Annotated in this window: 56 protein-coding genes and 1 pseudogene; 35 read left to right on the top strand and 22 right to left on the bottom strand. The window is 68.8% G+C overall.

The features are described 5' to 3' along the window. The 12 genes and pseudogenes from tuf to rpsQ all read left to right on the top strand — a co-directional run. A pseudogene (gene tuf / locus MKL09_RS20740) lies at positions 1-172 on the top strand (elongation factor Tu); the annotation flags it as partial. A 79-nt stretch (positions 173-251) separates the two neighbouring features. After that, positions 252-560, top strand: coding sequence for a 30S ribosomal protein S10 (gene rpsJ / locus MKL09_RS20735; protein WP_007569268.1), 309 nt, complete (start codon positions 252-254; stop codon positions 558-560). Between the two features lie 50 nt (positions 561-610). After that, positions 611-1348 carry a 50S ribosomal protein L3 gene (gene rplC / locus MKL09_RS20730; protein WP_244023267.1) on the top strand — a complete coding sequence of 246 codons (738 nt, stop codon included), beginning with the start codon at positions 611-613 and terminating at the stop codon, positions 1346-1348. Continuing rightward, positions 1348-1968, top strand: a complete 621-nt coding sequence (rplD, locus tag MKL09_RS20725; protein WP_244023265.1) for a 50S ribosomal protein L4 — start codon at positions 1348-1350, stop codon at positions 1966-1968. The genes rplC and rplD overlap by 1 nt, the downstream gene beginning before the upstream one ends. After that, the gene (locus MKL09_RS20720; RefSeq protein ID WP_007569272.1) at positions 1965-2261 is read left to right on the top strand and encodes a 50S ribosomal protein L23; all 297 of its coding nucleotides are present in this window, start codon (positions 1965-1967) and stop codon (positions 2259-2261) included. Before rplD ends, MKL09_RS20720 begins: the two co-directional genes overlap by 4 nt. 25 nt (positions 2262-2286) lie before the next feature. Then, entirely contained in the window at positions 2287-3123 is an 837-nt protein-coding gene (gene rplB / locus MKL09_RS20715) for a 50S ribosomal protein L2 (protein WP_244023264.1), read from the top strand. Between the two features lie 5 nt (positions 3124-3128). Further along, a complete protein-coding gene (gene rpsS, locus MKL09_RS20710) occupies positions 3129-3407 on the top strand; it encodes a 30S ribosomal protein S19 (protein WP_244023262.1) in 279 nt (92 codons plus the stop codon). A 1-nt stretch (position 3408) separates the two neighbouring features. Next, positions 3409-3795, top strand: a complete 387-nt coding sequence (gene rplV / locus MKL09_RS20705) for a 50S ribosomal protein L22 (protein ID WP_147853164.1) — start codon at positions 3409-3411, stop codon at positions 3793-3795. 10 nt (positions 3796-3805) lie between these two features. Beyond that, positions 3806-4546: a 30S ribosomal protein S3 gene (rpsC, locus tag MKL09_RS20700; protein WP_147853165.1), complete on the top strand. Its 741-nt coding sequence runs from the start codon at positions 3806-3808 to the stop codon at positions 4544-4546. A gap of 11 nt (positions 4547-4557) precedes the next feature. Continuing rightward, positions 4558-4971 carry a 50S ribosomal protein L16 gene (gene rplP / locus MKL09_RS20695; RefSeq protein WP_007569280.1) on the top strand — a complete coding sequence of 138 codons (414 nt, stop codon included), beginning with the start codon at positions 4558-4560 and terminating at the stop codon, positions 4969-4971. Positions 4972-4983: 12 nt separating this feature from the next. Beyond that, positions 4984-5199: a 50S ribosomal protein L29 gene (rpmC, locus tag MKL09_RS20690; RefSeq protein ID WP_244023260.1), complete on the top strand. Its 216-nt coding sequence runs from the start codon at positions 4984-4986 to the stop codon at positions 5197-5199. A gap of 21 nt (positions 5200-5220) precedes the next feature. Then, positions 5221-5487 carry a 30S ribosomal protein S17 gene (gene rpsQ, locus MKL09_RS20685; RefSeq protein ID WP_244023258.1) on the top strand — a complete coding sequence of 89 codons (267 nt, stop codon included), beginning with the start codon at positions 5221-5223 and terminating at the stop codon, positions 5485-5487. Positions 5488-5530: 43 nt separating this feature from the next. On the opposite strand, the gene MKL09_RS20680 is transcribed toward rpsQ, so the two are convergent. From MKL09_RS20680 to cckA, 4 genes are all read right to left on the bottom strand, one after another. Continuing rightward, positions 5531-5812, bottom strand: coding sequence for a type II toxin-antitoxin system RelE/ParE family toxin (locus tag MKL09_RS20680; protein WP_244023256.1), 282 nt, complete (start codon positions 5810-5812; stop codon positions 5531-5533). Next, the gene (locus MKL09_RS20675; protein WP_244023254.1) at positions 5809-6033 is read right to left on the bottom strand and encodes a hypothetical protein; all 225 of its coding nucleotides are present in this window, start codon (positions 6031-6033) and stop codon (positions 5809-5811) included. The genes MKL09_RS20680 and MKL09_RS20675 overlap by 4 nt, the downstream gene beginning before the upstream one ends. 188 nt (positions 6034-6221) lie before the next feature. Further along, positions 6222-7289 carry a recombinase RecA gene (gene recA / locus MKL09_RS20670; protein WP_409566958.1) on the bottom strand — a complete coding sequence of 356 codons (1068 nt, stop codon included), beginning with the start codon at positions 7287-7289 and terminating at the stop codon, positions 6222-6224. A gap of 193 nt (positions 7290-7482) precedes the next feature. Further along, a complete protein-coding gene (cckA, locus tag MKL09_RS20665; protein ID WP_244023250.1) occupies positions 7483-10215 on the bottom strand; it encodes a cell cycle histidine kinase CckA in 2733 nt (910 codons plus the stop codon). A 243-nt stretch (positions 10216-10458) separates the two neighbouring features. On the opposite strand from cckA, the gene MKL09_RS20660 reads away from it, so the two are divergent. Beyond that, positions 10459-10734 carry a hypothetical protein gene (locus MKL09_RS20660; protein WP_244023248.1) on the top strand — a complete coding sequence of 92 codons (276 nt, stop codon included), beginning with the start codon at positions 10459-10461 and terminating at the stop codon, positions 10732-10734. Then, positions 10734-11375, top strand: a complete 642-nt coding sequence (locus MKL09_RS20655) for a Shedu anti-phage system protein SduA domain-containing protein (RefSeq protein WP_244023246.1) — start codon at positions 10734-10736, stop codon at positions 11373-11375. The genes MKL09_RS20660 and MKL09_RS20655 overlap by 1 nt, the downstream gene beginning before the upstream one ends. Before the next feature lie 164 nt (positions 11376-11539). On the opposite strand, the gene flhB is transcribed toward MKL09_RS20655, so the two are convergent. Genes flhB through flgB form a run of 6 tightly spaced genes read right to left on the bottom strand, consistent with a single transcriptional unit; the run spans position 11540 to position 14979 of the window. Continuing rightward, positions 11540-12607 carry a flagellar biosynthesis protein FlhB gene (gene flhB, locus MKL09_RS20650; protein WP_244023244.1) on the bottom strand — a complete coding sequence of 356 codons (1068 nt, stop codon included), beginning with the start codon at positions 12605-12607 and terminating at the stop codon, positions 11540-11542. Between the two features lie 32 nt (positions 12608-12639). Next, positions 12640-13401 (bottom strand): flagellar biosynthetic protein FliR, encoded by a 762-nt coding sequence (fliR, locus tag MKL09_RS20645; RefSeq protein WP_244023242.1) that lies wholly within the window; start codon positions 13399-13401, stop codon positions 12640-12642. Positions 13402-13452: 51 nt separating this feature from the next. Further along, a complete protein-coding gene (gene fliQ, locus MKL09_RS20640; protein WP_244023240.1) occupies positions 13453-13719 on the bottom strand; it encodes a flagellar biosynthesis protein FliQ in 267 nt (88 codons plus the stop codon). 55 nt (positions 13720-13774) lie between these two features. Further along, complete coding sequence (gene fliE / locus MKL09_RS20635; protein WP_244023238.1) at positions 13775-14089, bottom strand: flagellar hook-basal body complex protein FliE; 315 nt, start codon at positions 14087-14089, stop codon at positions 13775-13777. Positions 14090-14108: 19 nt separating this feature from the next. After that, entirely contained in the window at positions 14109-14516 is a 408-nt protein-coding gene (gene flgC / locus MKL09_RS20630; RefSeq protein WP_244023237.1) for a flagellar basal body rod protein FlgC, read from the bottom strand. A gap of 58 nt (positions 14517-14574) precedes the next feature. Beyond that, entirely contained in the window at positions 14575-14979 is a 405-nt protein-coding gene (flgB, locus tag MKL09_RS20625; protein ID WP_244023235.1) for a flagellar basal body rod protein FlgB, read from the bottom strand. A gap of 330 nt (positions 14980-15309) precedes the next feature. On the opposite strand from flgB, the gene MKL09_RS20620 reads away from it, so the two are divergent. Both MKL09_RS20620 and MKL09_RS20615 read left to right on the top strand, forming a co-directional pair. Beyond that, positions 15310-16542 carry a hypothetical protein gene (locus MKL09_RS20620; RefSeq protein WP_244023233.1) on the top strand — a complete coding sequence of 411 codons (1233 nt, stop codon included), beginning with the start codon at positions 15310-15312 and terminating at the stop codon, positions 16540-16542. Positions 16543-16603: 61 nt separating this feature from the next. Next, positions 16604-16822 (top strand): hypothetical protein, encoded by a 219-nt coding sequence (locus MKL09_RS20615; RefSeq protein WP_244023231.1) that lies wholly within the window; start codon positions 16604-16606, stop codon positions 16820-16822. Between the two features lie 24 nt (positions 16823-16846). Here MKL09_RS20615 and MKL09_RS20610 read toward each other — a convergent pair whose 3' ends face one another. Continuing rightward, on the bottom strand, positions 16847-18157 hold the full coding sequence (locus tag MKL09_RS20610; protein WP_244023229.1) for an MFS transporter: 1311 nt from the start codon (positions 18155-18157) through the stop codon (positions 16847-16849). 221 nt (positions 18158-18378) lie between these two features. Between MKL09_RS20610 and dnaN the strand changes: the two genes are divergently transcribed. The 3 genes from dnaN to recF all read left to right on the top strand — a co-directional run bounded on the left by dnaN (position 18379) and on the right by recF (position 21143). Further along, on the top strand, positions 18379-19500 hold the full coding sequence (dnaN, locus tag MKL09_RS20605; RefSeq protein ID WP_244023227.1) for a DNA polymerase III subunit beta: 1122 nt from the start codon (positions 18379-18381) through the stop codon (positions 19498-19500). Between the two features lie 9 nt (positions 19501-19509). Beyond that, positions 19510-19725: a hypothetical protein gene (locus MKL09_RS20600; protein WP_244023225.1), complete on the top strand. Its 216-nt coding sequence runs from the start codon at positions 19510-19512 to the stop codon at positions 19723-19725. A gap of 263 nt (positions 19726-19988) precedes the next feature. Then, positions 19989-21143 (top strand): DNA replication/repair protein RecF, encoded by a 1155-nt coding sequence (gene recF, locus MKL09_RS20595; protein WP_244023223.1) that lies wholly within the window; start codon positions 19989-19991, stop codon positions 21141-21143. Positions 21144-21197: 54 nt separating this feature from the next. Here the strand turns inward: recF and MKL09_RS20590 are convergent, their stop codons facing one another. After that, positions 21198-22316 carry a metallophosphoesterase gene (locus MKL09_RS20590; protein WP_244023221.1) on the bottom strand — a complete coding sequence of 373 codons (1119 nt, stop codon included), beginning with the start codon at positions 22314-22316 and terminating at the stop codon, positions 21198-21200. A 247-nt stretch (positions 22317-22563) separates the two neighbouring features. Here MKL09_RS20590 and MKL09_RS20585 point away from each other — a divergent pair, with 247 nt between their 5' ends. Next, complete coding sequence (locus MKL09_RS20585) at positions 22564-23274, top strand: L,D-transpeptidase (RefSeq protein ID WP_244023219.1); 711 nt, start codon at positions 22564-22566, stop codon at positions 23272-23274. A gap of 301 nt (positions 23275-23575) precedes the next feature. Here MKL09_RS20585 and MKL09_RS20580 read toward each other — a convergent pair whose 3' ends face one another. After that, entirely contained in the window at positions 23576-25267 is a 1692-nt protein-coding gene (locus MKL09_RS20580; RefSeq protein ID WP_244023217.1) for a methyl-accepting chemotaxis protein, read from the bottom strand. A 405-nt stretch (positions 25268-25672) separates the two neighbouring features. Here MKL09_RS20580 and MKL09_RS20575 point away from each other — a divergent pair, with 405 nt between their 5' ends. Next, entirely contained in the window at positions 25673-26068 is a 396-nt protein-coding gene (locus MKL09_RS20575; RefSeq protein ID WP_244023215.1) for a VOC family protein, read from the top strand. Positions 26069-26106: 38 nt separating this feature from the next. Next, positions 26107-26694, top strand: coding sequence for a histidine phosphatase family protein (locus MKL09_RS20570; protein WP_244023213.1), 588 nt, complete (start codon positions 26107-26109; stop codon positions 26692-26694). On the opposite strand, the gene MKL09_RS20565 is transcribed toward MKL09_RS20570, so the two are convergent. The 5 genes from MKL09_RS20565 to MKL09_RS20545 form a co-directional block, all read right to left on the bottom strand. Then, entirely contained in the window at positions 26695-27411 is a 717-nt protein-coding gene (locus MKL09_RS20565; RefSeq protein WP_244023211.1) for a hypothetical protein, read from the bottom strand. Between the two features lie 137 nt (positions 27412-27548). Next, entirely contained in the window at positions 27549-28541 is a 993-nt protein-coding gene (locus tag MKL09_RS20560; protein WP_244023209.1) for a nickel/cobalt transporter, read from the bottom strand. Continuing rightward, on the bottom strand, positions 28532-29206 hold the full coding sequence (locus MKL09_RS20555; protein WP_244023207.1) for a DUF1007 family protein: 675 nt from the start codon (positions 29204-29206) through the stop codon (positions 28532-28534). Before MKL09_RS20555 ends, MKL09_RS20560 begins: the two co-directional genes overlap by 10 nt. 111 nt (positions 29207-29317) lie before the next feature. Then, positions 29318-30244 (bottom strand): amino acid ABC transporter substrate-binding protein, encoded by a 927-nt coding sequence (locus tag MKL09_RS20550; protein WP_409566956.1) that lies wholly within the window; start codon positions 30242-30244, stop codon positions 29318-29320. Between the two features lie 30 nt (positions 30245-30274). Then, entirely contained in the window at positions 30275-31555 is a 1281-nt protein-coding gene (locus tag MKL09_RS20545) for a dicarboxylate/amino acid:cation symporter (protein ID WP_244023204.1), read from the bottom strand. A 244-nt stretch (positions 31556-31799) separates the two neighbouring features. Here MKL09_RS20545 and MKL09_RS20540 point away from each other — a divergent pair, with 244 nt between their 5' ends. From MKL09_RS20540 to MKL09_RS20495, 10 genes are all read left to right on the top strand, one after another. Beyond that, positions 31800-32717, top strand: a complete 918-nt coding sequence (locus MKL09_RS20540) for a branched-chain amino acid ABC transporter permease (protein ID WP_147907584.1) — start codon at positions 31800-31802, stop codon at positions 32715-32717. Next, positions 32717-34126 carry a high-affinity branched-chain amino acid ABC transporter permease LivM gene (gene livM, locus MKL09_RS20535; RefSeq protein ID WP_244023203.1) on the top strand — a complete coding sequence of 470 codons (1410 nt, stop codon included), beginning with the start codon at positions 32717-32719 and terminating at the stop codon, positions 34124-34126. Before MKL09_RS20540 ends, livM begins: the two co-directional genes overlap by 1 nt. Then, positions 34126-35055 (top strand): ABC transporter ATP-binding protein, encoded by a 930-nt coding sequence (locus tag MKL09_RS20530; protein ID WP_244023201.1) that lies wholly within the window; start codon positions 34126-34128, stop codon positions 35053-35055. Before livM ends, MKL09_RS20530 begins: the two co-directional genes overlap by 1 nt. After that, positions 35052-35849 (top strand): ABC transporter ATP-binding protein, encoded by a 798-nt coding sequence (locus tag MKL09_RS20525; RefSeq protein ID WP_244023199.1) that lies wholly within the window; start codon positions 35052-35054, stop codon positions 35847-35849. The genes MKL09_RS20530 and MKL09_RS20525 overlap by 4 nt, the downstream gene beginning before the upstream one ends. Positions 35850-35854: 5 nt before the next feature. Next, positions 35855-36223 carry a DUF6867 family protein gene (locus tag MKL09_RS20520; RefSeq protein ID WP_244023275.1) on the top strand — a complete coding sequence of 123 codons (369 nt, stop codon included), beginning with the start codon at positions 35855-35857 and terminating at the stop codon, positions 36221-36223. A gap of 50 nt (positions 36224-36273) precedes the next feature. Then, a complete protein-coding gene (locus MKL09_RS20515) occupies positions 36274-37395 on the top strand; it encodes a branched-chain amino acid ABC transporter substrate-binding protein (RefSeq protein WP_244023197.1) in 1122 nt (373 codons plus the stop codon). 384 nt (positions 37396-37779) lie between these two features. Continuing rightward, positions 37780-38703, top strand: a complete 924-nt coding sequence (locus MKL09_RS20510) for an amino acid ABC transporter substrate-binding protein (RefSeq protein ID WP_244023196.1) — start codon at positions 37780-37782, stop codon at positions 38701-38703. Between the two features lie 247 nt (positions 38704-38950). After that, positions 38951-39673: an amino acid ABC transporter permease gene (locus MKL09_RS20505; RefSeq protein ID WP_244023194.1), complete on the top strand. Its 723-nt coding sequence runs from the start codon at positions 38951-38953 to the stop codon at positions 39671-39673. Between the two features lie 63 nt (positions 39674-39736). Continuing rightward, positions 39737-40429 (top strand): amino acid ABC transporter permease, encoded by a 693-nt coding sequence (locus MKL09_RS20500; protein ID WP_244023192.1) that lies wholly within the window; start codon positions 39737-39739, stop codon positions 40427-40429. A 152-nt stretch (positions 40430-40581) separates the two neighbouring features. Next, complete coding sequence (locus MKL09_RS20495; RefSeq protein WP_244023273.1) at positions 40582-41310, top strand: amino acid ABC transporter ATP-binding protein; 729 nt, start codon at positions 40582-40584, stop codon at positions 41308-41310. Positions 41311-41373: 63 nt separating this feature from the next. On the opposite strand, the gene MKL09_RS20490 is transcribed toward MKL09_RS20495, so the two are convergent. From MKL09_RS20490 to MKL09_RS20480, 3 genes are all read right to left on the bottom strand, one after another. Next, on the bottom strand, positions 41374-41685 hold the full coding sequence (locus MKL09_RS20490) for a BrnA antitoxin family protein (protein WP_244023190.1): 312 nt from the start codon (positions 41683-41685) through the stop codon (positions 41374-41376). Next, positions 41672-41950, bottom strand: a complete 279-nt coding sequence (locus MKL09_RS20485; protein ID WP_244023271.1) for a BrnT family toxin — start codon at positions 41948-41950, stop codon at positions 41672-41674. The genes MKL09_RS20490 and MKL09_RS20485 overlap by 14 nt, the downstream gene beginning before the upstream one ends. Positions 41951-42063: 113 nt before the next feature. After that, the gene (locus tag MKL09_RS20480; RefSeq protein WP_244023268.1) at positions 42064-43083 is read right to left on the bottom strand and encodes a gamma carbonic anhydrase family protein; all 1020 of its coding nucleotides are present in this window, start codon (positions 43081-43083) and stop codon (positions 42064-42066) included. Positions 43084-43222: 139 nt separating this feature from the next. Here MKL09_RS20480 and MKL09_RS20475 point away from each other — a divergent pair, with 139 nt between their 5' ends. Beyond that, positions 43223-43690 (top strand): molybdenum cofactor biosynthesis protein MoaE, encoded by a 468-nt coding sequence (locus MKL09_RS20475; protein ID WP_244023188.1) that lies wholly within the window; start codon positions 43223-43225, stop codon positions 43688-43690. Between the two features lie 6 nt (positions 43691-43696). On the opposite strand, the gene MKL09_RS20470 is transcribed toward MKL09_RS20475, so the two are convergent. After that, positions 43697-43837 (bottom strand): hypothetical protein, encoded by a 141-nt coding sequence (locus MKL09_RS20470; RefSeq protein ID WP_244023186.1) that lies wholly within the window; start codon positions 43835-43837, stop codon positions 43697-43699. A 166-nt stretch (positions 43838-44003) separates the two neighbouring features. Here MKL09_RS20470 and MKL09_RS20465 point away from each other — a divergent pair, with 166 nt between their 5' ends. Both MKL09_RS20465 and MKL09_RS20460 read left to right on the top strand, forming a co-directional pair. Beyond that, complete coding sequence (locus MKL09_RS20465) at positions 44004-45149, top strand: AI-2E family transporter (protein WP_244023184.1); 1146 nt, start codon at positions 44004-44006, stop codon at positions 45147-45149. A 266-nt stretch (positions 45150-45415) separates the two neighbouring features. Then, entirely contained in the window at positions 45416-45892 is a 477-nt protein-coding gene (locus tag MKL09_RS20460; protein ID WP_244023182.1) for a BLUF domain-containing protein, read from the top strand. Positions 45893-46210 lie beyond the last annotated feature (318 nt).

Below are 46210 nucleotides of genomic sequence, written 5' to 3'. Positions count from 1 at the left end.
GACCGGGGTGTGCGAGCTGCCGGAAGGCACCGAGATGGTGATGCCGGGCGACAACGTGACCATGGACGTCACGCTGATCGTGCCGGTGGCCATGGAGGAGAAGCTGCGCTTCGCCATCCGCGAGGGCGGCCGCACCGTCGGTGCCGGCGTCGTCGCCGCCATCAACGACTAAGCCAGGATAGCATCCTTAGCAGGGCGCGGCGGGGACAGGTCCTCGCACCCCCCGCCGTCCCTCTCAAGGTTTCAGGATTATGAACGGTCAGAACATCCGCATCCGCCTCAAGGCGTTCGATCACCGCATCCTCGATGCGTCGACCAAGGAGATCGTCTCCACGGCCAAGCGTACCGGCGCCACCATCCGGGGTCCGATCCCGCTGCCGACGCATATCGCGAAGTTCACCGTCAACCGCTCGCCGCACATCGACAAGAAGTCGCGCGAGCAGTTCGAGATGCGCACGCACAAGCGGGTGCTCGATATCGTCGATCCGACGCCGCAGACCGTGGACGCGCTGATGAAGCTCGACCTCGCCGCCGGCGTGGACGTGGAGATCAAGCTCTAAGTCCCGCCGGGATTTAGAGCTTACCGTTTCATCGCGCGAGGGAGAGACCTATGCGCTCAGGCGTCATCGCACAGAAGGTCGGCATGACCCGCGTCTTCACAGACGCGGGGGAGCATGTCCCCGTCACAGTGCTTAAGATCGATCAGTGCCAGGTGGTGGCCCACCGCACCGTCGAGAAGAATGGTTACGTCGCCCTCCAGGTCGGCGTCGGCAAGGCCAAGGTCAAGAACGTGTCGGCGGCCGAGCGCGGCCGGTTCGCGATCGCCAAGGTCGAGCCGAAGAAGAAGATCGCCGAGTTCCGCGTGTCCGAGGACGCGCTGATCCCGGTGGGCGCCGAGATCACGGCCGACCACTTCATCCCGGGCCAGTTCGTCGACGTGACGGGCACCACCACGGGTAAGGGCTTCGCCGGCGGTATCAAGCGCTGGAACTTCGGCGGTCTGCGCGCCACCCACGGCGTGTCGATCTCGCACCGTTCGATCGGTTCGACCGGCGGCCGTCAGGACCCGGGCAAGACCTTCAAGAACAAGAAGATGCCGGGTCACCTCGGCGTCGAGCGGGTGACCACCCAGAACCTGCGCGTCGTGCGCACCGATCCCGAGCGCGGCCTGATCCTGGTCGAGGGCGCGGTTCCGGGCGTCGCCGGCGGCTGGATCCAGATCCGCGACGCGGTGAAGCGCAAGCTCCCCGCCGACGTGCCGCTGCCGGGCAAGTTCCGTGAGAACGGTGCAGCCACCGAGTCCGCCCAGACCGCCCCCGAGGCCCCTGCGGCTGAGGAGACCGCCTGATGAAGCTCGATATCACCACTCTCGACGGCGCCGGCGCCGGCTCGGTCGAGCTGAACGAGGAGATCTTCGGCCTTGAGCCGCGGGCCGACCTCCTTCAGCGCATGGTCCGCTGGCAGCTCGCCAAGCGGCGCGCCGGCACCCACGCGGTGAAGAACCGCTCGGACGTGAACCGGACCCGCAAGAAGCTGTACAAGCAGAAGGGCACCGGCAACGCCCGCCACGGCGCGGCTTCGGCGCCGCAGTTCCGCGGCGGCGGTCGTGCCTTCGGGCCGGTCGTGCGCGACCACAGCCACGACCTTCCCAAGAAGGTCCGTGCGCTCGCCCTGCGCCACGCCCTGTCGGCCAAGGCCAAGGCCTCGACCCTGATCGTCGTCGACGACATCAAGATCGAGGATCACAAGACCAAGGGTCTCATCGAGCGCTTCGGCAAGATGGGCCTCTCGAACGCGCTGATCATCGGCGGTGCCGAGGTCGACGTGAATTTCGGCCGCGCCGCGCGTGCCATCCCGCAGATCGACGTGCTTCCCGTTCAGGGCATCAACGTCTACGACATCCTGCGCCGCAACACGCTCGTCCTGACCAAGGCCGCCGTCGACGCGCTGGAGGAGCGTTTCAAATGAGTGCCGATCCGCGCCACTACGACATTATCGTCTCCCCGGTCATCACCGAGAAGGCGACGAACCTGACCGAGCAGAACAAGGTCGTCTTCCGGGTCGGCCCCAAGGCGACCAAGCCTCAGATCAAGGAGGCGGTCGAGAAACTGTTCGACGTGAAGGTCACGGCGGTGAACACCCTCGTGACCAAGGGCAAGAAGAAGATTTTCCGCGGTCTCCGCGGACAGCGCTCCGACGTGAAGAAGGCGATCGTCACCCTGGCCGAGGGCCACACGATCGACGTCACGACCGGGCTCTGAGGACGGGTTTTAGGGATCCAAGCCGATGGCCTTGAAGACATTCAAACCGGTCACGCCGAGCCTGCGCCAGCTCGTGCTCGTCGACCGCCGTGAGCTCTACAAGGGCAAGCCGGTGAAGGCGCTGACGGAGGGCAAGAGCTCCTCCGGCGGCCGTAACAACCTGGGTCGCATCACGGTCCGCTTCCGCGGCGGTGGCCACAAGCGCGTGCTGCGCAACGTGGACTTCAAGCGCCGCGAGCAGCCCGGCGTCGCCGCGACGGTCGAGCGGATCGAGTACGATCCGAACCGCACCGCGTTCATCGCCCTGATCAACTTCCCCGACGGGAAGCAGAGCTACATCCTGGCCCCGCAGCGTCTGCAGCCGGGCGACAAGGTGGTGACCGGCGAGAGCGTCGACATCAAGCCGGGCAATGCCGGTCCGGTCGGCTCCATGCCGGTGGGCACGATCGTGCACAACGTCGAGCTGAAGATCGGCAAGGGCGGCGCGATCGCCCGCTCGGCCGGGAACTACGCCCAGATCGTCGGGCGCGACCAGGGCTACGTGACGCTGCGCCTGAACTCGGGCGAGCAGCGGCTTGTGCACGGTCAGTGCTACGCGACCGTCGGCGCGGTCTCGAACCCCGACCACATGAACATCTCGCTCGGCAAGGCCGGGCGCAACCGGTGGCTCGGCAAGCGCCCGCACAACCGCGGCGTGTCGATGAACCCGGTGGATCACCCGCACGGCGGCGGCGAGGGCCGTACCTCGGGCGGCCGCAACCCGGTCACGCCGTGGGGCGTGCCCACCAAGGGGAAGAAGACCCGGTCCAACAAGCGGACCGACGTGTTCATCCTGTCCAGCCGCCACAACCGCAAGAAGTAATCGCTATGGCACGCTCTCTCTGGAAGGGGCCGTTCGTCGACGGCTACCTCTTCAAGAAGGCCGAAGCGGCGCGGGGCTCCGCGCGCTCTGAGGTCATCAAGATTTGGAGCCGCCGCTCCACGATCCTCCCGCAGTTCGTCGGGCTCACCTTCGGTGTGCACAACGGGCAGAAGCACATTCCGGTCTACGTCTCCGAGGAGATGGTGGGGCACAAGTTCGGCGAGTTCTCGCCGACCCGCACCTTCCACGGGCACGCGGCCGACAAGAAGGCGAAGAGGCGCTGAGATGGGCAAGCAAGCCACCCCCCGCGCGCTCCCCGAGAACGAGGCCAAGGCGGTCGCGCGCATGCTGCGCGTCAGCCCGCAGAAGCTCAACCTCGTGGCGCAGATGATCCGCGGCAAGAAGGTCGACACGGCGCTGGCCGAGCTCCAGTTCTCGCGCAAGCGCATCTCGACCGAGGTCAAGAAGTGCCTCGAGAGCGCGATCGCCAATGCCGAGAACAACCACGATCTGGACGTCGACGATCTGGTCGTCACCCAGGCGTTCGTGGGCAAGGCCCTCGTGCTCAAGCGCTTCCACGCCCGTGCCCGCGGCCGCGGCGCGCGTATCCTGAAGCCCTTCTCGAACCTCACCATCGTGGTTCGCGAAGTCCGCCAGGCCGAAGCGGCTTAAGGAGGATCTCATGGGCCAGAAAGTCAATCCGATCGGTCTCCGTCTCGGTATCAACCGGACCTGGGACTCCCGCTGGTTCGCCGGCAAGGGCGAATACGCCAAGCTGATGCACGAGGACGTCGCGATCCGCGCCGCCCTCATGAAGCAGCTGAAGCAGGCCGCCGTCTCGAAGATCGTCATCGAGCGCCCGCACCGGAAGTGCCGCGTCACCATCCACTCGGGCCGTCCGGGCGTGGTGATCGGCAAGAAGGGCGCGGATATCGAGAAGCTGCGCAAGCTCGTCGGCACGATGACTAAGGCCGACGTGACCATCAACATCGTCGAGGTGCGCAAGCCCGAGATCGACGCCACCCTGGTGGCCGACTCGATCGCCCAGCAGCTCGAGCGCCGCGTCGCCTTCCGTCGTGCCATGAAGCGTGCCGTGCAGTCGGCGATGCGTCTGGGTGCCGAGGGCATCCGCATCAACTGCTCGGGCCGTCTAGGTGGCGCCGAGATCGCCCGCCAGGAATGGTACCGTGAGGGCCGGGTCCCGCTGCACACCCTGCGTGCGGACGTGGATTACGGCACCGCCACGGCGTTCACGACCTACGGCACCTGCGGCATCAAGGTGTGGGTGTTCAAGGGCGAGATCCTTGAGCACGACCCGATGGCGCAGGACAAGAAGGCCCAGGAAGAGGGTGGCCGCTCCGGCGGACGCCGTGAGCGCGATGGCGAGGGCGGCCGCGAGCGCGGACGCCGCGAGCACGCGTAAGGTAGGAAGCCATGCTGCAACCCAAAAAGACTCGCTTCCGTAAGCAGTTCAAGGGCCGCATCCACGGTGCGGCCAAGGGCGGCTTCGAGCTGAACTTCGGCCAGTTCGGCCTGAAGGCGGTGGAGCCTGAGCGCGTCACCGCCCGGCAGATCGAGGCGGCCCGCCGCGCGATCACCCGTGAGATGAAGCGCCAGGGCCGTGTCTGGATCCGGGTGTTTCCGGATGTGCCGGTCTCCTCGAAGCCGACCGAGGTCCGCATGGGCTCGGGCAAGGGCGCCCCGGATTACTGGGCCGCTCGCGTCCACCCGGGCCGGATCATGTTCGAGGTCGACGGCGTTGCCGAGGACATCGCCAAGGAGGCCCTGCGCCTCGGCGCCGCCAAGCTCCCGATCCGTACGCGGGTCGTCCAACGCATCGCCGACTGAACGGAGGCTATCGTGAAGTCGACCCAGAGAGTGTCTGATCTGAAGGCGTTGTCGCCGGATCAGCTGAGTGACGAGTTGCTGAACCTCAAGAAGGAGCAGTTCAACCTGCGCTTCCAGGGGGCCACCGGCCAGCTCGAGAACGTCGCCCGCGTCCGTGAGGTCCGCCGCGACATCGCCCGCGTCCGCACCCTGCAGCGTTCGAAGACGCTGCAGGCCGCCAAGAGCTGACGAAGGGCTCAGGAGAACACCATGCCGAAGCGCGTCCTGCAGGGCACCGTCGTCAGCGACAAGGGCGAGAAGACCATCGTCGTGAAGGTGGAGCGTCGCTTCACCCACCCGGTGATGAAGAAGACCGTGCGCCGCTCGAAGAACTACCATGCCCATGACGAGGCGAATGCCGCCAAGGTCGGGCAGACGGTGTTCATCGAGGAGTGCCGCCCCTTCTCGAAGACCAAGACCTGGAAGCTGGTCGAGGGCCAGGCTGCCGCGGTTGCCGAGACCGGCGAAGCTGCCTGAGTTGTCTTCTCTCGACGGCCGCGGAGATGTCTGCGTCCGTCCGTTAGGCCAATCGGTCCTGTGCGGCGTGCCGGAGCGTGACGATCGTCACGACCTCCCGCCGCTCATCGACCTGATAGTAGATCAGATACGGCATTCGGGGCACTGCGAAGATTCGCACCTCCGGTCGCACGCTTCGGCCCACGAATGGGTGGCGCCTGAGAAGCTCGGCCGTTTCGCGGATCGCACGCTCGACCTCGTCAGCGGCGCCCGGATTTCGCTCCCGAACATAATCGGCGATGTCCGCTAAACGCCGGACTGCACGGCGTGCGTAGACAAGTTTCATGCTCTGAAACGGCGGAAGGCAGCTTCGACCTCGTCGGGCGAGGCGATGTCTCCGCGTGCGATCTCGTCGAGTCCGTCCAACACATCCTGCAGGTGATCGGGGTCGACTTGGCCCTGAGTTCCAACGCGCGCCATGTCGAGCATGGCTTGCGCGATAGCGTCCTGCGCCTCCGGCGCCATCCGGCGGACTGTCTCGACGGCCTTTTCCAGAAGGTCGGTCACGGCCAGCTACATCCCAAACGACGAACGGCCCCGACGAATTCCTCGCCGGAGCCGCTGATTGTCGTCCGCGCCATGCCGCGCGGCAAGTGTCGGAGACGCGGGCGGCTCAGAGCCTCTCACAAAATTCCCGCGGCACCATCGCGTGCAGAGGGAGCACTCCCGGGAACCGGGAGTTTTGTGAGGTGCTCTTAAGCCTCGCCCTCGTCGAGGTCGTCCTCGGTCGGCTTGGCGTTCTCCAAAATCTTCTCGGCGACCAAGCCGGAATTCTGGCGGATCGAGGCTTCGATCTTGCCGGCGATCTCGGGGTTGTCGCGCAAAAACCCCTTCGAGTTCTCGCGGCCCTGGCCGAGGCGCTGGCTGTTGTAGGAGAACCAGGCGCCGGACTTCTCGACGATGCCGGCCTTCACGCCGAGATCGATCAGCTCGCCCACCTTCGACACGCCTTCGCCGAACATGATGTCGAACTCGACCTGCTTGAACGGCGGCGCGACCTTGTTCTTGACGACCTTGACGCGGACCTGGTTGCCGATCGCCTCGTCGCGGTCCTTCAGGGTCGAAATCCGGCGGATGTCGAGGCGCACCGAGGCGTAGAACTTCAGCGCGTTGCCGCCGGTGGTGGTCTCCGGGCTGCCGTACATCACGCCGATCTTCATCCGGATCTGGTTGATGAAGATCACCATGCAGTTCGAGCGCGAGATCGAACCGGTGAGCTTGCGCAGGGCCTGGCTCATCAGGCGGGCCTGGAGGCCGGGCTGGCTCTCGCCCATCTCGCCCTCGATCTCGGCCCGCGGGGTCAGCGCGGCGACCGAGTCGACCACCAGCACGTCGATGGCGCCCGAGCGCACCAGCGTGTCGGTGATCTCCAGCGCCTGCTCGCCGGTGTCGGGCTGCGAGATCAGCAGGTCGTCGAGATTGACCCCGAGCTTGCGGGCATAGATCGGATCGAGGGCGTGCTCGGCATCCACGAACGCGCAGACGCCGCCCTTCTTCTGGGCCTCGGCGATCGTGTGCAAGGCCAGGGTGGTCTTGCCGGACGATTCGGGCCCGTAGATCTCGACGACCCGGCCCCGGGGCAGGCCGCCGACGCCGAGGGCGATGTCGAGCCCGATCGAGCCGGTCGAGACCGTTTCGACCTCCTGCACCTTGTCGTTCTTGCCGAGCCGCATGATCGAGCCCTTGCCGAAGGCGCGTTCGATCTGGGACAGGGCGGCGTCGATTGCCTTGGACTTATCCTTGTCCTTGTCCGCCGGGGGCATGTCGACCACTTTCAATGCAGGCTGGGCCATCTGGCGGGCTCCTTATGAAGGGGTTGCGCGCCATTCACAACGCGCGTCAACACCAGACACGTGTACCTGTTTTGTTCTATTCGGGCAAGGGCTGCAGATATGAGAACGCCGCCCTTGCGGGGGCGGCGCGCAGGTTCTCCACCGGGGTTATGCCGGCGCGATGTCAGTCGGCGGCCATGGTCTTCTTCACGGTCTCGACCAGCTGCTTCAGGCTGAAGGGCTTCGGCAGGAAGTTGAAGGCCTCGCCCTCGGGCAGGTTCTTGCGGAACGCGTCCTCGGCGTAGCCCGAGACGAAGATTACCTTCAGGTCCGGCTGGTGCTTGCGGACCTCGCGCAGCAGCGTCGGCCCGTCCATCTCGGGCATCACCACGTCGGAGACGACGAGATCGATCGGCTGGCTGCCCTCGCGCACGATCGCCAGTGCCTCCAGGCCGGAGGCCGCCTCCAGCACCGTGTAGCCCCGGGCCGAGAGCGCCCGGCTGTTGACCGCCCGGACGGGATCCTCGTCCTCCACCAGCAGGATCGTCCCCTGTCCGGTATGGTCGGCCGCGGGCTTGCGCGGGGCCGGCTTCTCCGAAGCCGGACTCTTCTGGGCGCCGGCCCTGGCGGCTTCGCCTTCGCCGTTCGGCTTGGCCGAGCGCGCGGAGGCCGGCGCCGGCATGTCGGCTCGCGGCAGGGCCGGAATTGCCGGCGCGGCCTCTTCCGGCTCGGCCACCGGGATATGGCGCGGCAGGTAGATCCGGAACGCCGTCCCCTCCCCGATCTTCGATTGCACGTCGATGGTGCCGCCGGATTGCTTGACGATGCCGAACACCGTCGAGAGCCCGAGGCCGGTGCCCTTGCCGATCTCCTTGGTGGTGAAGAACGGCTCGAAGATTTTCTCCATCAGCTCGGCCGGGATGCCCTGCCCGGTGTCGCGCACCTCGATCAGCACGTGGTCGCCCGCCGGCGCGCCGCCGCGTCCCTCCACGGCCGCCGAGGGACCCGGATCGGTCACGTTCTCGGTGCGGATCATCAGCTTGCCGCCGTCCGGCATCGCGTCGCGGGCGTTGACCGCGAGATTCACGATCACCTGCTCGAACTGATTGACGTCGGCCTTCACCGGCCAGACGTCGCGGCCGTGCTTCAGTTCCAGGGTCACGCGCTCGCCCAGCAGCCGCTTGAGCAGCAGGGTCAGCTCCGAGAGCCCCTCCCCGACATGCATCACCTCCGGGCGCAGGGTCTGGCGGCGGGAGAACGCCAGGAGCTGGCGGACGAGGCCCGCCGCCCGGTTGGCGTTCTGCTTGATCTGCATGATGTCCTGGAAGGCCGGGTCGGTCGGCCGGTGGCTCGCCAGCAGCAGGTCCGAGTAGCCGATGATCGCCTGCAGGACGTTGTTGAAATCGTGCGCGATGCCGCCGGCGAGCTGGCCCACCGCGTTCATCTTCTGGGCCTGGGCGACCTGCTGCTCCAGTTGCCGCTGCGCCGTGGTGTCGAGGGCGTACAGGATGACGCGCTCGGCCTCGTCGGCCTTCTGGGTCGCGTCGCTGCTGTCGGCCGGGCTGAGCCAGAGCCGCGCCGAGCGCCCGCCCGGGCCGCTGAGCTGGACCTCGATCGGCTCCGGGTCGGACAGGCCGCTCGCGGCCCGGGCGAGGCCTGCCTCCAGGGAGGCACGGTCGACCACGGAGTCGGCGACGTTGGGCTCGGCACCCTGATTGCTCTCGCCCTCCGGGCCGCCCTCGTCGGCCTGGCGCGGCACCGTGCCGAACAGGCGGGTGAACGAGGTGTTGGCCCGGGCGATCCGGCCGGACCGGTCGAGGGTCGCGATGGCGATCGGGGAGTTGTTGAGGAATCGGGCGAGCCGCACCTCGGCCGCGCGCTGCGGCTCGTCGGTCTCGGCCCCGGCCGAGCGGTTGATCACGAAGGTGCGTGACGAGCCGGGCTTGCCGTCCTTGCCGAACGCCACCCGGTGGTACAGCCGCACCGGCAGGGTGTGGCCGTTGCGGCGGCGCAGGTCGAGGTCGAACCGGTCGGTGCGGACCTCCCCGGGCAGGCCGGCGGTGCGGACCAGGACGTCGGCTTCCGGGGCGATCTCGGTGAGGTGCGGGCCGCCGGGGCCGACGCTCGCCAGGTCGTAGCCGAGCCAGGCCGCCAGCGTCGCGTTCATGTAGACGATCGCGCCGGCCGGATCGATCGACAGGAAGCCCGCCGGGGCATGGTCGAGATAGTCGATCGCGTGCTGGAGTTCCTGGAAGACGTTCTCCTGGCGCTCGCGCTCGGCGGTGATGTCGGCCACCGTCCAGAGCGAAGCGGCCCGGCGCGGGCGCGCCAGGGGACGCACCGAGACCCGGTACCAGCCGAAGCCGCGCTCGTGCGCCTGCGGCCCGAGCGGCGGCGACATCCGGATCTCTTCGGTGTGCGCGCGTCCATCGCGCGACGCCTGCGACAGGCGGTAGACCGCCTCCGAGACCTCCGGCGAGCCGACCAGGATGCGCTCCACCGGCACAAGGTTCGAGAAGGCATCGCCCCCGGCCACCCGCAGATAGGCCTCGTTGGCGTAGATCAGGCGGCCGCCATCCTCGACCACCAGCGCCCCGTCCGGCGAGGCGTCGACGATGCCCTTGGTGATGTCGTCGCGGGTGGCGGTGCCGCTGAGCTGGAGCGCCCCGATCGCCAGGGCGAACAGGAAGAACACGCCGGCCATCGCCAGCAGGGCGAGCAGCCAGACGATCAGCGACTGCGCCTGCTCGTTGGCCACGAAGGACAGGCCGATGGCGGCCCCGACCAGCAGGCCCGCGAGCACGAGCAGCAGCCCGACCCGGCCCGGCTGCTCCGAGCGGTCGATCGCGCCGTTACCCTGCGAATTCGAGATCTGCGTGCCCGTAACGGGCGCCGGAGGTCCAGTGACGTCGGCCATCGGCATCATTCCAGAACAATCACCCGGTTAGGCCCGCCGGCCATAGCAGGGCTCGGGCAGCACGGCACCACTCTCGTCGCGCCGGTCGTGTCGCGCCAAGCCTTGGCGCAGCCTCGCGAAAAAAGGTGGAGGAAGCGTGGCTTTTCCGCGCCTTCGGATATGGCGTGGCACGCCGGCGCGATGGACGGCCGTCTCGGCAGACCTCATATTGTGTTTGCATATCGAGGACAGGGGGAGTCGGCGATGGCCACGGCACGGCGACAGGAAACGGGCTCAGGCAGCCCGCGCGTGCGCGTCAGCAACACGGCAGCGAACATGATTGCGTCGCTGCATCCCTTCGACAAGGCCCAGGCCGAAGCCGCGCTGGCGACGATCAAGGCGAGCGTGCTCGACGAGGGGAAGGTCAGGAAGATCGTCGGGGTCGACAACGCCTTCGTCGCGCCTGCCGGCGATCTGCGCGTGCTCTTCGAGAACGAGGGCGACGCGATCGTCATCACCTCGATCGTCGCCCGAGACTGATGGCGAAGCCCTATTTCGACGTCCACGTCTTCAATCTGACGGACGCGGAGGCCGAACTCGCGGAATTCAGACTCCTCCTCGACACCAACGCCGACCTTGCCGAGCGCGATCAGGTGCTCGGCAACTTCAAGACCTGGCCCAACCTCTGCGCCCTGATGGGTCAGTACAATTCCCGTCTGGGCATCGGCGATCTGATCAAGCGCGAGTTCCGGATTCTCCCCCATTTCCGGACCGATCTCACCGTCCGCCGCGCCGGGACCGATAATATCTGCCTGATCGAGTTCGAGGGCGCGTCCGACCGGCATATTTTTGAAGCGAGTGAGCGCGGTATCGATACGTGGGCGCGCGCCTTCGAGAAGGGATTCAGCCAAGTCGTCGATTGGACCTGGGCGCTCGATCATTATCGCAAGACCGCCGATTACGTGGACGCCTTCGGCGGCGAGCGGCCCAATATCGTGGGCGTACTCGTCATCGGCCGCTCCACCTCCTTATCGACCTCGGTCCGCAAGGATCGGTGGGAGTGGCGGCGCAACAAGGTCAAGGCCGACAGCTTCACGCTGATCCTCGTGACGTTCGACGAATTGTATCGCGACTTCGACAGGTGGCTCGGCCTCAGAAGGATGGATGCCGGAATCTCCTGACGGGTCGCGGACATACCCAGAGCTGTACGGTTGGAAAGCGACGTCTTCACTGTGAGCGTGGGTTGCCGCCGGCCGCTCCTCCAAATCCTTGGCGTCGGCCCTCTACCCGGGTGGCAATGTCACGGCCTCGAGACCGAGCGGGCGCAGGTCTGGCGGCGCCGGTGTTACGCCGCCCTCCGGCGCAGGCGCAGGACGAAGCCGATCACTTCCGCCACCGCCCGGTAATGCTCGGCCGGGATCTCGCGGTCGATCTCCACGGTGGCGTGCAGCGCCCGGGCGAGCGGCGGGTTCTCGATCACCGCGACGCCGTGCTCGGCCGCCACGGTGCGGATCCGCAGGGCCAGGGCGTCGACGCCCTTGGCGACACAGATCGGCGCGGCCATGCCGGCCTCGTAGCGCAAAGCCACCGCGTAGTGGGTCGGGTTGGTCACCACCACAGTGGCGGTCGGCACGGCGGTCATCATCCGCTTCTTCGCCCGGGCCATGCGGATCTGCTTCATGCGACCCTTGATCTCCGGGTTGCCGTCCGCCTCCTTCATCTCCTGCTTCATCTCCTCCTTCGACATGCGGTGGCGCTTGCGCCAGCGGAAGCGCGCGTAGAGCGCGTCGCCCAGCGTGATCGCCAGGTGCATGCACAGCATGCCGGCGAGCAGCCGCAGGCTGAGGGAGAAGATCGCCGGCAGGCAGCCGGCCGGATCGAGCTTCGCGAACACCTCCAGCCGGTCGCGGTCGTTCCACAGCAGCACGCCGCCGACGATGCCGACCGCGCCGATCTTGGCCAGCCCCTTGCCGAACTGGAACAGCGCCTCGATCCCCATCAGCCGCTTGATCCCGGCCATCGGCGAGATGCGGTCGAATTTCGGCATCAGGGTTTCGGTGGTGAGGACCAGCGGGTGCTGCAGGAGGCCGGCGGCGAGGCCGGCCGCCGCCGCCATCCCGACCGGCACCGCCACGGCCTCGAGCCACAGCCACAGGCCCCGAGTCGCCGCCTGCTTCATGGCGGTGGCGTCGTCCGGCAGGGTGTGGGCGTTGGCGAGATAGGCCTTGAGGCCCTGTGTCAGGTTCTGGGCGATGGTCGGGGCCGCGATCACCAGGGCCAGCGTGAACGCGGCGAGGATCGCGAAGGTGTTGATCTCGGCGCTGGTCGCGACGTCGCCGCGCTCGATCGCCTGGTCGAGCCGCCGCTGGGTCGGCTCTTCGGTCTTGTCTTCCTGCTCCGCGCCCTCGGCCATCTTTTTTGCTCGACCTCAGTGCGTGTGGACGCTCAGCGCCCGACGAACTCGCCGAGATACCGGCCGAGATCGTCCAGGAAAACGCCCATCATGACGCCGAGCGAGCCCATCAGGATCAGCATGCCGATGAGCACCGAGGCCGGAACCGCCAGGAAGAACACCTGCAATTGCGGCATCAGCCGCGACAGCACCCCGAGCCCGAGGTTGAACAGCAGCCCGAAGGCGATGAACGGCCCGGAGATCTGCACCGCCAGGGTGAAGCCCCGGGTCAGCGCCTTGAGCGCCAGCATCAGTGCGTCCGAGAAGGCCGGGACCCCGTCCGGGGGCAGCACCACGTAGCTCTGCGCCAACCCCTCGATGGCGAGGTGGTGCAGGTCTGCAGCGAAGATCAGCGTGACGCCGAGCAGCGACAGGAAGTTTCCGAGCGCCGCCTGCTGCCCGCCGTAGCTCGGGTCCACCGTCATGGCGTAGGCCAAGCCGAGCTGCTGCGAGATGATCAGCCCGGCGGTCTGCAGGGCGGCCAGCACCATCCGGACCGACAGGCCGAGCACCAGCCCGACGATCGTCTCGGCGAACAGCAGCCCGATCAGCCGGGGTCCGGCCAGGCCCTCGGTGCCGCCCAGCAGCGGGCGCACGGACGGGAACAGCACCAGCGTGGTCAGCAGCGCGAAGGACAGCCGCATCCGCGGCGACACCATCTGCTCGCCGACGCCGGGCATCAGCATGATCAGCGTGCCGACCCGGGCGAAGGTGATCAGGTAGGCCGAGGCGATGCCGGGCAGGAGCAGGTTCATCGCCGCCCCTATGGCACGGGCACGCCGCCCCTGTCGCGCCCGGGGTCGCCATCACCCGCCCATCGCGATGCGGGCGGCGATGCGGGTCATGTAGCCCGCCATGGCGTCGCCGATGAACGGCAGCATCAGCAGGAGTGCGGCGAACACCGCGACGATCTTGGGCACGTAGATCAGGGTCTGCTCCTGGACCTGCGTCAGGGCCTGGACCAGCGAGACGACCAGCCCGACCGCGAGCGCGACCAGCATCAGCGGGCCGGCGACCTTGAGGAACACGAAGATGCCGTCGCGCGCGACGTCGAGGATGGCCAGGCCGGTCATGGAGTAACTTGCTCAAAAGGGAGGCAGGGGAAATCCGGGATCGGCCGGGATATGCTTAGATCTGCATCCGCATGATCTCTTCGTAGGCAGAGATCATGCGGTCGCGCACCGCCACCATGGTCTGCAGGGCGGTCTCGCTCTCGGCCACCGCGGTGACCACGTCGACGACGTTGGCCTTGCCGGAGGCCGCCGAGACCGCCTGGCCGTCGGCCCGCCGCCCGGCATCGCCGACAGTGTCCAGGGCGTTGCCGAGGAGCTGCATGAAGTTGCCGCCGGCTTCGCCGGTCGACTGGACCTTTGGGGTGGGCCGGCCGCTGGCCATGCCCTGGACGGCGGCGTAGGCACCGGCCGCGAAATTGCTCGTCGCCATCGCTAGCTATCCTTCGCGTTCACTTCAGGATCGACAGCGTCTGCGACAGCATCTTGCGCGTGGACGTCACCATGTTGAGGTTCGCCTCGTAGGAGCGCTGGGCTTCGCGCAGGTCCATATTCTCGATCAGCGCGTTGACGTTGGGCATCTGCACCTCGCCCCGGGCGTTGGCCGCCGGATTGCCGGGCTCGTACTTGGTCCGGAACGCGGTCTGGTCGCGCCGGACCCGCCCGGCCTCCACCAGCTTGGCCCCGCTGTCCGGGTCCATGTGACTGGTGAAGGACGGGATCTTGCGCCGGTACGGCTCGGTCCCGGCCGAGGCCGGGGCGGAATCCGCGTTGGCGATGTTCTCGGCGATGATCCGCATCCGACCGGACTGCGCCTTGAGGCCGGCGGCCGCCACGGTGAGCGACTTGCTGAATTCCATGGCTCAGGGCCCTCCTCCGCCGCGATTGGGCGACGCGTCCAGTCCGGTTCCGGCGCGGTCAGCTCTTGCCGATGGCGATCTTCAGGGTGGTCAGGCTGTGCTGGTAGAGTGAGGCGGCGAGCTGGTAGTCCGACTGGTTGTCGCCGGCCTTCATCATCTCGTCCTCGAGGTTGACCGCGTTGCCGCTCGGGCGGATCTCGAAGCGCTTGGCGCCCTTGGCATCGGCCCCGGCCTCCGACTGACCGGACGGCGCGATATGGGCGGGGCTGGTCAGCGTCAGGCCCGGAGAAGCGGTGACCGCCGCCCCGGTAGCCCGGTCGAAACGCAGATCGGCCAGGTCGCGCGGCTTGAAGCCCGGCATGTCGGCGTTGGCGACGTTCTCGGCGATCAGACCCTGGCGCGCCTGGGCCCATTGCATCCGGGTGCGCAGCATCCCGAGGATGGGCAGGTCGGTCAGGGCCACGTTCGCCTCCGGTCTCGCGATGCCGCGCGAGATCGGGCGGGCTCGGCAAAATCTGCCGCCTGCGTGGTTAACGCATGGTTAAACGCGGGCGATGCCGGCTCCCGTCGGGTCAACCCAGGCGTGGGCGCGCGGTCACGTTCCTGGGGATGGCGGCCGACGGTGCTTCACAACCTCTTGTCTAGATGGCGCTAAACTTAAGGGCCTGTTAACGAAGTCTTAACGTCGTTTGCCTTGCCGGCCCGTCGGCGTGGTATGAGCGAGGCTCGTGCCGGGCGCGGCCCTGCGGCGGCCGAAACGTGCGAGTGCGTAACCTTGCCATGGCTGCAATCCGTGTTCGGTTCTGAGGGCTCCCCCATCGTCCAGTATGTCGTGATCTTCGCCGTCATCTTCACGGCGTTGGCCGCGATCGTGTTCACGGTGCGGCGCCTCACCGGACGCAGCCTGACCCTGCCTGGGCGCACGCCGGCCCGCGGCCGCCAGCCTCGGCTCGGGATCGTCGACGTCTACGAGCTCGACCGCGCCCGGCAGTTGATCCTGCTGCGCCGGGACAATGTCGAGCATCTGCTGCTGGTGGGCGGCCCCAACGACGTGGTGGTCGAGCGCAACATCCAGCGCAGCCAGCGCCCGATGCCCGAGGCGACCTTGCGCGCCGACGGCGGGTCCGAGCCCCTGGCCGAGCCGCTGCCGGATCCGATGGCGCAGGGCGGCCGCTTGGCCGAGCCGCCCCGGGCTCTCGCCGAAATCGCCGGCCGCCGCTCCGAGCCACTGTTCGACCCGGGTTTCGAGATGCCCGTCGTCGTACCGCCGCCGGTCCCGCGCTCCGGCGCCGCGCCGCCGGTGACCTTCCCGCTCGACGTCAACCTGCTGGGCGGCGACGAGCCGGGCCAGGAGGTGTCGACGCCCGCATTGCTGCAGCCCCGCGCGGCGGAACCGGTCCCGCCGGTCCTCCGGGACACGCTCTCGCCCCGCCGGATCCTGAGCCGCACCGCGCCGCCTCTGGCCGAGCCGCGGCTCAATCCCGCCTCGGAGCGCAAGTTCGAGCCCGCCCCCGAACCCATCTCCGAGCCGGCCACGGAGCCCGCCCCCCAGCCCTTCCGGCCCGCGCCGAGCCTGAATGTCCCGTCCGAGCGCCGGACCGTCGATCCGGCGGTGCTCTCCGACATGGCCCGGCAGCTCCAGGCCGCCCTGTCGCGCCCGGCCTCGGCGGTGACGCCCGCGCCGCTCGCGCCGGCGCCCGAGCCGGTGGATCCGGTGGCCGCGATGATGGCGGCTGCGCCGCCGCCTCCTGCATCTCCCCCGCCCCCTGCCCCGCCGGTCGCTCCGCCGCCGGCGCCGCGGATGCCGTCGCCCCCGCCCGAGCTGCCGCCGATCGTACCTCCGACGCCCGAGCCTCCGGCTCCCCGGCCGACGGCGCCCGTGGCATCTCCTGCGCCCGCCCCGCCGACTGCGCCCCCCGCGCCGCCGCGGCCCGAGCCGAAGACCGCCGGCAACCCGTTCTCGGTGGAGGAGATCGAAGCCGAGTTCGCGCGCCTGCTGGGTCGTCCGCTCGACAAGCGGAGCTGACGCCTCGCGCTAACGGACGGTTAACCGCTTTTCGGGAGTCTCGGGCCCTCAGGAGGACCCGATGCTCGACCTGGACGCACAGACCGCTCAGCGAAGCCGCGCCTACCGGGCGTTCAAGCTCGACCGCGCCGGCCGCGTCTCGTCGGCCGAGATCATCCCGGCCGAGGACGACACGCAGGCCCGTCGCCGCGCACGGGCCATGGTCCGGGACGCGGCAGTCGAGCTGTGGGACCGCACCCGGTTCCTCGCCCGCTACGAGCCGGTGACGGGCCGCGCCTGAGCGGCGGCGCTCGAACCACCGACCTCAGTCGTACGCCGATTCCCGCATGGCCAGCACGGCGCCGAAGCTCAGAACCGCCGCGGCCGCGAGATAGAAGCCGACGAACCCGATCCCGCCATAGGACGCCAGTTCCTGGGCGATGTAGGGCGCGCCCGAGGCGCCCAGGATCCCGGCGAGGTTGTAGGTGACCGAGGCGCCGGTGTAGCGGATCCGGGTCGGGAACAGCTCGGGCAGGACGGCGCCCATCGGGCCGAACACCCAGCCCATCGCCAGCAGGCTGAGGCACAGGAAGCCCAGCACCGGCGGCCAGGTCCCGGCGGCGGCCGCGTTCCCCAGCATCGGCCCCATCAGGAAGCCGAGCGCGAACACCGCGGCCATCCCGGAGAGCAGCACCGGCTTGCGCCCGAACCGGTCGGCCGCGGCCCCGGAGATCACGGTCCCGATCGCCATGAAGCAGACCGCGATGCACTCGAACAGCAGGAAGGTCGGCCGGGTGTAGCCCAGCGTGCCGGTGCCGTAGCCCAGCGCGAACACCGTCGAGAGGTAGAACACCGCGTAGACCGCCACCATGGCGAAGGTCCCGATCAGGACCGCGCGGCCGTGCTGGGTGAGCATCGTGGCGAAGGGTACGCGCTCGGGCCGCGCCTCGCTGAGCGCCGCCTTGAAGGCCGGCGTCTCGGTGAGCTTCAGGCGCACGTATAGGCCGACCCCGACCAGGGAAGCTGAGGCCAGGAACGGCAGGCGCCAGCCCCAGGCCTGAAAACTCGCGGGCGACAGGCCGAAGCTGAGGGCCAGGAAGCCGAGATTGGCCAAGATGAAGCCGACCGGCGCGCCGAGTTGCGGAAAGATGCCGTACCAGGCGCGCTTGCCCGGCGGCGCGTTCTCCACCGCCAGCAGGGCGGCCCCGCCCCACTCGCCGCCGAAGCCGATGCCCTGGCCGCAGCGCAGGACGCACAGGGCGGCGGGCGCCCACCAGCCGGCCGTAGCGTAGGTCGGCAGGCAGCCGATCAGGACGGTGGACAGGCCCATGATCAGCAGCGACGCCACCAGGGTCGCCTTGCGGCCGACGCGGTCGCCGAAATGCCCGAACAGGGCCGCCCCGAACGGCCGCGCGATGAACGCGATCGCGAAGGTCGCGAACGCGCTGAGCTGCTGCACCCCGGGTGCGCCCGCCGGAAAGAAGACCGGGCCGATCACCAGGGCGGTGGCCGTCGCGTAGATATAGAAATCGAAGAACTCGATCGCGGTGCCGACGAAGCTCGCGGCCAGGATGCGGCCGGGACTGGCGCTCGGGGCGGCGCCTTGAGGGCCCGCGGTCTCGACGGTTTGCGGCATGATCTGTGGGACTCGGGCGGTACGGTGCCGCTTAAGACTGATCGCGGCGCTTTCGCACGGGGCGGCCCCCGCGGAAACCCTGAATCCCACCGGCCGGCGGCGTAGCTGTGCGATGCCGCGACGGCGGCCTTGCGTTCGCCTGTCCCCTTCGCCAAGCTGATCGGCCTGTTTTCGTGAGGGATGCCGGCCGCGGCGCCCTCCCACATCACTTGAGTACTGCGATGAGAGTCACCGTCGAGCGCGCGGCCCTGCTCAGGTCGCTCGGCCACGTGCACCGGGTCGTCGAGCGCCGCAACACGATCCCGATCCTGTCGAACGTGCTCCTGCGTTCGGACGGGTCGAGCCTGCAGCTCCGCGCGACCGACCTCGATATCGAGGTCACCGAGAGCGTGCCGGCCGACGTGGCCGATCCCGGCGCCACCACGGTGCCGGCGCACGTGATCTACGACATCGTGCGCAAGCTGCCCGACGGCGCCCAGGTCTCCCTGGAGACCGGCGGCGAATCCGGCCAGATGACGATCCGCTCGGGCCGGTCGCGCTTCGCGCTGGGCGCCCTGCCGGAGGGCGACTTCCCGGATCTCGCCGCCGGCGAGATGCCGCACGGCTTCGAGATCGCGAGCGCCGACCTCAAGCGCCTGATCGACAAGACGCAGTTCGCGATCTCCACCGAGGAGACGCGCTACTACCTCAACGGCATCTACCTGCACACGCTGGAGACCGAGGCCGGCCCGGTGATGCGCGCGGTCGCCACCGACGGCCACCGCCTCGCCCGGGTCGAGATCCCGGCCCCGCAGGGCAGCGTCGGCATGCCCGGCGTGATCGTCCCCCGCAAGGCGGTGGCCGAGATCCAGAAGCTCCTGGACGACGGCGGCGAGACCGTCGCGGTCGACCTGTCGCCCGCCAAGATCCGCCTGCGCTTCGCCGGCGGCCTGACCCTGATCTCGAAGCTGATCGACGGCACCTTCCCGGACTACCAGCGGGTGATCCCGGCCAACAACGACAAGCGCCTGACCGTGCAGCGCGACGCCTTCGCCAAAGCGGTGGACCGGGTCTCGACGATCTCGTCCGAGCGCGGCCGCGCCGTGAAGCTCGGCCTCACCGAGGGGCGCCTGGCGCTCTCGGTCAACAACCCGGATTCGGGCAGCGCCACGGAAGAGCTCGACGTCGATTACGAGGCGGCCGGCCTCGATATCGGCTTCAACGCCCGCTACCTGCTCGACATCACCGCCCAGCTCGAGGGCGACACCGCCCTGTTCAAGCTCGCCGACCCGGGCTCGCCGACCCTGATCCAGGACCGCGAGGGCGCGCCGGCCCTGTACGTGCTGATGCCGATGCGGGTGTAGGGTTTCGCCGTGCCGAGCCAGCCCGCCCGCGATCCTCATCAAGAGGCCTCGCTCGATCAGCCGACCGCCGCCGGTGTCGGGGTGCCGATCCGGGCGGACGATCATCTCGCGATGTTGCGAGCGGCTTGGCGGGAGGGTGTCGCGAGTGGGGACTACGAACCGCTCGACGCGACGCTGGACGCTTTGGCAGCGCGTTTCGCCGATCCGAGAAACGCCGAGCTCTGACCTTCATCGTCGTGCCGAACTGAAGCAGGTCCGGCCGCTGGCGAAACGGCCGGCGGCACAATATTCATCCGAACCCGGCCACTTCATCCCGAGGTGCCGGAGCGCAGCGTCGGCCTCTCGGGAGGCTTGCGGATCGCGCAAAGAATTCTGGCGGCCTCCTGCGTGGGGCGCCGACGCGGGCGCCTCAGAACGAGGCGATTGGACAGGATGGTCGAACCAAAGGGGGCGGTGAGCATCGTCCGGCTCGCTCCCCGGATCCACCGATGACCGATATTCTCGATGCGGAGATCGAGACCAGCGGGCCGACCCAGCGCATCACCCGGTTGATCGCCCGCGACTTCCGCAACCACGCCGATCTCGAACTCAACCCCGGCGCCCGCTTCGTGGCCCTGGTCGGCGAGAACGGCGCCGGCAAGACCAACCTGCTTGAGGCGATCTCCCTGTTCGTGCCGGGCCGTGGCCTGCGCCGGGCCGAGTTCGCAGCCATGGCGCGCGCGGACGGCCCGGGGGGCTTCGCCGTCTCGCTCACCCTGGACCGGGACGGCGCCGAGCATCGGCTCGGCACGGGGCTGGAACCGCCGGGGCCGGACGGGCGCACGAGCCGGCTCTGCCGGATCGACGGCGCCCCCGCGTCCTCGCCGGTGGCGTTCAGCGAGTTCGTTCGGGTGGTCTGGCTGACACCGGATCTCGACGGGCTGTTCCGCGGCGCCGCCGGCGACCGGCGCCGGTTCCTCGACCGCCTCGTCCTGGCGGTGGATGCCGGCCACGGGGCGCGGGTCTCCGCCATGGAGCGGGCCCTGCGCTCGCGCAACCGCCTCTTGGAGGACCGCCCCGATGACGGCCGCTGGCTCGACGCCGTGGAGCGGGAGGTCGCCGAACTCGGCGTCGCCGTGGCGCTCGCCCGCCGGGAGACTGCCGAGCGCCTGGACCGGCTGATCGCCGAGACCCGGGACGACGCCCAGCCCTTTCCCTGGGCATCGATCCGGCTGGAGGGCGACCTCGACGACCTCGTGGCGGTCTGGCCGGCGATCGAGGCGGAGGACCGCTTCCGCCTAGCCCTGCGCAACGGCCGCAACCGCGACCGGGCCGCCGGCCGCACCCTCACGGGGCCCCAGACCACCGATCTCGTGGTCCGCCACGGCCCCAAGGACGTCCCGGCCGGCACCGCCTCGACAGGCGAGCAGAAAGCCTTGCTGATCGGCTTGGTCCTGGCCCATGCCCGGCTGGTGCGGGCGATGAGCGGCATCGCCCCGATGATCCTGCTCGACGAGGTCGCGGCGCATCTCGACCCGCGCCGCCGGGCCGGCCTGTTCGAGGCCCTCGACGCGCTGCCCGGCCAGGTCTGGATGACCGGCGCCGACCCGGCCGCCTTCGCGCAGGCGGGCGACCGGACCGAGGTGCTGCGGATCGGGGGGTGACGGGAGGAGGTCGGGCTGTCGGCCGCCCGTACCGAATTCAGGATCGGATCGCTGTCACGACGCGCGCCGCAGGGTGATCCGCGTCAGCTCGGACGGACGCCCGAGGCGAAGGGCGAAGCCGGGCCACAGCGCGGTGCCGTTGCTGACGTAGAGCAGCATCGCCCCGACCCGGTACGCCCCGGAGACGAACCCGGCATTGCCGCGCGCCACCAGCCGGTCCAGGCCGCGGATCATGCCGCCGTGGGTATGCCCCGACAGCTGCAGCGCCACCCCGCGCGACGCGGCCCGCGCGGCCCGCGCCGGCTGGTGATCGAGCAGCACGATCGGGGCGCCCGCCGGCGTACCCGCCAGGGCGGCCTCGAGGTCGGGGCCCGGGTGGCCGGTGGCCGGCGCCGAGCGGTCGGTCACGCCCGCCAGCACCAGCGCACCGCCGTCGCGCCGCAGGACCGTGTGGGCGTTGGCGAGGATGCGGATCTCCAGCCCTGCGAGGTGGCGCATCCAGGCATCGTGATCGAAGAAGTACTCGTGGTTGCCCGGCACGGCCCAGACGCCGTCCCGCGCCCGCAAGGCGCGCAGGGGCTCGACATCGTCCCGTCGGGACGCGAGCGAACCGTCGATGAAGTCGCCGGTGACCGCGATCAGGTCGGTGCCGAGGTCGTTGGCGCGCACGACGACGGCCCGCGCCCAGGCCGCTGGGAACAGGCGGCTGATATGCAGGTCGGTCAGGTGCAGGATCGTGTAGCCGTCGAAGCCGGCGGGCAGGTCCGCGATCGGGACGGTGAGATCCTTCAACGGCGGCACGCGCACGGCCTGCCGCACGGCGATCGCCGCCAGGATCGCGGCCACGAGGAGCACCACGTAGCGCCAGGCGGCGGGGATCGCCCAACCACCCCCGGGCAGGGCCAGGGAGACCAGCGCTGCCACATCGAGGGTAAGCAGCATGGGGGCCGCCAGCGCGATCGCGCCGAACGCCCCATTGAACAGGACCACCACCGGGCGGGGGAACTCGGGTGCGAAGACCGATCCGGAGGAGAGGCGGCTCCACAGGTGGAACTGGGACGCGACCAGCAAGGCAGCAGCCACGCCCAGTTTAAGGGCAAGCGGCCATGGCAAGGGCCACACCCCCCGCGCGATGACGTAGACAGCGGGCAGGCTGGGGATGAGGCGGATCATGGGCCTCTCCATGGACCGGGCGACGCCCTGAAGGCAAAGCTTGCCGTGCGGCATGCGGGACGGGTTTGGCCCGATCCGGGTTCCTCGCCGGATCCGGACGCCGAAACGTTTTCGCCACAGTCTCGACCTAAAGGCCGAGCTTGTCAGTCGGGATCGGCCTTGCCAATCTAAAGCTTAGCCGTACGCGCGATTGGTAGAGGCCGGAGCGTTACCGCATCGGGCCGCGGATCATAGGAAGTCCGGGATCATGATCAGGGACGGTTGGGACGCCGGTGCCGGCGACAGGGATGACGCCGCTCTGCGCGGGCGTCCGGCGGGGCTTCTCAGCCGCCGGTCGTTTCTGGCCGGATCGGCCGCCGGTCTCGGCGCGCTGGGACTTGCCGGCTGCGCGACCTCCGACGGCCTGCTCCTCGCCGAGGCGGCGAAGGTCTACGGGCCGATGCCCGACGAGAAGTTTCCGATCCCGGCGGTCGACATCAGCAAGGTCGATCCGAAGTACTATCGTCGGACGGTCCGCTACGACACGAAGGAGGCCGCCGGCACGATCATCGTCGATCCCGGCAACTACTACGTCTACCGCGTCGAGGGCGACGGATCCGCCACCCGGTACGGCGCCAATGTCGGCCGCGACGGGTTCCTGTGGAGCGGCGACGCCTATGTCGGCCGCAAGTCCGAATGGGCGACCTGGACGCCGCCCAAGGAGATGATCAAGCGCCAGCCCGAGGCGGCCAAATACGCCCGCGGCATGCCGGGCGGCCTCGACAACCCGCTCGGCGCCCGCACCCTCCATCTCTACCAGAACGGCGCCTATACGCTCTACACGATCTACGCCAGCAGCGATCCCGAGACGATCGGCTCCGGGATCACGAGCGGGTGCGTCGGCCTGCTCAGCCAGGACATGATCCACCTCTACGCGCGCACACCGGTCAAGACGAAGGTGGTCGTCCTGCCGGCGTAGGCAGCGGACGTTCGGCTTTGCGCCCGGTGCGGACGGTACCGGGCGTCGCTCTCATCCGGCCGGAATACGATGTTCACACATCGGCCAGTTGAAGGCGGAACGCGCTCTCCTCCCCCTTGCGGGGAGGAGTTGGAGGTGGGGGTGGTTCAGAAGGCACCGTGACGCGCAATCCTGCACCACCCCCACCCCTGACCCCTCCCCGCAAGGGGGAGGGGAAAACGCGCGATTTTTCAAACGTTTGCTGCCGGACTCGCTGGGTGACTCTGCAAGCCCGCTCGGGTCCCCGCGAGGACGGCGCGGCTTACGCCGCCCGTACGGTGGCGAGGAAGCGCGAGACCTCGGCACCCAGATGCTCCGACTGGCGCGACAGCTCGCCGGCCGCATCGAGCACCTGGCTCGCGGCGGAGCCGGTCTCCTCGGAGGCCTGGGCCACGCCGGCGATGTTGCTCGTGACCTCGTTGGTCCCGGTGGCCGCCTGGGCGACGTTGCGCACGATCTCCTGGGTGGCGGCGCCCTGCTCCTCGACCGCCGCGGCGATCGAGGTCGCCACCGAGTCGATCTCCCGGATGCGCGCGGTGATGCCTCCGATCGCCGTGACGGCCTGGCCGGTCACGCCCTGGATCTGCCCGATCTGCTGACTGATCTCCTCGGTCGCCTTGGCGGTCTGGGCCGCCAGCTCCTTCACCTCGGACGCGACCACGGCAAAGCCTCGCCCCGCCTCCCCGGCCCGGGCCGCCTCGATCGTGGCGTTGAGCGCCAGCAGGTTGGTCTGGCCGGCGATGGTCGAGATCAGCCCGACCATGTCGCCGATGCGGGTGGCCGCCTGGCTGAGCGCCTGCACGAGATGATGGGTCTGGTCCGCCTCGCCGACCGCCGTCTGGGCGAGGCTGGCCGAGCCCAGGACCTGCCGGCCGATCTCCTGCACGGACGAGCCCAGCTCCTCGGCGGCGGCCGCCACGGTCTCGACATTGGCGGCGGCTTCCTCGGCGGCGGCCGCCACCGTGGTGGACTGGCTGGCGGTCTGCGTGGCGCTCGCCGTCATGGTCTGGGCGGTCGCCTGCAGCTCCGTCGCGGACGACGAGACCAGGCCGACGATGCCGCCAACGGCGCGCTCGAACCCGTCGGCCAGCTCCAGCATGGTCCGCTTGCGCGCGGCCGCAGCGGCTTCCTCGGCGATGCGCCGGATTTCGGCGTCCTCGGCGGCCTTTTGGGCGACCATCGCCTTGATGCCCTCCACGGCCTTGCCGACGGCGCCGATCTCGTCCTTGCGAGCGGCCTCGGCGATCTCGGCATCGATCTCGCCCCGCGCCATCCGCTGCAGGACGGCGACGAGGCGGTCGAGCGGGCGGGTGATGCCGACCATCGCGATGAACGCCGCCGCGATCAGGCCGACGAGCATCCCGGCGCCGCTGAAGATCATCAGGGTGAGGCGTGTGGCGTTGGTCTGGGCCGTCAGGTCGTCGGACCCCTTCTGCATGTAGGCGTTGATGTCGTTGGCGAGCGCGTTGCCCTCCACCGCCAGGCCGGAAAAGATCGGGTCGATCGCCGAATGGACCAGCGTGATCGCCTCGTCGTTCTGATTGGCGCTGCCGAGGCGGCGCACCTCGGTCACGTCCTGCAGGAACCGGTCGATCCGCGCCTCCAGCGTCTCGACCCGGCTCGCGAATCGGGGGGCACGATCGTGCAGAGACTGGAGCGTCGCCTTCAGGTTGGGCACGGCGGCCTCGAACCCGGCATTGGCGGACGCGATCTGGGCCGCGTCGGTCTCGGCGATGATCCGATAGACGTAGTAGTTGAGTTCGAAGACGAAGCGGTTGATGCGGCGGCTCTGTGCCACGGCGATGGCGTCGTTGCTGATGAACGCGCTATAGCCGTCGTCGATCTGGCTCATCCGCGACTGGGCGTACCAGACCCCGGCGCCGACCATGACGCCGATCAGGGTGACGATGGTCAACAGCTTGGTGATAATCTTGAGATTCGACAGGCGCGGCATGTCTGTTTGGTTCCGGCAGGCCAGGTCGGTCCCGAATCGCGGACCTGATCAGGATCCATGATACCGCAGCCCGGTTAATCCTGCCCTAAAATCTGAACTGTTCATGCGGGAGGGAGCAATTTTGTGATTTCAGTAAAATGTTTTTGCCAATTGAGTTGAAGGATCGAGGCCGATAGCGACGGATTCAGCAAGAAGAAAGATCCGAAAACATGATCCGTCGAGGGCGCATATCGGGCCGTGTCGAACGAAGTCTTTAATTCGAGCTCGTAATCCGAGCATCGCCTTGCAAGCGACGTTCGGTGGCCGTGCCATGGCGGTGGGGCGCCGCGACGGGATGTCCGCCCTTTCCGCCGGGCGGGGACGGCGCCACATAGGCCGCGTCCCGAATTCTTCGCAGGAACCGGAATGTCCAAGCCCGTCCATGCCATGATCCGCGTCCGCGACGAAGAGCGCGCGCGGGATTACTACGCGCGCGCCTTCGGCTTCGAGCCCGCCGACCGCTACGACTTCGACGATTTCACGCTGATCTACCTGCGCGACCCGGCCTCGCCGTTCGAGCTCGAGCTCACGGTGAACAAGAGCCGCGACAAGCCCTACGATCTCGGCGACGGCTACGGCCACATCGCCGTCGTGGTCGACGACGTCGAGGCCGAGCACGCCCGGCACGTCCGCGAAGGTTTTCCGGCCACGGACGTGAAGGCCCTCAAGCACGGCGAGACCGTGCTGGCGCGGTTCTTCTTCGCCACCGACCCGGACGGCTACAAGATCGAGGTCATCCAGCGCGGCGGCCGTTTCGCCTGAGCGTCCCGCCATCCCGACACGCGACACATCCGAGCCTCATGCCCGAGACCACCCGCATCGTCTGCATCCGCCACGGCGAATCGACCTTCAACGCCGCCCATCGTCTCGGGGGCGGCGATCCCGGCCACCTCGACGCCCGGCTGACCCCGCGGGGCCAGGCACAGGCCCGCGAGGCGCGCGAGCGCCTGACGGACATCCCGTTCGAGCTGGTGGTGGTCTCGCCGCTGACCCGGGCGATCGAGACCGCGGCGATCCTGTTCGGCGAGCACCCGAACCAGCCGCGCGTGCTGGTCGAGGTGCTGCACCGGGAATGCCAGGAGAGCAGCTGCGACGTCGGCCGGGCCGCCTCCGAGATCGCCGCCGAGTTCCCGCATCTCGATGTCGGGCACCTGCCCGAGATCTGGTGGCACGCGGAGCCCGGCTGCGAGGTCGGCGGCTACCCGGTGGAGCCGCGCCCCCTGTTCGACGCCCGCGTCGCCGGGTTCCGGGACTGGCTGCGGGCGCGCCCCGAGACGACCATCGCGGTGGTCGGTCACGGGACGTTCTTCTATCACCTCACCGGCACGTTCCTGGAGAACTGCGCCTCCATCGAGCTGGATCTCACGGCCGAGCCCGCCCTGGCCTGATCAGGCCAAAGCGCCGGCCCGGGCCGCATCGAGGCGCGCGCGGGCGCCGGGCAGGTCGATCTCCAACGCCTGCCGGCCGATGGTGAGCGCGTTGTCGAGGATCGCGCAGGCCCGCGCCCAGGTATCCTGTACGAACGGGGCCGCGCCCTCGGCGACCTCGGCGGCGCAGCGGGCATCCTCGGCGGCGCGCTGTGCCGCCGTCGCGGTACGGGCGACCGCGGATTGCAGCGCGCCGTCCCGCCAGCGCCGCGCCCGGGCGGCCTCCTGCGCGAGCGCGCCGCCTCGCCATTCGGCCGAGCGCGCGGCCACCAGCGCCAGGGGCAGGTCCGGCGCCCCGGCGCAGGCCTCGGCATGCTCGGCCATGCCGGCGCGGGCGCAGAGCGGCGCCAGGATCTGCCGGATGCTCTCCAGGGCGAGACGCCGGGTGCGAGCGGCTTCTACCGCCGGCCGGTCCGCGCTGCCGGAGAGCCGCAGCACGAAGGCGATCAATTGCGGCCGGGCCTCGTCCGGCATCGCGTCGTTGAGACCCAGCGCGTAGGCCGCGATCGGGCGGGAGAAGCAGGGCGGGCAATCGGCACTGGAGCGGATCGCCCGGTAAGGCAGTCCCGCGGCCACGATCGCCGCCTCGTTGATGCAGGTCCCGCCATCGGGGCCCGGGAACGGATGCGATCCGGCCAGCAGGCGCCAGTTCAGGATCGTCTGGAAGTCGGCGTGCATCCGCGCTCCTCCGCCTCAAGACGGCAGCGTGACACGCGCCGGTCCCGTTGGCGAGACGCGATTTCGCGTCCGGCGCCCCGAGATCCCAGGGCTCCGCCCTGGAGCCGCAAAAGGTCTCGACCTTTTGAATCCGCGACTCAGCCGCCGAGGTTGAGTGCGAGGCCGGACAGCATCGCGGCGCCCAGCACCAGCACGAAGGCGGCCGCCACGAGTTCCAGGCCGCCGATCGCCAGCAGGCCCGCCTGGCCGCGGCCGCCCGCGAGGCGCAGGGCCGCGCGCTTGGCGAAGACCGCGAGGCAGGCCAGGGCCGTGGTGGTCAGCGCGGTGCCCAGCGCCATGGCCAGCACCGCCAGGATCCCCGCCCCCGGCACACCCTGCGAGACCGCGAAGACCAGGACCAGCACGGCCCCGGCGCAGGGCCGCGATCCCGCTGCCAGGACCACGCCGGCACGGGCGCACCAGCCGTCGAGGGCGTCGAGCGTCCCAGCATCGGGCAGGTGGGCGCAGCCGGGGCCGCAGGGCGTCCCGAGCTGGACGAGCCGCCCGGCCTTGCGCCAGGTCAGCGCCAGCCCGACCAGGGCGACGAGGGTAAAGCTGACGGTCTCGATCGCGGTTCCGGCCCGGGTCACGCCCGCGGCGGTGGCGTTCAGCACCACGGTGCCGATCCCGACGATCGCCCCGGCGACCAGCGCCTGGAGCAGGGCCGCGCAGGCACTGAGCACGCAGCCCCGGCGCAGGGCCTGCTCCCCGGCCAGGATATAGCCGGCGATCACCGCCTTGCCGTGGCCGGGGCCGGCGGCGTGGAACACGCCATACGCGAAGGCGAGCCCGATCAGCGGCGCCCAGTCGCCGCCGCCCTTCAGCGCCACCACGGCACCGTTGAGGCTGCGGGAAAAACTCGCCTGCAGCGCCAGGATCACGCCGCCGAGACCGGTGGCGGACGGGGCCGCTTCGCGAAAACCGATGCCGAACGGCGAGCGCGGCGGCGGCGCGGCGATCCCGGGGGCGATCAGCCAGGCCAGCCCGGCGGCCACGCCGGCGGCCAGCACCACGGCGCCGGCCATCAGCCCGAGCCGCAATCCGAGCCGCTCCGGCCGGGGCGGCGCGTCGAGGCCGATCCCTACGGACACGCGACCAGGACCCGGCTGGCGAACTGGACCCCGTAGGACGAGGCGGCGGTGAGCGCCTCGAAGAACGCCTCAGTCATGCCCGGGGAGCCGGCCTCGGCGGTCTTGGGCTGCTCGGTCTTCGGTCGCGTGACGGTGGCGGCGCAGCCCTGCGGCGCGCCCGCGAGGGTGGCGGCGTCCGCGCCCTCCGCGAATGAGAAGCTGACGAAGTAGGTCGGGTCGTACACCTCCAGGGCGGCGACGCCCCGTCCCTGCTGGACCGGCGCCTTCAGGGGCAGCAGGAAGCTCAGCTCCAGGGCCTTGCCCTCCAGGCGCATCGCCGGCTCCTTCGGGTCGGCGAAGGCCTGGTCCTTGCCGCCGACCTTCAGCTTCGTGAAGTAGCCGAACTCGGCGAGGTTCGCGGTGTTCTCGGCGGCGAGCCCGGCCAACTCGTCGGACGAAAGCGTGCCGTCCTTGTTGGCGTCGAGGCCCTGGGTGACGAAGGCCGTGTATTCGGGGTCGAAGCTCCAGGTGTCGCGCACGCCGACGAGCTTGCCGTCCTGATAGACGAGCTGCGCCTTCGCGGTGACCCAGACATGGGGATGGGCCGACGCGGCCGTGGCGGCGCAGGCGAGGCCGGCGGCCAGGAGGACGGCGCAGGTCTTGGAGAAAAACGCGGCGATCGGCATGGGGCGGGGGGCACGCTCGCGGCAGCGGAAGACCAAGGGAAACGCGATCCCTTCCTCATCCCCTGGTTGGGCGAAAGCGAGGCGCCGCCGCGCGCCGATCATCCCAAAAAATCACTCCTGCGCGTCGAGGCCCATCAGCTGAAAACTCGTCCGCAGGTCGTTCGACATCGGGATGTCGAGGCGCTCGCCGTTGGGCAGGCGCTTCACGAACCAGCGCTCGTAGGTCCAGCGCAGCTCGCGCGATTCCGCGAGCCGGGTGAAGGTCTGGGCGACGATCCCGGCGAGCTCGGGATCGTCCCTGCGGAACATGATGCCGTAGGGCTCGTAGGAGAGCTTGTCGGGCAGGACCGTGTAGTTCGCCCCGTCCTGGCCGTCGGTGGCGATCAGGCCGTAGAGCAGCACGTCGTCGGTGGCGAAGGCGTCCGCCTGCCCGGCCTTCACCATGGCGTAGGACGCCGCGTGGTCGGGCGCCGTCACGATCTGCGCCTGGATCTTGAGCTTGGCCAGGAGGTCGCGCACCGCCTTCTCGTTGGTGGTGCCCGCCGTGACCACGACGGTCTTGCCGCCGAGATCCCGGTACGAGGCGAGGCCGGACTCCTTCTTCACCAGCAGCTGCGTCGCGCTGATGTAGTCGACCGGCGAGAAGGCGACGCTCCGGCGCCGCTCGGCATTGGCGGTGGTCGAGCCGCATTCGAGATCGATCTTGCCCGACGTGAGGGCCGGGATGCGGGTCGCGGCCGTGACCGGCTCGTAGCGGACCTTCACCGTCCGCCCGATCGCCGCCTGGATGTCGTCGGCGATCTCGCCGCACAGGTCGATCGCGTAGCCGATCGCCCGGGGGCTGCCGTCCCGGTGCTTGCCCTCCACGAAGGAGAACGGCACCGAACTCTCCCGATAACCGAGCACGATCTCGCCGCGCTCGGCCACCTGCTTCAGCGTGCCGGTCAGGACTTCGATGGCAGCGGCGGGGCGCGGTGCGCCCGTCACGGTCAGGACGAAAGCCGCCGCCAGGATCGAGCCGAACCGCATCGCTGCCATGCCGTGTCCTCCGCGTGACCCCGCGACGCCCTATTCGGCGGGCGAGGGTACCGTGCCGACATGGTCGAGGCGCTGGTCGGTCGTGGTCAGCTGGCCCTCCCACTTGGCCACCGCCACAGTGGCGATGCTGTTGCCGAGCACGTTCGTCGCCGAGCGGCCCATATCCAGGAACTGGTCGATGCCGATGATCAGCAGCAGGCCGGCTTCGGGGATGTTGAACTGCGTCAGCGTCGCCGAGATCACCACCAGCGAGGCGCGCGGCACGCCGGCCATGCCCTTCGAGGTGACCATCAGCAGGAACAGCATCGTCAGCTGCTGACCCCAGGTGAGCGGGATGTTGTAGGCCTGCGCGATGAACATCACCGCGAAGGTACAGTACATCATCGAGCCGTCGAGGTTGAACGAGTAGCCCATCGGCAGCACGAACGAGGTGATGCGGTTGGGTATGCCGAACTGCTCGAGGTTGGTCAGCATCTTCGGATAGGCGGCCTCGCTCGACGCGGTCGAGAAGGCGAGCACGAACGGCTCCTTGATCAGGTTGAACAACCGCATGATGCCGCTGCTCCCGAGCATCAGGAAGCCGACGCCCATCAGCAGCCCCCAGAGCACCGCCAGCCCGGTGTAGAACTCGACCAGAAACTTGCCGTAGGTGACGAGGACGCCGATCCCCTGCGTGGTGATCGTCGCGGCGATCGCGGCGAACACCGCCACGGGGGCGAACAGCATCACGTAGCCGGTCACCTTGAGCATGACGTCGGCCAGGCCCTCGATGCCCTGGGCCAGGAAGTGCCCCTTCTCGCCGAGCGCCGCGAGCGCCACGCCGAAGAAGATCGAGAACACCACGATCTGCAGGATCTCGTTGTTGGCCATCGCCTCCACGGCGCTCTTGGGCACCAGGTGGGTGACGAATTCCTTCAGCGACAGCGACGCCGCCTTGAGGCCGGTGCCGGCCCCGACATCGGGCAGCGGCAGGTTCAGGTTGTGGCCCGGCTGCATCAGGTTGACCAGGACCAGACCCAGCATCAGCGAGCAGAACGAGGCGCCGACGAACCAGAGCAGCGCCTTGCCGCCGACCCGGCCGACCGCGGCGGTGTCGCCGAGATGCGCGATGCCGACCACCAGGGTCGAGAAGACCAGCGGCGCGATGATCATCTTGATCAGCCGCAGGAAGATGTCCGAGACCAGCGCGATGTAGCCGGCGATCTCCTTGGCCGTCTGCGGATCCGGCCAGGTGATGCTGCAGGCGTAGCCCACCGCGATCCCGAGCAGCATGCCGATGAAAATCAACGTCGTGAGCCGTGAACCCGACATCGGTACTGCTCCTCGTTGCCGCCCGGGATGGACCAGCACTGATTTTCGTTAACGTGAAGCACGAACTACGCCAGACGCAAGCCCAATCGTGGGGTGTTACTGACACGTCCGACTGTTTTCGCGGGACGTTCGCATGGGGTTGAAACCTGTGGCCGGAGCGCCGCAGCTGCGGTACGGGACTTGCTCTCCCGGCTCGCCTGCCGTTTCTGCAGGCTGGACGAAAAACCTACGCCCGCGAGAGTACATGGACGTCTTCGTACAACAGCTCATAAACGGGCTTACGCTCGGTTCGATATACGGTCTGATCGCGATCGGTTACACGATGGTGTTCGGCATTATTGGGATGGTGAATTTTGCCCATGGCGATGTGTTTATGGTGTCCTGCTTCATCGCGCTGATCACCTTCCTTCTTCTAACGACCTGGCTGGGAATTAGTTCGATCGCCCTGGCGTTCCTGATCGTCCTCGTGGTCGCCATGGTGCTGACCGCCCTGTGGGGCTGGGCGATCGAGCGAATCGCGTATCGGCCCCTGCGCGGCTCGTTCCGGCTGGCGCCGCTGATCTCCGCGATCGGCGTCTCGATCTTCCTCTCGAACTTCGTCCAGGTGGTGCAGGGCGCGCGCAACAAGCCGACGCCGCCGATGCTGTCGGGCGGCATCACGCTGTTCGAGCGTGACGGCTACGCGGTGTTCCTGGCCTACAAGCAGATCCTGATCATGGCGGTCACCGCGGTGCTGCTGACCGGCTTCTGGTACCTCGTGCAGCGAACGCCGTTCGGACGGGCGCAGCGCGCCTGCGAGCAGGACCGCAAGATGGCCGCGCTGCTGGGCATCGACGTCGACCGGACGATCTCGCTCACCTTCGTGCTCGGCGCCGCGCTGGCCGCCGTCGCGGGCGTCCTCTACCTGATGTACTATGGCGTCGTGTCCTTCTCGGACGGGTTCGTGCCCGGCGTGAAGGCGTTCACCGCGGCGGTGCTCGGCGGCATCGGCTCGCTCCCCGGGGCGGTGCTGGGCGGCCTGATCATCGGGCTGATCGAGACGTTCTGGTCGGCCTACTTCTCCATCGAGTACAAGGACGTCGCCGCGTTCTCGATCCTGGCGATCGTGCTGATCTTCATGCCGTCTGGCATCCTGGGCCGGCCGGAGGTCGAGAAGGTCTGATGGCGCATTCCAAGACTGCGACCCAAGCCGCCGCGATCCCCGGATCCGCGATGGCCGGCATCCTGCGCGACGCCGCGATCTATGCGCTCGTCGCCTTCGGCCTCTGCGTGCCGATCATCAGCTACCGCACGGAGGCCGGCCCCGGCAGCGACCTCCTGCTCCTGCCCCGCTGGGGCCTGGTGGCGTCCCTGTGCGCGGCGATCTTCGTCGTGCGCATCCTCCAGCGCCTGATCCTCCTGCGCCGGGACGCGCGCCGCGCCCTCACCCCCTCCCCGGCCCAGGCCACCGAGGCGGTTCAGGGCGAGCCCGATGCCGGGCAGAAGAGTTCCAGGATCGGCCTCTGGCTGTTCGTCGGCATCGCCCTGACCCTGCCGGCGATCGCCGCCGCGGCCACGGGCGGCCTGTCCTCGGCCCGCTACTGGATCGATCTCGGCATCCTGATCCTGACCTACGTGATGCTCGGCTGGGGCCTCAACATCGTGGTCGGCCTCGCCGGGCTGCTCGACCTCGGCTACGTCGCCTTCTACGCGGTCGGCGCCTATTCCTACGCGCTCCTGTCGACCACGTTCGGCCTGTCGTTCTGGATCTGCCTGCCTCTGGCGGGCGTGTTCGCCGGCCTGTGGGGGATGCTGCTCGGCTTCCCGGTGCTGCGCCTGCGCGGCGACTACCTCGCGATCGTGACGCTGGCCTTCGGCGAGATCATCCGCCTGGTGCTGATCAACTGGACCGACGTGACCGGGGGCGGGGCCGGCATCTCGTCGATCCCGCGAGCGACCTTCTTCGGCATCCCGTTCAGTGCCGGCGAGGACGGCTTCGCCGCTCGGTTCGGCATCCCGTACGACTCGATGCACCGGCTGGTCTTCCTATACTACCTCATCCTCGGGCTGGCTTTGTTCACCAACTTCGTCACCCTGCGGCTGCGCAGGCTGCCGATCGGGCGGGCCTGGGAGGCTTTGCGCGAGGACGAGATCGCGTGCCGATCGCTCGGGATCGACACGACGGCGACCAAGCTCACGGCCTTCGCCCTGGGGGCGGCGTTCGGCGGCATCGCCGGCTCGTTCTTCGCGGTGCGCCAGGGCTTCATCAGCCCGGAGAGCTTCAACTTCCTGGAGAGCGCGATCATCCTGGCGATCGTGGTGCTGGGCGGCATGGGCAGCCAGGTCGGCGTCGCCATCGCGGCGGTGGCCATGGTCGGCGGCCCGGAGATGCTGCGCAATCTCGGCTTCCTCAAAGCCGTGTTCGGCGAGGGCTTCGACCCGAACGAGTACCGCCTGCTGCTGTTCGGCCTCGCCATGGTGGCGATGATGGTCTGGCGGCCGCGCGGGCTGATCTCGGAACGCCTGCCCTCGGTGTCGCTGGGCGAGCGCCGCGCCGTCTCGGGCGCCCATGTGAGCGAGGGGCACGGCTGATGGTGGTTCAACCGGAGTCCCGGGCGCAGGCGCAAGCCTTCGCCCCGCCGGTGCTCGCCGTCGAGCACCTGACCATGCGGTTCGGCGGCCTCACCGCCGTCTCCGACCTGTCCTTCGAGGCCAGGCGCGGCGACATCACCGCGCTGATCGGCCCGAACGGGGCCGGGAAGACCACGGTGTTCAACTGCATCACCGGCTTCTACAAGCCGACCGAGGGCATGCTGCGGCTCGCCCATGACGACGGCACCACGCACCTGCTGGAGCGGTTGCCCAACCACGCGGTCAACCGCACCGCCCGGGTGGCGCGGACCTTCCAGAACATCCGCCTGTTCCAGGGTATGACGGTGCTGGAGAACCTGCTGGTCGCCCAGCACAAGCCGCTGATGCGGGCCTCCGGCTACACCCTGTTCGGGCTGCTCGGCCTCAAGGGCTACCGGGACGCGCAAGGGGAGGCGATCGAGCGGGCCAAGGCCTGGCTCGACCGGATCGACCTGATGGAGCGGGCCGACGACCCGGCGGGCGCCCTGCCCTACGGCGCGCAGCGCCGGCTGGAGATCGCCCGGGCGATGTGCACCGACCCGGTGCTGCTCTGCCTCGACGAGCCGGCGGCGGGTCTCAACCCGCGCGAATCCGCCGAGCTCAACGCGCTCCTGCGCCACATTCGCGACGCGCACGACACGTCGGTTCTCCTGATCGAGCACGACATGTCGGTGGTCATGGAAATCTCCGACCACGTGGTCGTGCTGGACTACGGTCAGAAGATCGCCGACGGCACCCCGGTCGAGGTGCGGGCGGATCCGAAGGTGATCGCCGCCTATCTGGGCGTCGAGGACGATGAGGTGGAAGCCGTGGAAGCCGAGGTCGGCATCACCGTGCCGCATGGGGAGCCGACCCTGCCGGACGTGACGCATTCGGAGGCGTCGGTATGAGCGTGGCCGGCATCAACGTCCTGGTCGAGGAGACCCGGGCGATCCAGGCGGGGGCCAAGCCTCCGCTCCTCGCGGTGCGCGACGTCTCAACCTACTACGGCAGCGTCGCCGCCCTCAGGGGCGTCGATATCGATGTCGCCGACGGTGAGATCGTCACGCTGATCGGTGCCAACGGCGCCGGCAAGTCGACCCTGATGATGACGATCTTCGGCAGCCCCCAGGCGCGCACGGGGACGATCACCTATGACGGGCGCGACATCACCCGGCTGCCGACCCACGCCATCGCCCGGCTCGGCGTCGCCCAGTCGCCGGAGGGCCGCCGGGTCTTCCCGCGCATGAGCGTGTTCGAGAACCTCCAGATGGGCGCCTCGCTCCACGGCGAGCGCTACTTCCAGGAGGATCTAGAAAAGGTCTGCACCCTGTTCCCGCGCGTGAGGGAGCGGCTGCACCAGCGCGCCGGCACGATGTCCGGGGGCGAGCAGCAGATGCTCGCCATCGCCCGCGCGCTGATGAGCCGGCCGCGCCTGCTGCTGCTGGACGAGCCCTCGCTCGGCCTGGCGCCTTTGGTGGTGAAGGGCATCTTCGACGCGATCCGGGAACTGAACCGCACGGACGGCATGACGATCTTTTTGGTCGAGCAGAACGCCTATCACGCCCTGAAGCTCGCCCATCGCGGCTACGTGCTGGTCAACGGCCGGGTGACGATGAGCGGCACCGGGCGGGCGCTGCTCGACGATCCGAACGTCAAGGCCGCCTATCTGGAAGGGGGCCATACCGGCCCGGTCGGGGCATGAGCATGCTGCAGGGGATCCTGTACGAGGAGGAATCGGCCTGGCTGTTCCTGCTCGTCACCGTGGTGATGGGCGGCTGGGCCGGCTGGATGGCCGCCCGCGCGGTCGCCCGGGGGTGGCGGCCGTTCTGGCAATGCGCGGCCGCTCTGCTCCTCGTGGCCGCGGCCGTGCGCTTCATCCATTTCGCGTTGTTTTCCGGGACGCTGGTCTCGCTGCATTACTATGCGGTCGACGCGATCGTGGTCATGATCATCGGCACGGCGGGCTTTCGGGTCACGCGGACGCGCCAGATGACGAGCCAGTACCGCTGGCTCTACGAGAAGACCTCTCCCCTGACGTGGCGCGAACGGACGCCCGTCTCCGGTGAGGTCGGGTGAGTTCGGCCGGATCCACCGGGGCGGACTAACGATCGAAGGGGATGTTCGCGATGAGATCGATTTTGCTGGCCGGGCTCGCGCTCGGCACGATGATCGCTGCGGCACAGGCGGCGGAGGTGAAGCTCGGCATCGCCGCGCCGATCACCGGCAACAGCGCCGCCATCGGCGCGCAGATCAAGAACGGCGCCAGCCAGGCCGTCGAGGACCTCAACAAGGCCGGCACCCTCAAGGGCACGACCCTGACGGTCACGGTCGGCGACGACGCCTCCGACCCCAAGCAGGGCGTCTCGGTGGCCAACAAGTTCGCCAGCGACGGCGTGAAGGTGGTGGTCGGCGACTACAATTCCGGCGTGTCGATCCCGGCCTCCGACGTCTATCTCGACGCCGGCATCATCCAGGTCACCCCGGCCTCCACCAACGTGAAGTTCACCGAGCGCGGGATGTGGAACACCTTCCGCACCTGCGGCCGGGACGACCAGCAGGGTGCCGTGGCGGGCGCGTATCTCCTCGCGAAGTACAAGGACAAGAAGATCGCCTTCGTCCACGACAAGACCCCCTACGGCAAGGGCCTGGCCGACGAGACCCTGATGGTGCTCAAGGCCAAGGGCGTGAAGCCGGTGATGTTCGAGGGCATCAACCCGGGTGAGAAGGACTATTCGGCGCTGGTCTCCAAGCTGAAATCGGCCAACGTCGACATCGTCTATTTCGGCGGCTACTACACCGAGGCCGGGCTGATCCTGCGCCAGATGCGCGACCAGGGCCTCAAGGCCCCGGTGATGGGCGGCGACGGCATGGTCGACCGCGAGCTGGTGGCGATCGCCGGTCCGGCCGCCGAGGGCACGCTGACCACCTTCCCGCCGGATGCCCGCAAGAACCCGAACGCCAAGGCGGCGCTCGCCGCGTTCAAGGCCAAGAACATCGATCCCGAAGGCTACACGCTCTACTCGTATGCTGCCGTGCAGGTGCTGGCCAAGGCGATGGCCGAGACCGGTTCCACCGACGGCAAGAAGCTCGCCGAGTGGCTGCACCAGGGCAAGCCGACCGAGACCGTGGTCGGCCCGATCGCCTATGACAAGAAGGGCGACATCACCCGGCCGGACTACGTCCTGTACGAGTGGAAGAAGGGCGCCGACGGCAAGATCGACTACACCGGCAACGAACTGACCAAGTAGTCCGCACCGAGGCCCGGCCTGCGCCGCCCCGCACGGATGTGCGGGGCGGCGTTTGTGTGTTCTGCGCGGTGGATTCGTCAGCCTTAATCGCCGTTCCGCCCGCACCACCGCGTGCGTACGCCCAAGAATTGTGCATGATGCCGGCGGCGCGGACGAGCAGGGGGCCTCGACGAGCCGGAGGGGACCGGATGACGGCGGCGGGACACGCAACCGCGGACGCTCACGCGACGGTCATGGTCGTCCCTACGTCGTCTGTCGCGGCTCCGCGTGGCGCCGCGGCCAGCCTCCCGGCACCATCATTGCAAAGGCGTCGCCCGAGCGGGCGGGCCCGAGCGCCAAGCCGCCAGCCGATCCCGTTCGGCCTGATCCAGGAGTTCCGTACCGATGCAGTCTGATATCGCTCGCCGCGGCCTTGCCGCGGCGCTCGGCCTGAGCCTCGCCCTGGCCCCCCTCAGCCTGCGGGCCGAGGACCTGACCGGTACCCTCAAGAAGGTGAAGGATAGCGGAGCCATCGTTATCGGCTACCGCGACGCCTCCGTGCCGTTCTCCTATCTCGGCGGCGACCAGAAGCCGGTCGGCTACGCCCTCGACATCTGCTTCAAGATCGCCGACGCCGTGAAGGCCAATCTGGGCCTGCCCAATCTCGAAGTGAAGCTCAACCCGGTCACCTCCGCCACCCGCATCCCGCTGATGGCGAACGGCACGATCGACCTCGAATGCGGCTCGACCACGAACAACGCCGAGCGCGAGAAGCAGGTGAACTTCACCAACTCGCACTTCCTGACCGCGACCCGCTACGTCTCCAAGAAGTCGGCCAACCTGCACACGATCGAGGACCTGAAGGGCAAGACCGTCGTGTCGACCTCGGGCACCACGAACATCAAGCAGATCAACGAGGCCAACACCGAGCGTAAGCTCGGCCTGACGATCCTGCCGGCCAAGGACCATGCCGAGGCATTCCTGATGGTCGAGACCGGCCGCGCCGTGGCCTTCGTGATGGACGACGTGCTGCTCGCCTCGCTGGCGGCTTCCGCGAAGGATCCCTCGGCCTTCGAGATCTCCACCGAGGCCCTGTCGAAGCCTGAGCCCTACGGCATCATGGTGCGCAAGGACGACGCGCCGTTCAAGAAGGTCGCCGACGAGGCCACCGCCAAGCTCTACACCAGCCCCGAGGGCAAGGCGCTCTACGACAAGTGGTTCACGAAGCCGATCCCGCCGCGCAACATCAATCTCAACCTGCCGATGAGCGCGGAGATGAAGAAGCAGTTCACGACGCCGATCGCCAGCCCCGATCCGGCGGCCTACTGAGATCGGTTCAGTCAACGATGACGCGTCGCGGGTTCGCCCGCGACGCGTCACGACTGGTCCGAAGCAGATGGCAAGCCCATCCTCACCCTCATCCTGAGGTGCCGAAGCGCAGCGGAGGCCTCGAAGGAGCCCTCCAGGGATCGCGCTGGCATCCGGAGCCCTCCTTCGAGGCTGCTGCGCAGCACCTCAGGATGAGGGTGAGACTGGGAAACACCGGACTCACACGTTTCATCTCAGAAGCAGCACGATGAACTACAATTGGAACTGGCGGATCTTCTTCGACGCCTCGCCCGAGGGCAACGGCACCTATCTCGACATGCTGCTCTCCGGCCTCATGTGGACGATCGCGACCGCCCTGTGCTCGTGGCTGATCGCGTTCTTCCTGGGCTCCCTGATCGGGGTGCTGCGGACCCTGCCGTCGAAGACCGCCAACACGATCGGCACGGCCTATGTCGAGCTGTTCCGCAACGTGCCGCTGTTGGTGCAGATGTTCCTCTGGTACTTCGTGCTGCCCGAAGTGGTGCCGACGCAGATCGGCGACGCGATCAAGCAGTTGCCCGACGCGCCGTTCTACACGGCCGTGGTGTGCCTGGGCTTCTTCACCGCCTCGCGGGTGGCCGAGCAGGTCCGGGCCGGCATCCAGGCGCTGCCGCGCGGCCAGGGCATGGCCGGCACCGCGATGGGATTCACGGTCTACCAGACCTACCGGTACGTGCTGCTGCCGAACGCCTACCGGATCATCCTGCCGCCGATGACCTCGGAATTCCTGAACAACCTCAAGAACACCTCGGTGGCGCTCACCATCGGCCTCTTGGAGCTGACCGCCCGGGCCCGCTCGATGCAGGAATTCTCCTTCCAGGTGTTCGAGGCGTTCACCGCCGCGACCCTGCTCTACGTGATCATCAATCTCGTGGTGGTCACCGCAGCGACCTACCTGGAGCGCGCCGTCGCGATCCCGGGCCAACGCTGAGGCGCCGGCCCGCCCCTCGATTTCCCCGCTCCGCCGGCACCCGGCCACCGCGAACAGGCCCCGATGCTCTCGAACTTCGACTACACCGTCATCCTCTCGTCCCTGCCCTACCTGTTCGGCCAGGGCATGGTCTTCACGGTGACCCTCACCGCCATGGCGGCGGCCGGCGGCGTGATCATAGGCACGCTGCTGGCGATGGCCCGGCTCTCGAGCGTGCCGGGCCTCAGCCACGTGGCCAAGGGCTATGTCGAGCTGTGCCGCTCGCTGCCGCTGGTGCTGGTGATCTTCTGGTTCTACTTCCTGGTGCCGTATATCGGCGCCTACGTGACCGGCGCCTCGACCCCGATCCAGGTCGGCGCCTTCCCGTCGGCGCTGATCACCTTCATGGCCTTCGAGGCGGCGTACTTCTCCGAGATCATGCGCGCGGGCATCCAGTCGATCCCCAAGGGGCAGACCGGGGCGGCCTTGGCGCTCGGGATGAACTATTGGCAGACCATGGCCAACGTCGTCCTGCCCCAAGCCTTCCGCAACATGCTGCCGCTGCTGCTGACCCAGACCGTGGTGCTGTTCCAGGATACCTCCCTGGTCTACGTGCTCTCGCTCACCGACTTCATGGGCGCCGCCTCGAAGGTGGCGCAGCGCGACGGCCGCCTCGTCGAGATGTATATCTTCGCCGCCATCGTCTACTTCGTGATCTGCTTCACGGCCTCGTTCCTGGTGCGTCGCCTGCAGCGCCGCGTCGCCATCATTCGCTGACCGACACTGGAGTCCGCGCCATGACCTCGACCCCGATGCCGGCCCCGTCCGTCAAGGAGCCCGTCGCCGACGCCGCCCACGCCCCCCGGGATGCCGGGCTGCAGCCGGGGAGCCTCGTCTCCGGCGTGCCCGCGGCGGCGCCCGGCGAGACGATGATTTCCATCGACAACATCAGCAAATGGTATGGCGACTTCCAGGTGCTGACGAACTGCACCACCAAGGTCGCCAAGGGCGAGGTCGTGGTGGTCTGCGGCCCCTCGGGTTCAGGCAAATCGACCCTGATCAAGTGCGTCAACGCCCTTGAGCCGTTCCAGAAGGGCCAGATCACGGTCGCCGGCACCAAGGTCGTCGACAAGGCGACCAATCTGCCAAAACTCCGCTCCCGGGTCGGCATGGTGTTCCAGCATTTCGAGCTGTTCCCGCACCTCTCGATCACCGAGAACCTCACCATCGCCCAGCGCAAGGTCCTGGGTCGCGGTGCCGAGGACGCGAAGAAGCGCGGACTCGACCTGCTGGCTCGGGTGGGCTTGAGCGCCCAGGCGGAGAAATTCCCGGGGCAGCTCTCAGGCGGCCAGCAGCAGCGCGTGGCGATCGCCCGGGCGCTCGCCATGAACCCGGTGGTGATGCTGTTCGACGAGCCGACTTCGGCGCTGGACCCCGAGATGGTCGGCGAGGTGCTCGACGTGATGGTGGAACTCGCCAAAGAGGGCATGACCATGATGGTCGTGACCCACGAGATGGGCTTCGCCCGCAAGGTCGCCGACCGGGTAATCTTCATGGATCGCGGCGAGATCGTTGAGGACGCCAAGAAAGAGGATTTCTTCGGAAGCCCCCGCTCCGAGCGCGCCCAGACCTTCTTGTCGAAGATCCTGCAGCACTAGTTTTTGGGATTTGGTCGAGAGCTCTGCGTCATCGCGGCGTGACGAAGGCGATGGCTGCCCGCGTCACGCCGTCCGCTTGAGGCCGGCCGCGAGAACCTCCCCCATCCGCACCTGCCAGCCTGGGCCGGTGGCCTGGTAACCTTCGATAACGTCCGGCGGCAGGCGCAGGGTGACGAGCTTCTTGCGGGTCTCCGATCTGGGACGGCCACGGTGCGTGAGCTTCGCGAAGAGTGTCGGATCGAGGACATCGGAGGCCGGGCGCGCCTGCGCAGCCTGTTCGTCGGTGACTTCCGGTGCGTCCGGATCGCGCGCGATCGCGGCCTGGATCCGGGCCTCGTCGGCGTCGCTGATCGGGCCTGCCTTACGCTTGGTCATAGAGGCTCCTCTCCTTGCGGCTGGCCGGCCGCAGGCTGATGGCTGTCACCGCCTCCGTCCCGAGCGGGGCGAATACCAGCGTCCGCAGATGCCCGTCCAACCAGCCGATGGCGATGAGGCGCGGACGGCCGTCCGGTCCTGGATAGGTCGGAACGATGACGGCGCTGTCCCATTCGAAACGGTCGCGGGCATCGACGAAATCGAGGCCATGCCCCTTCGGCTCGGGGCGCAGGTTGATCGCGCGCTTGCGCTCATCCCAGACCATATGCACGGCAATATCGTAGTTACAGAATAGGCCCTCGGCAAGGACGTTCGCGCAGCCGTCTGAGCTTTCTGCCCGGGCTCGTCGATCCGCCCCCTGAGCGCTGCGAAGCGGTCCTATCCCGCCTCCGCCTGCGCCGCCCGGTACTCCCGCCCGTGCCGGCAATAGCCCTCGACGATGCGGATCATCATCGCGCGCTTCTCGGCGTCCAGCGGCGACAGGATCCGGGCCGGGCGGCCGCCCCAGAGATAGCCGGCCTCCAGGATCTGCCCGGGATCGGTGGTGGCGCCGGCCGCCAGCATGACGTCGTCGGCGATCAGCGTGCCGGGGGCAATGCTGGCGCCGATGCCGATCAGCGATCGAGCGCCGATCCGGCAATCGGCGATCCGGACGTTGTGGGCGATGGTGGTCTCGCGCCCGATCACCACGCCCTCCCCCCGGGTGCGGATCGTGGTGTTGTCCTGGATATTCGTGTCGGCTCCGACCACGATCGGACCGACCTCGGCGTTGAGATCGCAGGAGAACAGCACGCTGGCGCCGGCCCCGAGGCTGACCCTCCCGCGCAGGTGCGCGGTTCGCGCCACGAACACGCTGTCCTCGACCTCCGGGGGGAGGCCGGGATCGGCGGTGGCTCCGTCGCCCATCCGCTCGCGCAGGCGCTCGCCGTGCTCGGCGACCTCGTCCGGGCCGACCGTTCGGCTCGGTCGCGCCGGGCTGCCGGCATAGGCGTGGCCGCCGGCGAGCTTCATCCGGGGGAACACCGTCGAGCCCGCCTCGATCACGGTGTTGTCGCCGATCTCGGCCCCGTCGAGGATCACGACGTCGTCCTCGATTACGACATCGGAGCCGACCGTGCAGGCATGCACGACGCTGTTGCGCCCGATCGTGACCCGGTCGCCGACCTGCGTCCCGTGGGTGAGCGTCGCGATATGCACCGTCGAGCGGTGGCCGAGCCAGAACCTGTCCCCGAGGGTGATGGCCTGCCCGTCGGCGCGGATCACCGCCTCGTCGCCGATCCAGGCCTGCGCGCCGATCCGGGCGGCGCCGATCACCGTGCTGCCGCGCCCGCACCAGACCGGGCGGCTCGCGAAATCCGGCAGGACGCCCGCGTGGGGCAGGATCAGGTCGGGGGTCACATCGTCATCCTTCTCCGCCGCGCCCGCGACCGGGGCGAAGACGGCTCGATGTGCCATATAGAGGCGCGGCCGGGTGTGACAGGCGTGGGCGATCCCGCGCCGCCCGAAGACCGCCGGATGAGGATCGTTGGACCGGACCATGAGCACCCCCGCCCCGAGCGTCGCCATCCAGGCCGAACCCTTCGACACCGCCGCCGAGATCGCCCGGATCGGCGCCGAACTCGGCGGCCGGGCCGGTGCGGTGGTCACCTTCACGGGCCTGTGCCGGGACGAGGCCGGGCGCCTCGCCGCCCTCGAGCTGGAACACTATCCCGGCATGGCCGAGGCCGAGATCCTCCGGGTCGCCGAGGAGGCCGTCGCCCGCTGGCCGCTCCAGGCCCTGCGGGTGATTCATCGCCACGGCCGCGTCCTGCCGGGCGACGGCATCGTGCTGGTGGTGACCGCCTCCAGCCACCGGGTCGCGGCCTTCGAGGCGGCGAATTTTCTGATGGACTACCTCAAGACCCGCGCCCCGTTCTGGAAGCGCGAGCACCTCGCCGACGGCACCACCGGCGGCTGGGTCGAGGCCGCCGCCCATGACGACGCGGCGGCCGAGCGCTGGAGCTGACGCAGCCTACAGGATCGCGTTGAGCAGCACCGCCGCGAGCGCGCCGGCGATCGCGAGGCCGAGGATGACCACGCTGCTGAGCTGGTCCCCGGTATCCACGGTCCGGCCCGGACCGAGGGAATGGGTGTGGGGCTCGTTGCTGCTCACGCCGGTCTCTCCTGCATGCGCCCGGCTCCGATCGGAAACGGTTGCGCGGGCGGACAACGCGCGAAAGGCCGTCCGGTCGCGGCGCGCTGCACACAAGCTTGGTAGAGAGCCGCACTTGACCCCGGGCGGCCCGGAGCGTTCGTGAGCCCGCGGTACGGGAGCCATGATGACGGACGGTAAGCTTCAGGATCTGGACGGCCCGGTCGGGCCCTGGCGCGGTGCCCTGCCGCTGGCGGCCTCGGGAATCGCCGTCGTCTGCTTCGCGGCGCTGCTGGCGCTCGCCTGGATGTCGGTGGGCACGCTGCTGCTGATCTTCGCGGGCGTGCTGCTCGGCGTGTTCCTCGACGGCCTGACCCGCGGGCTCGGCCATGTCCTGCCCCTGCCCCGGGGCCTGCGCCTGACCATCGCCAGCCTCGCGGTCGCCGTCGCGGCGATCAGCTTCGGGACCTATGGCGGCGCCACCATCGTGCAGCAGGGGCGCGACCTCGGCACCACGATCAAGGACCAGGCCGGCACGGTCTCGAGCTGGCTGTCAGAGCGCGGCATCGACGTGCCAAGCCTCGCTCCCCAGGGCGGCGGCAAGGACGGTTCGACCGAGTCCAGCCAGAAGGAGGGCGGCCTCGGCGGCCTCGCCAACGGCCTGCTCAAGGGCAGCAGCTCGATCGTCTCCGACGCGGGCAGCGTCCTCGGGCCGGCGGCGGCCGTGATCCTCGGGCTGTTCGACGCGCTGGGCAACCTGCTGGTGATCGCGTTCCTGGGGCTGGCCTTCGCGGCCGACCCGAAGGCCTACCGGAACGGAGCGCTGCGCTTCGTGCCGCCGCAGAAGCGCCCGCGCGCCGCCAAGGTCCTCGACGGCGCCGGCGAGACCCTCCGGCACTGGCTGTTCGGCCAGCTGATCATCATGGCGGTGATCTTCCTCTGCACCTGGGCCGGGCTGGCCTTCCTGGGGATCGGCGGCGCGCTGATCCTCGGCCTCCAGGCGGGGCTTCTGGCCTTCGTGCCGACCGTGGGGCCGCTGGTGGCCGGCATCGTGATCATCCTGGCGGCCCTGGCCTCGGGCCTCAAGGCGGTGATCGGCGCCATCGGCGTCTACCTGGCGGTGCAATGCCTGGAGAGCTACGGCCTGACCCCGTTCATCCAGAAGCGGGCGCTCGACATCCCCCCGGCCACGATCTTCGCTGGCCAGCTGATCCTGGGCGTCATCTTCGGCCTCTGGGGCATCGCGCTCGCGCTACCCCTGATGGCGGTGATCAAGGTGCTGCTGGAGCAGCTCTACGTGGAGGACACGCTGCACGAGCCGGCGAGCGCCTGAGCTGCGGGCCGTGAGGCGGGCGACGGCGGGTTGTGTCGGCACTCAAGTCTGAATCCAATCAGCTTGGCCGTGACAAGGTCCGTCAAAACCGAGTTGGTTTGGCCCAGGGCGAGCGCGCTTGTGGGCCCGTCGAGTAGCAGTACCTTCGATGTTCGACCGGGGTATTGGGCGGCCGGATTCAATTCCAAATCCGGTCAGTTGCGCTATCCTGCCGCTCACGCACCGGGCGGAACGGCCTGCCTGGCACAAACGGAGCGCGCCGCCCCATGTTCGACGAATACGGCATTCCACGCGGCGCTGAGTTGGACGAACCCGCGCTGCCCGCGCTTTATCATTTCGTCTACTGCAGCCGTGCCGCCGACGGCGTCGACGACGCCGAGGTCGGCCGCATCGTCGAGGTGGCCCAGCGCCACAATCTCGCGCGCGGCATCACCGGGGTGCTGGTTTACGGCAGCGGTGTCTTCTTCCAGTGGATCGAGGGGCCGGCCGCCGAGATCCAGAAGCTGATCACGAGCCTTCATGGCGATCCGCGCCATTACGACATCGTCGCGCTGAGCCAGAGCGAGGAAGAGCGAGAGCGTCTCTATCCGAACTGGGACATGGAGAGGGTCGAAGCCGAGGACATTCGCCTGGTACTACAGGACGCGCTGGAAAGCGCCGAAGATAAGAACAACGTCGCGGCACTGACGCGGATTCTCGAGCAACTCGATTCGGGGCCGCTGGTTTCGCTTGGGCGAAGCTGACCGGGCCAGCAGCACCCGTTGCTCGCTGCGGCCATGCCAATGGCACGTTGTGATGATCCGCTCCGAATTACGACACTGAGAGTCTGTTTGACCGGGTGTTCCCATTTGCGACCTCATCCTGAGGTGGCGTAGCGGAGCGGAGCCCTCGAAGGAGCCCTCCAGCCAGCCGCGCGATCCCTGGAGGGCTCCTTCGAGGCTGCTGCGCAGCACCTCAGCGACTGTGTTGGGCGTCAAGCGGTTTGCCATGGTTTCTGATCCCGGATCATGGCGTTGAGGATGGTGAGGAGCTTTCGGGCGACGGCGATGACGGCGACCATC

The organism is Methylobacterium sp. J-048, assembly GCF_022829515.1.
In the GTDB taxonomy this organism is placed as follows: Bacteria; Pseudomonadota; Alphaproteobacteria; order Rhizobiales; family Beijerinckiaceae; genus Methylobacterium.
The sequence above is the reverse complement of the archived record's forward strand: the minus strand, read 5'-3'. Positions and strand labels throughout refer to the sequence as shown.

What these genes read in the sequence shown, in the direction of transcription:
- rpsJ (WP_007569268.1), top strand. Translation starts at nt 252, where the DNA reads ATGAACGGTCAGAACATCCGCATCCGCCTCAAGGCGTTCGATCACCGC.
- rplC (WP_244023267.1), top strand. Translation starts at nt 611, where the DNA reads ATGCGCTCAGGCGTCATCGCACAGAAGGTCGGCATGACCCGCGTCTTC.
- rplD (WP_244023265.1), top strand. Translation starts at nt 1,348, where the DNA reads ATGAAGCTCGATATCACCACTCTCGACGGCGCCGGCGCCGGCTCGGTC.
- MKL09_RS20720 (WP_007569272.1), top strand. Translation starts at nt 1,965, where the DNA reads ATGAGTGCCGATCCGCGCCACTACGACATTATCGTCTCCCCGGTCATC.
- rplB (WP_244023264.1), top strand. Translation starts at nt 2,287, where the DNA reads ATGGCCTTGAAGACATTCAAACCGGTCACGCCGAGCCTGCGCCAGCTC.
- rpsS (WP_244023262.1), top strand. Translation starts at nt 3,129, where the DNA reads ATGGCACGCTCTCTCTGGAAGGGGCCGTTCGTCGACGGCTACCTCTTC.
- rplV (WP_147853164.1), top strand. Translation starts at nt 3,409, where the DNA reads ATGGGCAAGCAAGCCACCCCCCGCGCGCTCCCCGAGAACGAGGCCAAG.
- rpsC (WP_147853165.1), top strand. Translation starts at nt 3,806, where the DNA reads ATGGGCCAGAAAGTCAATCCGATCGGTCTCCGTCTCGGTATCAACCGG.
- rplP (WP_007569280.1), top strand. Translation starts at nt 4,558, where the DNA reads ATGCTGCAACCCAAAAAGACTCGCTTCCGTAAGCAGTTCAAGGGCCGC.
- rpsQ (WP_244023258.1), top strand. Translation starts at nt 5,221, where the DNA reads ATGCCGAAGCGCGTCCTGCAGGGCACCGTCGTCAGCGACAAGGGCGAG.
- MKL09_RS20680 (WP_244023256.1), bottom strand. Translation starts at nt 5,812, where the DNA reads ATGAAACTTGTCTACGCACGCCGTGCAGTCCGGCGTTTAGCGGACATC.
- recA (WP_409566958.1), bottom strand. Translation starts at nt 7,289, where the DNA reads ATGCCCCCGGCGGACAAGGACAAGGATAAGTCCAAGGCAATCGACGCC.
- cckA (WP_244023250.1), bottom strand. Translation starts at nt 10,215, where the DNA reads ATGGCCGACGTCACTGGACCTCCGGCGCCCGTTACGGGCACGCAGATC.
- MKL09_RS20660 (WP_244023248.1), top strand. Translation starts at nt 10,459, where the DNA reads ATGGCCACGGCACGGCGACAGGAAACGGGCTCAGGCAGCCCGCGCGTG.
- MKL09_RS20655 (WP_244023246.1), top strand. Translation starts at nt 10,734, where the DNA reads ATGGCGAAGCCCTATTTCGACGTCCACGTCTTCAATCTGACGGACGCG.
- flhB (WP_244023244.1), bottom strand. Translation starts at nt 12,607, where the DNA reads ATGGCCGAGGGCGCGGAGCAGGAAGACAAGACCGAAGAGCCGACCCAG.
- fliR (WP_244023242.1), bottom strand. Translation starts at nt 13,401, where the DNA reads ATGAACCTGCTCCTGCCCGGCATCGCCTCGGCCTACCTGATCACCTTC.
- fliQ (WP_244023240.1), bottom strand. Translation starts at nt 13,719, where the DNA reads ATGACCGGCCTGGCCATCCTCGACGTCGCGCGCGACGGCATCTTCGTG.
- fliE (WP_244023238.1), bottom strand. Translation starts at nt 14,089, where the DNA reads ATGGCGACGAGCAATTTCGCGGCCGGTGCCTACGCCGCCGTCCAGGGC.
- flgC (WP_244023237.1), bottom strand. Translation starts at nt 14,516, where the DNA reads ATGGAATTCAGCAAGTCGCTCACCGTGGCGGCCGCCGGCCTCAAGGCG.
- MKL09_RS20615 (WP_244023231.1), top strand. Translation starts at nt 16,604, where the DNA reads ATGCTCGACCTGGACGCACAGACCGCTCAGCGAAGCCGCGCCTACCGG.
- MKL09_RS20610 (WP_244023229.1), bottom strand. Translation starts at nt 18,157, where the DNA reads ATGCCGCAAACCGTCGAGACCGCGGGCCCTCAAGGCGCCGCCCCGAGC.
- dnaN (WP_244023227.1), top strand. Translation starts at nt 18,379, where the DNA reads ATGAGAGTCACCGTCGAGCGCGCGGCCCTGCTCAGGTCGCTCGGCCAC.
- recF (WP_244023223.1), top strand. Translation starts at nt 19,989, where the DNA reads ATGACCGATATTCTCGATGCGGAGATCGAGACCAGCGGGCCGACCCAG.
- MKL09_RS20590 (WP_244023221.1), bottom strand. Translation starts at nt 22,316, where the DNA reads ATGATCCGCCTCATCCCCAGCCTGCCCGCTGTCTACGTCATCGCGCGG.
- MKL09_RS20585 (WP_244023219.1), top strand. Translation starts at nt 22,564, where the DNA reads ATGATCAGGGACGGTTGGGACGCCGGTGCCGGCGACAGGGATGACGCC.
- MKL09_RS20580 (WP_244023217.1), bottom strand. Translation starts at nt 25,267, where the DNA reads ATGCCGCGCCTGTCGAATCTCAAGATTATCACCAAGCTGTTGACCATC.
- MKL09_RS20575 (WP_244023215.1), top strand. Translation starts at nt 25,673, where the DNA reads ATGTCCAAGCCCGTCCATGCCATGATCCGCGTCCGCGACGAAGAGCGC.
- MKL09_RS20570 (WP_244023213.1), top strand. Translation starts at nt 26,107, where the DNA reads ATGCCCGAGACCACCCGCATCGTCTGCATCCGCCACGGCGAATCGACC.
- MKL09_RS20565 (WP_244023211.1), bottom strand. Translation starts at nt 27,411, where the DNA reads ATGCACGCCGACTTCCAGACGATCCTGAACTGGCGCCTGCTGGCCGGA.
- MKL09_RS20555 (WP_244023207.1), bottom strand. Translation starts at nt 29,206, where the DNA reads ATGCCGATCGCCGCGTTTTTCTCCAAGACCTGCGCCGTCCTCCTGGCC.
- MKL09_RS20550 (WP_409566956.1), bottom strand. Translation starts at nt 30,244, where the DNA reads ATGGCAGCGATGCGGTTCGGCTCGATCCTGGCGGCGGCTTTCGTCCTG.
- MKL09_RS20545 (WP_244023204.1), bottom strand. Translation starts at nt 31,555, where the DNA reads ATGTCGGGTTCACGGCTCACGACGTTGATTTTCATCGGCATGCTGCTC.
- MKL09_RS20540 (WP_147907584.1), top strand. Translation starts at nt 31,800, where the DNA reads ATGGACGTCTTCGTACAACAGCTCATAAACGGGCTTACGCTCGGTTCG.
- livM (WP_244023203.1), top strand. Translation starts at nt 32,717, where the DNA reads ATGGCGCATTCCAAGACTGCGACCCAAGCCGCCGCGATCCCCGGATCC.
- MKL09_RS20530 (WP_244023201.1), top strand. Translation starts at nt 34,126, where the DNA reads ATGGTGGTTCAACCGGAGTCCCGGGCGCAGGCGCAAGCCTTCGCCCCG.
- MKL09_RS20525 (WP_244023199.1), top strand. Translation starts at nt 35,052, where the DNA reads ATGAGCGTGGCCGGCATCAACGTCCTGGTCGAGGAGACCCGGGCGATC.
- MKL09_RS20515 (WP_244023197.1), top strand. Translation starts at nt 36,274, where the DNA reads ATGAGATCGATTTTGCTGGCCGGGCTCGCGCTCGGCACGATGATCGCT.
- MKL09_RS20510 (WP_244023196.1), top strand. Translation starts at nt 37,780, where the DNA reads ATGCAGTCTGATATCGCTCGCCGCGGCCTTGCCGCGGCGCTCGGCCTG.
- MKL09_RS20505 (WP_244023194.1), top strand. Translation starts at nt 38,951, where the DNA reads ATGAACTACAATTGGAACTGGCGGATCTTCTTCGACGCCTCGCCCGAG.
- MKL09_RS20500 (WP_244023192.1), top strand. Translation starts at nt 39,737, where the DNA reads ATGCTCTCGAACTTCGACTACACCGTCATCCTCTCGTCCCTGCCCTAC.
- MKL09_RS20495 (WP_244023273.1), top strand. Translation starts at nt 40,582, where the DNA reads ATGATTTCCATCGACAACATCAGCAAATGGTATGGCGACTTCCAGGTG.
- MKL09_RS20490 (WP_244023190.1), bottom strand. Translation starts at nt 41,685, where the DNA reads ATGACCAAGCGTAAGGCAGGCCCGATCAGCGACGCCGACGAGGCCCGG.
- MKL09_RS20485 (WP_244023271.1), bottom strand. Translation starts at nt 41,950, where the DNA reads ATGGTCTGGGATGAGCGCAAGCGCGCGATCAACCTGCGCCCCGAGCCG.
- MKL09_RS20475 (WP_244023188.1), top strand. Translation starts at nt 43,223, where the DNA reads ATGAGCACCCCCGCCCCGAGCGTCGCCATCCAGGCCGAACCCTTCGAC.
- MKL09_RS20465 (WP_244023184.1), top strand. Translation starts at nt 44,004, where the DNA reads ATGACGGACGGTAAGCTTCAGGATCTGGACGGCCCGGTCGGGCCCTGG.
- MKL09_RS20460 (WP_244023182.1), top strand. Translation starts at nt 45,416, where the DNA reads ATGTTCGACGAATACGGCATTCCACGCGGCGCTGAGTTGGACGAACCC.